The sequence below is a fragment of the Sphingobium sp. DEHP117 genome (genome assembly GCF_030867385.1).
GTDB lineage: Bacteria > Pseudomonadota > Alphaproteobacteria > Sphingomonadales > Sphingomonadaceae > Sphingobium.
On the sequence record NZ_JAPFBJ010000001.1, the window covers coordinates 1,184,025 to 1,241,695 of the forward strand.

Annotated in this window: 54 protein-coding genes and 1 pseudogene (1 of these 55 only partly in view); 17 read left to right on the forward strand and 38 right to left on the reverse strand. The window is 64.2% G+C overall.

The window, feature by feature from the left end:
* Both OOT33_RS05875 and secG read right to left on the reverse strand, forming a co-directional pair.
* Positions 1-1,491, reverse strand: partial view of a CTP synthase gene (locus tag OOT33_RS05875; RefSeq protein WP_307749061.1) — the 5' portion only. It extends 144 nt beyond the left edge of the window; the window shows 1,491 of its 1,635 coding nt (coding positions 1-1,491); it begins with the start codon at positions 1,489-1,491; its stop codon lies off the left edge, out of view.
* Positions 1,492-1,583: 92 nt separating this feature from the next.
* Entirely contained in the window at positions 1,584-1,976 is a 393-nt protein-coding gene (gene secG, locus OOT33_RS05880) for a preprotein translocase subunit SecG (RefSeq protein WP_307749062.1), read from the reverse strand.
* A gap of 159 nt (positions 1,977-2,135) precedes the next feature.
* Here secG and OOT33_RS05885 point away from each other — a divergent pair, with 159 nt between their 5' ends.
* Positions 2,136-2,384 carry a hypothetical protein gene (locus tag OOT33_RS05885; protein WP_307749063.1) on the forward strand — a complete coding sequence of 83 codons (249 nt, stop codon included), beginning with the start codon at positions 2,136-2,138 and terminating at the stop codon, positions 2,382-2,384.
* Between the two features lie 23 nt (positions 2,385-2,407).
* Here OOT33_RS05885 and tpiA read toward each other — a convergent pair whose 3' ends face one another.
* Complete coding sequence (tpiA, locus tag OOT33_RS05890; RefSeq protein ID WP_307749065.1) at positions 2,408-3,151, reverse strand: triose-phosphate isomerase; 744 nt, start codon at positions 3,149-3,151, stop codon at positions 2,408-2,410.
* Between the two features lie 270 nt (positions 3,152-3,421).
* On the opposite strand from tpiA, the gene OOT33_RS05895 reads away from it, so the two are divergent.
* The 8 genes from OOT33_RS05895 (at position 3,422) to lexA (ending at position 11,689) form a co-directional block, all read left to right on the forward strand.
* A complete protein-coding gene (locus OOT33_RS05895; protein WP_307749066.1) occupies positions 3,422-5,371 on the forward strand; it encodes a peptidyl-prolyl cis-trans isomerase in 1,950 nt (649 codons plus the stop codon).
* A gap of 9 nt (positions 5,372-5,380) precedes the next feature.
* Positions 5,381-6,901, forward strand: a complete 1,521-nt coding sequence (trpE, locus tag OOT33_RS05900; RefSeq protein WP_307749067.1) for an anthranilate synthase component I — start codon at positions 5,381-5,383, stop codon at positions 6,899-6,901.
* A 4-nt stretch (positions 6,902-6,905) separates the two neighbouring features.
* Complete coding sequence (locus tag OOT33_RS05905) at positions 6,906-7,505, forward strand: gamma-glutamyl-gamma-aminobutyrate hydrolase family protein (protein ID WP_307749068.1); 600 nt, start codon at positions 6,906-6,908, stop codon at positions 7,503-7,505.
* Positions 7,502-8,497: an anthranilate phosphoribosyltransferase gene (gene trpD, locus OOT33_RS05910; protein WP_373690526.1), complete on the forward strand. Its 996-nt coding sequence runs from the start codon at positions 7,502-7,504 to the stop codon at positions 8,495-8,497. The genes OOT33_RS05905 and trpD overlap by 4 nt, the downstream gene beginning before the upstream one ends.
* The gene (gene trpC, locus OOT33_RS05915) at positions 8,494-9,288 is read left to right on the forward strand and encodes an indole-3-glycerol phosphate synthase TrpC (protein WP_307749069.1); all 795 of its coding nucleotides are present in this window, start codon (positions 8,494-8,496) and stop codon (positions 9,286-9,288) included. The genes trpD and trpC overlap by 4 nt, the downstream gene beginning before the upstream one ends.
* The gene (moaC, locus tag OOT33_RS05920; RefSeq protein WP_307749070.1) at positions 9,285-9,767 is read left to right on the forward strand and encodes a cyclic pyranopterin monophosphate synthase MoaC; all 483 of its coding nucleotides are present in this window, start codon (positions 9,285-9,287) and stop codon (positions 9,765-9,767) included. The genes trpC and moaC overlap by 4 nt, the downstream gene beginning before the upstream one ends.
* Positions 9,764-10,945, forward strand: coding sequence for a gephyrin-like molybdotransferase Glp (gene glp / locus OOT33_RS05925; RefSeq protein WP_307749071.1), 1,182 nt, complete (start codon positions 9,764-9,766; stop codon positions 10,943-10,945). The genes moaC and glp overlap by 4 nt, the downstream gene beginning before the upstream one ends.
* Before the next feature lie 63 nt (positions 10,946-11,008).
* Positions 11,009-11,689, forward strand: a complete 681-nt coding sequence (gene lexA / locus OOT33_RS05930; RefSeq protein ID WP_307749072.1) for a transcriptional repressor LexA — start codon at positions 11,009-11,011, stop codon at positions 11,687-11,689.
* 86 nt (positions 11,690-11,775) lie between these two features.
* Here the strand turns inward: lexA and OOT33_RS05935 are convergent, their stop codons facing one another.
* Positions 11,776-13,977: a ComEC/Rec2 family competence protein gene (locus OOT33_RS05935; protein ID WP_307749073.1), complete on the reverse strand. Its 2,202-nt coding sequence runs from the start codon at positions 13,975-13,977 to the stop codon at positions 11,776-11,778.
* Between the two features lie 167 nt (positions 13,978-14,144).
* Here OOT33_RS05935 and gltX point away from each other — a divergent pair, with 167 nt between their 5' ends.
* The 3 genes from gltX (at position 14,145) to OOT33_RS05950 (ending at position 17,400) form a co-directional block, all read left to right on the forward strand.
* Positions 14,145-15,581 (forward strand): glutamate--tRNA ligase, encoded by a 1,437-nt coding sequence (gltX, locus tag OOT33_RS05940; RefSeq protein WP_307749074.1) that lies wholly within the window; start codon positions 14,145-14,147, stop codon positions 15,579-15,581.
* Between the two features lie 17 nt (positions 15,582-15,598).
* Positions 15,599-16,885, forward strand: a complete 1,287-nt coding sequence (locus OOT33_RS05945) for a citrate synthase (protein ID WP_307749075.1) — start codon at positions 15,599-15,601, stop codon at positions 16,883-16,885.
* A gap of 119 nt (positions 16,886-17,004) precedes the next feature.
* Positions 17,005-17,400 (forward strand): MAPEG family protein, encoded by a 396-nt coding sequence (locus OOT33_RS05950; RefSeq protein WP_307749076.1) that lies wholly within the window; start codon positions 17,005-17,007, stop codon positions 17,398-17,400.
* On the opposite strand, the gene OOT33_RS05955 is transcribed toward OOT33_RS05950, so the two are convergent.
* From OOT33_RS05955 to OOT33_RS05970, 4 genes are all read right to left on the reverse strand, one after another.
* Positions 17,386-18,747 carry an ATP-binding protein gene (locus tag OOT33_RS05955; protein ID WP_307749077.1) on the reverse strand — a complete coding sequence of 454 codons (1,362 nt, stop codon included), beginning with the start codon at positions 18,745-18,747 and terminating at the stop codon, positions 17,386-17,388. The genes OOT33_RS05950 and OOT33_RS05955 overlap by 15 nt on opposite strands.
* Before the next feature lies 1 nt (position 18,748).
* On the reverse strand, positions 18,749-19,744 hold the full coding sequence (locus OOT33_RS05960) for a hypothetical protein (protein WP_307749078.1): 996 nt from the start codon (positions 19,742-19,744) through the stop codon (positions 18,749-18,751).
* A gap of 143 nt (positions 19,745-19,887) precedes the next feature.
* The gene (locus OOT33_RS05965; protein ID WP_307749079.1) at positions 19,888-21,069 is read right to left on the reverse strand and encodes a hypothetical protein; all 1,182 of its coding nucleotides are present in this window, start codon (positions 21,067-21,069) and stop codon (positions 19,888-19,890) included.
* Positions 21,070-21,171: 102 nt separating this feature from the next.
* The gene (locus tag OOT33_RS05970) at positions 21,172-21,474 is read right to left on the reverse strand and encodes an Hpt domain-containing protein (RefSeq protein WP_307749080.1); all 303 of its coding nucleotides are present in this window, start codon (positions 21,472-21,474) and stop codon (positions 21,172-21,174) included.
* Between the two features lie 100 nt (positions 21,475-21,574).
* Between OOT33_RS05970 and OOT33_RS05975 the strand changes: the two genes are divergently transcribed.
* Positions 21,575-23,860 (forward strand): hypothetical protein, encoded by a 2,286-nt coding sequence (locus OOT33_RS05975; protein WP_307749082.1) that lies wholly within the window; start codon positions 21,575-21,577, stop codon positions 23,858-23,860.
* A gap of 364 nt (positions 23,861-24,224) precedes the next feature.
* Here OOT33_RS05975 and OOT33_RS05980 read toward each other — a convergent pair whose 3' ends face one another.
* The 28 genes and pseudogenes from OOT33_RS05980 to efp all read right to left on the reverse strand — a co-directional run bounded on the left by OOT33_RS05980 (position 24,225) and on the right by efp (position 51,151).
* The gene (locus tag OOT33_RS05980) at positions 24,225-24,497 is read right to left on the reverse strand and encodes a DUF1467 family protein (RefSeq protein ID WP_307749083.1); all 273 of its coding nucleotides are present in this window, start codon (positions 24,495-24,497) and stop codon (positions 24,225-24,227) included.
* Between the two features lie 24 nt (positions 24,498-24,521).
* Positions 24,522-26,162 (reverse strand): MBL fold metallo-hydrolase RNA specificity domain-containing protein, encoded by a 1,641-nt coding sequence (locus tag OOT33_RS05985; RefSeq protein ID WP_307749084.1) that lies wholly within the window; start codon positions 26,160-26,162, stop codon positions 24,522-24,524.
* Positions 26,162-26,959: a type III pantothenate kinase gene (locus OOT33_RS05990; protein ID WP_307749085.1), complete on the reverse strand. Its 798-nt coding sequence runs from the start codon at positions 26,957-26,959 to the stop codon at positions 26,162-26,164. Before OOT33_RS05990 ends, OOT33_RS05985 begins: the two co-directional genes overlap by 1 nt.
* A 32-nt stretch (positions 26,960-26,991) precedes the next feature.
* A complete protein-coding gene (locus tag OOT33_RS05995; protein WP_307749086.1) occupies positions 26,992-27,705 on the reverse strand; it encodes a biotin--[acetyl-CoA-carboxylase] ligase in 714 nt (237 codons plus the stop codon).
* A gap of 5 nt (positions 27,706-27,710) precedes the next feature.
* A complete protein-coding gene (gene nuoN / locus OOT33_RS06000; protein ID WP_307749088.1) occupies positions 27,711-29,162 on the reverse strand; it encodes an NADH-quinone oxidoreductase subunit NuoN in 1,452 nt (483 codons plus the stop codon).
* Entirely contained in the window at positions 29,162-30,745 is a 1,584-nt protein-coding gene (locus OOT33_RS06005; RefSeq protein WP_307749090.1) for an NADH-quinone oxidoreductase subunit M, read from the reverse strand. Before OOT33_RS06005 ends, nuoN begins: the two co-directional genes overlap by 1 nt.
* Positions 30,742-32,820, reverse strand: coding sequence for an NADH-quinone oxidoreductase subunit L (gene nuoL, locus OOT33_RS06010; protein WP_307749091.1), 2,079 nt, complete (start codon positions 32,818-32,820; stop codon positions 30,742-30,744). Before nuoL ends, OOT33_RS06005 begins: the two co-directional genes overlap by 4 nt.
* Before the next feature lie 130 nt (positions 32,821-32,950).
* Positions 32,951-33,256 (reverse strand): NADH-quinone oxidoreductase subunit NuoK, encoded by a 306-nt coding sequence (gene nuoK, locus OOT33_RS06015; RefSeq protein ID WP_307749093.1) that lies wholly within the window; start codon positions 33,254-33,256, stop codon positions 32,951-32,953.
* Positions 33,257-33,398: 142 nt separating this feature from the next.
* Positions 33,399-34,010, reverse strand: a complete 612-nt coding sequence (locus OOT33_RS06020) for an NADH-quinone oxidoreductase subunit J (RefSeq protein ID WP_307749095.1) — start codon at positions 34,008-34,010, stop codon at positions 33,399-33,401.
* 27 nt (positions 34,011-34,037) lie between these two features.
* A complete protein-coding gene (gene nuoI / locus OOT33_RS06025; RefSeq protein WP_307749097.1) occupies positions 34,038-34,520 on the reverse strand; it encodes an NADH-quinone oxidoreductase subunit NuoI in 483 nt (160 codons plus the stop codon).
* Positions 34,517-34,996, reverse strand: coding sequence for a hypothetical protein (locus tag OOT33_RS06030; RefSeq protein ID WP_307749098.1), 480 nt, complete (start codon positions 34,994-34,996; stop codon positions 34,517-34,519). Before OOT33_RS06030 ends, nuoI begins: the two co-directional genes overlap by 4 nt.
* 134 nt (positions 34,997-35,130) lie before the next feature.
* Positions 35,131-36,174 carry an NADH-quinone oxidoreductase subunit NuoH gene (gene nuoH, locus OOT33_RS06035; RefSeq protein ID WP_307749099.1) on the reverse strand — a complete coding sequence of 348 codons (1,044 nt, stop codon included), beginning with the start codon at positions 36,172-36,174 and terminating at the stop codon, positions 35,131-35,133.
* 136 nt (positions 36,175-36,310) lie between these two features.
* The gene (gene nuoG / locus OOT33_RS06040; RefSeq protein ID WP_307749100.1) at positions 36,311-38,317 is read right to left on the reverse strand and encodes an NADH-quinone oxidoreductase subunit NuoG; all 2,007 of its coding nucleotides are present in this window, start codon (positions 38,315-38,317) and stop codon (positions 36,311-36,313) included.
* Positions 38,317-38,562: a hypothetical protein gene (locus OOT33_RS06045; RefSeq protein ID WP_307749102.1), complete on the reverse strand. Its 246-nt coding sequence runs from the start codon at positions 38,560-38,562 to the stop codon at positions 38,317-38,319. The genes nuoG and OOT33_RS06045 overlap by 1 nt, the downstream gene beginning before the upstream one ends.
* 187 nt (positions 38,563-38,749) lie before the next feature.
* A complete protein-coding gene (gene nuoF / locus OOT33_RS06050) occupies positions 38,750-40,102 on the reverse strand; it encodes an NADH-quinone oxidoreductase subunit NuoF (RefSeq protein ID WP_307749103.1) in 1,353 nt (450 codons plus the stop codon).
* 144 nt (positions 40,103-40,246) lie between these two features.
* Positions 40,247-40,912, reverse strand: a complete 666-nt coding sequence (gene nuoE, locus OOT33_RS06055; protein ID WP_307749104.1) for an NADH-quinone oxidoreductase subunit NuoE — start codon at positions 40,910-40,912, stop codon at positions 40,247-40,249.
* 117 nt (positions 40,913-41,029) lie between these two features.
* On the reverse strand, positions 41,030-41,383 hold the full coding sequence (locus OOT33_RS06060) for a nuclear transport factor 2 family protein (protein WP_307749105.1): 354 nt from the start codon (positions 41,381-41,383) through the stop codon (positions 41,030-41,032).
* A complete protein-coding gene (locus OOT33_RS06065) occupies positions 41,376-41,720 on the reverse strand; it encodes a hypothetical protein (RefSeq protein ID WP_307749107.1) in 345 nt (114 codons plus the stop codon). Before OOT33_RS06065 ends, OOT33_RS06060 begins: the two co-directional genes overlap by 8 nt.
* Positions 41,717-42,949: an NADH-quinone oxidoreductase subunit D gene (locus OOT33_RS06070; RefSeq protein ID WP_307749108.1), complete on the reverse strand. Its 1,233-nt coding sequence runs from the start codon at positions 42,947-42,949 to the stop codon at positions 41,717-41,719. Before OOT33_RS06070 ends, OOT33_RS06065 begins: the two co-directional genes overlap by 4 nt.
* A complete protein-coding gene (locus OOT33_RS06075) occupies positions 42,946-43,839 on the reverse strand; it encodes an NADH-quinone oxidoreductase subunit C (protein WP_307749109.1) in 894 nt (297 codons plus the stop codon). The genes OOT33_RS06070 and OOT33_RS06075 overlap by 4 nt, the downstream gene beginning before the upstream one ends.
* Complete coding sequence (locus OOT33_RS06080; protein ID WP_307749110.1) at positions 43,836-44,390, reverse strand: NADH-quinone oxidoreductase subunit NuoB; 555 nt, start codon at positions 44,388-44,390, stop codon at positions 43,836-43,838. Before OOT33_RS06080 ends, OOT33_RS06075 begins: the two co-directional genes overlap by 4 nt.
* On the reverse strand, positions 44,381-44,755 hold the full coding sequence (locus OOT33_RS06085; RefSeq protein WP_307749111.1) for an NADH-quinone oxidoreductase subunit A: 375 nt from the start codon (positions 44,753-44,755) through the stop codon (positions 44,381-44,383). Before OOT33_RS06085 ends, OOT33_RS06080 begins: the two co-directional genes overlap by 10 nt.
* 121 nt (positions 44,756-44,876) lie before the next feature.
* Positions 44,877-45,659: a TSUP family transporter gene (locus tag OOT33_RS06090; RefSeq protein ID WP_307749112.1), complete on the reverse strand. Its 783-nt coding sequence runs from the start codon at positions 45,657-45,659 to the stop codon at positions 44,877-44,879.
* Positions 45,659-46,393 (reverse strand): inositol monophosphatase family protein, encoded by a 735-nt coding sequence (locus OOT33_RS06095; protein ID WP_307749322.1) that lies wholly within the window; start codon positions 46,391-46,393, stop codon positions 45,659-45,661. Before OOT33_RS06095 ends, OOT33_RS06090 begins: the two co-directional genes overlap by 1 nt.
* Complete coding sequence (gene cysN, locus OOT33_RS06100; RefSeq protein WP_373690527.1) at positions 46,390-48,297, reverse strand: sulfate adenylyltransferase subunit CysN; 1,908 nt, start codon at positions 48,295-48,297, stop codon at positions 46,390-46,392. The genes OOT33_RS06095 and cysN overlap by 4 nt, the downstream gene beginning before the upstream one ends.
* A 133-nt stretch (positions 48,298-48,430) precedes the next feature.
* Positions 48,431-49,351, reverse strand: a pseudogene (cysD, locus tag OOT33_RS06105) (sulfate adenylyltransferase subunit CysD); the annotation flags it as partial.
* A 172-nt stretch (positions 49,352-49,523) separates the two neighbouring features.
* Positions 49,524-50,336, reverse strand: a complete 813-nt coding sequence (locus tag OOT33_RS06110; protein WP_307749114.1) for an inositol monophosphatase family protein — start codon at positions 50,334-50,336, stop codon at positions 49,524-49,526.
* A 248-nt stretch (positions 50,337-50,584) separates the two neighbouring features.
* Positions 50,585-51,151 carry an elongation factor P gene (efp, locus tag OOT33_RS06115; protein ID WP_307749115.1) on the reverse strand — a complete coding sequence of 189 codons (567 nt, stop codon included), beginning with the start codon at positions 51,149-51,151 and terminating at the stop codon, positions 50,585-50,587.
* 248 nt (positions 51,152-51,399) lie between these two features.
* Here efp and OOT33_RS06120 point away from each other — a divergent pair, with 248 nt between their 5' ends.
* Together OOT33_RS06120 and OOT33_RS06125 are read left to right on the forward strand one after the other, a co-directional pair.
* Positions 51,400-52,878, forward strand: a complete 1,479-nt coding sequence (locus OOT33_RS06120; protein ID WP_307749116.1) for a TolC family outer membrane protein — start codon at positions 51,400-51,402, stop codon at positions 52,876-52,878.
* 134 nt (positions 52,879-53,012) lie between these two features.
* Positions 53,013-53,726: a PEPxxWA-CTERM sorting domain-containing protein gene (locus OOT33_RS06125; RefSeq protein WP_307749117.1), complete on the forward strand. Its 714-nt coding sequence runs from the start codon at positions 53,013-53,015 to the stop codon at positions 53,724-53,726.
* A 30-nt stretch (positions 53,727-53,756) separates the two neighbouring features.
* On the opposite strand, the gene OOT33_RS06130 is transcribed toward OOT33_RS06125, so the two are convergent.
* Complete coding sequence (locus tag OOT33_RS06130) at positions 53,757-54,296, reverse strand: TIGR02281 family clan AA aspartic protease (protein ID WP_307749119.1); 540 nt, start codon at positions 54,294-54,296, stop codon at positions 53,757-53,759.
* Between the two features lie 98 nt (positions 54,297-54,394).
* Entirely contained in the window at positions 54,395-55,279 is an 885-nt protein-coding gene (locus tag OOT33_RS06135) for a hypothetical protein (protein ID WP_307749120.1), read from the reverse strand.
* A 242-nt stretch (positions 55,280-55,521) separates the two neighbouring features.
* On the opposite strand from OOT33_RS06135, the gene OOT33_RS06140 reads away from it, so the two are divergent.
* Complete coding sequence (locus OOT33_RS06140; protein WP_307749121.1) at positions 55,522-55,791, forward strand: hypothetical protein; 270 nt, start codon at positions 55,522-55,524, stop codon at positions 55,789-55,791.
* Positions 55,791-57,434, forward strand: coding sequence for a hypothetical protein (locus OOT33_RS06145; protein WP_307749122.1), 1,644 nt, complete (start codon positions 55,791-55,793; stop codon positions 57,432-57,434). The genes OOT33_RS06140 and OOT33_RS06145 overlap by 1 nt, the downstream gene beginning before the upstream one ends.
* Positions 57,435-57,671: the final 237 nt, after the last annotated feature.

Here is a 57,671-nt window from a genome sequence, read left to right on the forward strand (position 1 = left end):
CTGGCCGTCTGGCGACATGCCTGAGAAGATCAGCCCGCCCTTCTCGAGCGGCTCGCGATAGGCGGCGTTGACTTCGTAGCGATGGCGGTGGCGTTCGCTGATGTCCGTGCCGCCGTAGATGCCCGCCACCACGCTGTTGCCGGTGAGCTTTGCATCATAGGCGCCCAGCCGCATCGTGCCGCCCAGATCTCCCTCGGCGCTGCGCTGTTGCAGGCCTTCCGCGCTCATCCACTCGGTGATGAGGCCGACGACCGGTTCTGACGTTTCGCCAAATTCGGTGGTGGAGGCATGAGCGATGCCGGCGGTATTACGCGCGCCCTCGATGCACGCCATCTGCATGCCGAGACAGATGCCGAAAAAGGGAACGCCGCGTTCGCGCGCGAAGCGGACCGAGGCGATCTTGCCCTCCGAGCCGCGAACGCCGAAGCCGCCGGGCACGAGGATGCCGTGCATCGGCTCCAGCCGCGCGGCGATGTCGCTGTCCGGTTCCTCGAACAGCTCGGCATCGATCCAGCGGATGTTGACCTTGACCCGGTTGGCGAGCCCGCCATGCACCAGCGCCTCGTGCAGCGACTTGTACGCATCCTGCAGGCCGACATATTTGCCGACGACGCCGATCGTCACCTCCCCCTCCGGATTGGCATAGCGGTCCATGATGTCGAGCCAGCGGCTCATTTCCGGCTCTGCCGCGCCCTCAATACCGAAGGCGCGGAGCACTTCCTCGTCCAGCCCCTCGGCGTGATACTGCGCCGGGACGGAGTAGATGTTGGGTGCGTCTAGCGCAGGAATCACTGCCTCGGTTCGGACATTGCAGAAGAGCGCGATCTTGGCGCGCTCGCTCTCCGGCAGCGGCTGTTCGCAGCGGCAGAGCAGGATATCGGGCTGGATGCCCAATGATGTCAGCTCGCGCACGCTGTGCTGGGTCGGCTTGGTCTTCAGCTCTCCGGCGGCGGCGATATAGGGCACGAGGGTCACGTGCACGAAGATCGACTGACCGCGGCCCAGATCGTTGTGAAGCTGGCGGATCGCCTCCATGAAGGGCAGGCTCTCGATATCGCCCACGGTGCCGCCGATCTCGCACAGAACGAAATCCAGCCCCTCGGTATCGGCCAGCGCGAACGCCTTGATCTCGTCCGTCACGTGCGGGATCACCTGAACGGTGGCGCCGAGATAGTCGCCGCGCCGCTCCTTGGTGATGATCGTCTGATAGATGCGACCCTGCGTGACATTGTCCGACTGGCGAGCCGAGACGCCGGTGAAGCGCTCATAATGGCCGAGATCGAGATCCGTCTCCGCGCCGTCATCCGTCACATAGACCTCGCCATGCTGATAGGGCGACATCGTGCCCGGATCGACATTGAGATATGGATCGAACTTGCGAATGCGTACGCGATATCCCCGCGCCTGCAGCAGGGCTGCGAGCGAAGCGGCCATCAGGCCTTTGCCGAGCGAGGAGACCACGCCGCCGGTTATGAAAATATACCGCGCCATGGGAGGGGAGGATTAGCCTTATTCATGAGGGTTGGGCAAGCGCGCGATGCGGCGCGCCTGCAATTAAATTGCTTGACTAGGTAAGTGCGCGGTTATTGCGCGAGCGGAACCGCGCCGTTGGCCGCGCCCTGCGGCGGTGCCTGGCCCACGCTCTGCGCCGCCCCGGCGAGCGGATCGCCGTTTGCAGGCGCGGCAGGTGCCTGCTGCTCCAGCGGGGCGCCGCCCTGCTTGGCGAGCGAGGTGTCAATCTGCGACGGAGCGCGCTTCACCGACGCCAGCACGGCGAGCGCAATGCTCAACATGACGAAAACGGTAGCCAGCACGGTGGTGGAGCGCGTGAGGAAATCCGCCGCGCCGCGTGCAGACATAAAGCCGGATGGGCTGCCGCCCATGCCCAGCCCCCCGCCTTCGGAGCGCTGCATCAGGATAACGGTGACGAGGCAGGTTGCAATGATCGCCTGCACCACGAGAAGAAATGTGAACATGAAACTTTATCCGTTATCCTGTAAATGCTGGTCCGGCCTTAGCGGGGAAGCGCGAGCGGTTCAATCCGTAAGCAGCCCCGCGAGCGCGGCACACTGGAAAATCCCGTGAAGAGAGCGTATATTCAGGAGACTTTTACAGCCTTTTGATAGGATTTCACTGTGCAGAACATGGGCGCGACCGACGAGCAATGTCCGTTTGAATTCAATTTCGATCCGGCAAGCTTCCGTAAAGGCGATACCGTCAGCTACCGTGTGACCGGAAGCCTTGAGGGTTTTCCCTTTGTAGGCACCCTCTTGGAAGTCCATGATGATCATGTGATCATCAGCGACGATCCGGCCCACCCGGAGCATGGCGTACGCGGAACGCGCGAGAGTCGCCCGCTTGTCCAGCATACCGAATTCGATTGATCGCTCTGATATGGTAAGGCGAGCTAGCTCGCCGCCGCGATTACCGGGCCGAATTTCGCCGCCGTGAGGCTCGCGCCGCCAACGAGGCCGCCGTCGACATCCTCGAGCGCGAAGATTTCGGCCGCGTTCTCGGCATTGACCGAGCCGCCGTAGAGGACGCGCATTCCGGCGGCGACTTCTGCCCCGGCCAGCTCCGCGAGCTTGCCGCGGATGCCACCGTGCATCTCGGCGATCTGTTCCATCGTCGGTATGCGGCCGGTGCCGATCGCCCAGATGGGTTCGTAGGCAATCGAGAGCCAGTCCGCAGCCGCGCCTTGCGGTAGCGACTCGGCAAGCTGATTGAGCACGAAGGGCAGCGCCTCGCCCGCATCGCGCGTCTCGAGGCTTTCGCCGAGACACAGAATGACCTGCAAGCCTTCCGCCTTCGCGGCCAGCGCCTTGGCGGCGACATCAGCGCTGCTCTCATGCTGGTCGGTCCGGCGCTCGCTGTGGCCGACGATGACTTGAGTGGCGCCCGCTTCCTTCAGCATCGCGGCGGAGAGGCAGCCGGTATGCGCGCCATTTGCCTTTTGATGGCAATCCTGCGCGCCGATGAACGCCACGCCTGCCTTATCTGCCGCCGCAGTGATCAGCGTTGCGGGCAGGCACAGGCCTACTTCGACGGCGGGATGCTCCGCAGCGACCGCGCCGATCGCCTCGACATCGGCAAGCTGCGCACGCAGGCCGTTCATCTTCCAGTTGCCGACAACGAGCATCCTGCGGCTCATAGTTCCTCCGATAGTTCATGTTGATCCGAAACAGGCCGCTGCGCGGGCGTTTCGGATGATCGGCACCAGCCCGCTCCCCCACCCAACCTCCCGACAGGATATCTTATGGGAGGTTGGGTGGGGGAGCGGGCCGGAACCGTTTCTATTGCCGCGATTAGCGCCCACGCGCCCAAAGTCCAGTCCCTGCTTGTCGGAACGCGCGCCAGCCCCTAAAGCGACTTTGATTTTTGCAGAGGCCGCCCACCAGCGGATCACAGGCAGGACGGGTAGATGATCGGTTTTTTTCGGCGCATCATGGGATCGAAGTTCGGTGCGGTCTTTGCGCTGCTCTTCCTCGCGACGGTGGCGTTCGCGTTTATCGCGGGGGACATCACCAGCGGCAAATACAGTTCCTTTACGCCGTTCGGAGCAGGGACCGCCACCCGGATAGGGAGCAAATCGCTGCCCGACACCGAGGTGCAGGCACGGGTGCAGCGCGCGTTCGAGCAGCAGCGCCGCGAGAATCCCGGCATGAAGATCGACGACTTTCTGAGCCTTGGCGCCGTGCAGGGAATCTACAGCCAGCTCGTCACCGCCCTTTCGCTTGAAGAATTCGGCCACAAGCAGGGTATCCATATCGGCAAGCGGCTGATCGACGCCGAAATTGCGACCATTCCCGCGTTCCATACTGCCACCGGCAGCTTCAGCCAGGAGCTGTTTCGCCAGGCGCTGACCACGCAGGGCATCAGCGAGGATGCGCTGCGCAAGGACATCGCCCAGCAGCTGACCGGGCGCATCGTCGCGGCACCGGCGAGCTTTGGCGCGCGGATGACGGACAGCCTGGTGCTGCCCTATGCCTCGCTGTTGCTGGAGGCGCGCGAAGGGCGGATCGCAGCCATCCCCGCCGCCGCGTTCAGGCCCACCACCGCGCCGACAGACGCGCAGCTCGCCGATTTCTACAAGAGCAACGCCGCGCGCTACATGATCCCGGAACGGCGCTCGTTCCGCTATGCCATTGTCGACGCCAGCCGGTTTGAGGCGGCCGCGAACCCGACCGAGAGCGAGATCGCGGCCTATTATGCCAGCCGCCGCGCCGATTATGCCGCCCGCGAGACGCGCGACATTCAGCAGCTGATCTTCCCGATCGAGAGCGCAGCCAGGGCTGCCGCAGGGGCGGCTTCGCTCTCCGCAGCGGCTGCGGCGAGCGGGCTTGAGGTTTCTTCGCTCAAGGCAGTATCCAAGGCGGATTACGCCAAGGCCGCCTCGCCCGCAGCCGCCGACGCCGCGTTTGCCGCGCCGCAGGGCAAGGTGACGGGGCCGGTCAAGCTCGCGCTCGGCTGGGCACTGATACAGACGAGCGCGGTGCAGAAGATCGCGGAAAAGCCGCTCGCTACCGTGAGGCCGCAGATCATCGAGACGCTGAAGACCCAGAAGCGCGCGACGCTGCTCAGCGATTTCGTAGCCAAGGTGGAGGATGGCATCGCCAACGGCACGACTTTCGACGAGGCGGTGAAAGACAATGGCCTTGCGGTCGAGACCACGCCGGTGCTGCTTCCCACCGGGCAGAATGTTAACGATCCGGCCTACAAGCCGTCCGCAGACATTGCTCCGATGCTGAAAGCCGGCTTTGCGATGGAGGCGGATGACGACCCGCAGTTCGTACCGATTACGCAAGGGACGCGCTATGCGCTGGTGCGCGTGGGAGACATTGTTGCCGCAGCGCCGCCGCCCTTGGGGCAGGTGAAGCCGATCGTCGCGCAGCATTATCTGCTGAGCCAGGGAGCGGCAAAGGCGCGGGCGCTGGCGCAGACGATCCAGGCGCAGGTCGCCAAGGGCGTGCCGCTGGAAAAGGCGATGGCGGGTGCGGGCGTCACCCTGCCGCCGGTGCAAAAGGTCGCGGTGCGCCGCGCCGACCTGTTGCGGCAGGACCAGCGCGTTCCGGCGCAGCTATCGATCCTGTTCGCGATGACGCGCGGCAGCGTGAAGACCATGCCGATTCCTGAGGATCAGGGCACCTTCCTGATCCAGCTCGACAGCGTGGCGCAGGGCGACGCCGCCAAGGTGCCGGGGCTGGTAGACCGCGTGCGTGCAGACCTTTCGGGCCTGGCGGGTAACGAATATGCCGAGCAGCTTGCACGCGCCGCCGAGCGGGAGCTGGGCGTGAAGCGCAATCCGGCGACGGTCGGCCATGTCACCAAGGCGCTGCGCGACGCCAATGGCGCGACCGCGCCCCAGCCCTGAGCCATGCCGATGGGGACGACCGCAGCCGCCGCTTCGCTGGACGCTATCCGCGCCGCCCTGGGCGCGGGCCGGTCCGCGCTCGTCTGGCGCAAGCTGATTGCCGACACGGAGACGCCGATTTCGGCCGCGCTGAAGCTGATGCAGGCCGAGCGTGGCGACTTCCTGCTGGAGTCGGTCGAGGGTGGCGCGGTGCGCGGGCGATACAGCCTGCTGGGCGTCGACCCTGATCTGGTGTTTCGCGCGCAAGGTGACAGCGCGCAGATCAACCGCGCCTGGATGACCGACCGAGAGGCGTTCGCCTCGGTGGAGGGCGGCGCGCTCGATGCACTGCGTGCGCTGGTGCGCGAATGCCGGGCGGAGATGGACCCCGCCCTGCCCCCGGCGCTCGCCTGCCTCGTCGGCCATTTCGGCTATGAGACGATCGGGCTGGTCGAGAAGCTGCCCCGCCCCGCGCCCAACCCGCTCGCCATACCGGATATGCTGTTTGTGCGCCCGTCGGTGATCCTGGTGTTTGACAGGCTGGAGGACGCGCTGTTCCTCGTCGCGCCGATCTGGGCCGGGAGCTTTGCGGACCCGGAGCGTGCTATCGAAACGGCGCAGGAGCGGCTGGACGCCACCGCCGCGCGCCTCGCCGGGCCGGTGCCGCCCGCCGAGCAGATCGATACGCCCGACGAGGTCGCGTTCACGCCGGTGCTTGCCGACGGCAAATATCGCGACATGGTGCTCGCCGCGCAGGATTATATCGTCGCGGGCGATATCTTTCAGGTGGTGCTGGCGCAGCGCTTCACCGCGCCGTTTCCGCTGCCCCCGCTTGCCCTCTATCGCGCGTTGCGGCGGATCAACCCCTCGCCTTTCCTTTATTGCCTCGACATGCCGGGCTTTGCCCTGATCGGCTCCAGCCCCGAAATATTGGTGCGTGCGCGCGACGGCGAGGTGACGATCCGCCCGCTTGCGGGCACACGGCCGAGGGGCAAGACAGCGAGCGAGGACGCCGCCAACAAGGCCAGCCTGCTCGCCGACCCGAAGGAGCGCGCGGAGCACCTGATGCTGCTCGATCTTGGCCGCAATGACGTGGGCCGCGTGGCGGCGGCGGGCACGGTCAGCGTGACGGACAGCTACACGGTCGAATTCTATAGCCATGTGATGCACATCGTCTCCAACGTGGTGGGGCGGCTGGGTGAGGGAAAGGACGCGCTGGACGCGCTGTTCGCAGGGTTTCCGGCGGGTACGGTTTCGGGCGCGCCCAAGGTCCGCGCCTGCGAGATCATCGCCGAGCTGGAGCCGGAAACGCGCGGCGCCTATGCGGGCGGCGTCGGCTATTTCGCGCCCGATGGCAATATGGACAGCTGCATCGTGCTGCGCACCGCCGTGCTGAAGGACGGCGTGATGCATGCGCAGGCGGGAGCGGGCATCGTGGCGGACTCAACGCCGGAATATGAGCAACGCGAATGCGAGGCCAAGGCCGGCGCGCTGATGGCGGCGGCGAAAGAGGCGGTGGCGCTCAGCCGCCAGGCCGGATATGGGCAGTGACGCAATGATCCCCAAAAAGCACATATTGGTCATCGACAATTATGACAGCTTTACCTGGAACCTCGTCCATTATCTGATGGAGCTGGGGGCGGAGGTTGAGGTTGTGCGCAATGACGCGATGAGCGCGGGACAGGCGATCAGTTCTGGTGCGGAGGCGTTTCTCTTGTCGCCCGGACCGTGTACGCCCAATGAGGCGGGGATCAGCCTCGATCTGGTGGGTGCGTGCGCGCAAGCGGGCAAGCCGCTGCTGGGCGTTTGCCTTGGCCACCAGTCGATCGGGCAATATTTCGGCGGCAAGGTGGTGCGCGGCGGCCTGATGCACGGCAAGACATCTCCGGTCAGCCATGACGGCACCGGGCTGTTCGCGGGCCTGCCCTCGCCTTTCACGGCGACGCGCTATCACTCGCTGATCGTGGAGGACATACCGGACTGCCTGATCGTGAACGCCACTGCGGAGGACGGCTCCGTCATGGGATTTCGCCATGCCAGCCTGCCGATCCACAGTGTGCAGTTTCACCCGGAGAGCATCGCCACCGAGCATGGCCACGACATGCTGGCCAATTTCATGAGGATTGCCGGGCTGCCGGTCAAAGAGCGGGCCTGAGCCACGTGAGCGTTTTTCCCGATCCCGCCCACCCTATGGCGCTCGATGAAGCGCATGCCGTGTTTGGCGCGATGCTGGATGGCGCAGGCACCGACGACGAGATTGCCGCTTTCCTGACCGCGCTGACCGAACGGGACGAGACGGCCGACGAAATCGCAGGCGCTGCGATGGCCATGCGCGAGCGGATGATCGCCATAGAGGCTCCGTCCCATGCCATCGACGTATGCGGCACCGGCGGCGACGGGCAGCATACGCTGAACGTCTCGACCGCCGTTGCTTTGGTGGTGGCCGCATGCGGCGTGCCGGTGGCAAAGCATGGCAACCGCGCGGCATCATCAAAGGCGGGTGGCGCGGATACGCTGGAAGCGCTGGGAGTAAAGCTCGATATCGCGCCAGAGGTAGCTCGCGCGCAGCTCGCGGACCTCGGCATCTGCTTCCTGTTCGCGCAGAATCATCACCCGGCGCTCAAACGCATGGCCCCGATCCGCAAGAGCATCGGCAAGCGCACGATCTTCAACCTGCTCGGGCCGCTCGCCAACCCGGCGCGGGTGAAGCGGCAACTGGTCGGCATCGCCCGGCCGGACTATGTGCCGATCTATACGCAAGCGCTCGAGCGGCTGGGCGTGGAGCGCGCGATGATCGTATCGGGTGAGGAAGGGCTGGACGAGCTGTCGATCAGCGGTGTGAGCCGGTTCGCATCGCTTGGCTTCGACCTCGGGCACGACATCATCGCGCCCGAAGGCGTGGGCCTACCCCGGCATCCGCTGTCCGACATCCGGGGTGGCGATGCGGCGTTCAACGCTGCCGCGCTGCGTCGCCTTTTGGAGGGGGAGCAGGGCGCGTATCGTGACGCGGTGCTGCTCAACGCGGCGGCGGCGCTGATCGTGGCAGGCGAGGCGGAGGACGGGGAAGAGGCAGTCGAGGAAGCGGCCGAGGCAATCGACAAGGGGCTTGCCAATGCGCTGCTCAACTGCTGGATTGCGTGGAAATGACCAACAAGCTCATTGAGATTTGCGACACCAAGCGGGGCGAGGTGGCGGCGCGCAAGGCTGCTGTGTCGTTGGCCGATCTGGAAGCACGGGCGGGTGCGCAGACGCCGCCGCGCGGGTTTCGGCGCGCGCTCGATGCGGCGGCGCAGAACGGCCTTGGCCTTATCGCAGAAGTGAAGAAAGCTTCGCCTTCCAAAGGATTGATTCGGGCTGATTTTGATCCACCCGCTCATGCGGCGGCTTATGAGCGCGGCGGGGCGGCGTGCCTTTCGGTGCTCACGGACGCGCCTTATTTTCAGGGCCATGAGGACTATCTGATTGCGGCTCGGGCGGCTTGCTCGTTGCCCATATTGCGCAAGGATTTCATGGTCGATCCCTGGCAGGTGCTGGAAGCCCGCTCGATCGGCGCGGACGCGATCCTGATCATCGTCGCGGCGCTGGATGATGCGCAGATGGCCGAGATCGAGGACGCCGCGCTGGGACTCGGCATGGACGTGCTGATCGAGGTGCATGACCGCGCCGAAATGGAGCGCGCGAGCCGCCTGCGCTCCCGCCTGATCGGCGTAAACAACCGCGACCTGCGGGATTTCACGGTGGATTTCGCACGCACTTATGAGCTGATCTCCCACGCGCCTGAAGGCTGCACCTTTGTTGCGGAGAGCGGCTTGACCGGCCACGCGGACCTTGTGGAAATGGCCGCGCATGGCGTGCGCTGTTTCCTGGTTGGCGAGGCGCTGATGCGGCAGCCGGATGTGGAAGGCGCGACGCGCGCGCTGCTGGGCGAGGCGGCATGACAGGCGGGCGCCTCACCCATGTCGATGAGGCGGGCGCTGCGCACATGGTCGATGTATCCGCGAAGGCCGAGACCACGCGGCAGGCGGTGGCGCGCGGGCGGATTTCCATGAGCAGGGAAGCCGCACAGGCCATCCTCGATGGCACTGCGAAAAAGGGCGATGTCCTTGCCGTCGCGCGGGTCGCGGGGATCATGGCAGCGAAGAAGACCGCAGAGTTGATCCCGCTGTGCCACCCGCTGATGCTGTCCAAGGTTACGCTCGACCTCGCGGCGGATGAGGAAGGCGTCACTGCGACCGCGACGGTACGCACCACGGGCCAGACCGGGGTGGAGATGGAGGCGCTCACGGCGGTATCCGTCGCGCTGCTTACCATATACGACATGGCAAAGGCGATCGATAAGGGCATGATATTGGGACCGATTGCCTTGGTCGAGAAGACGGGCGGCAAATCGGGCGACTGGCGGGCGGACGCGCCATGAGCCTGCTGCCGGTGGCGGAGGCGCAGGCCCGCCTGCTGGCGATGGCGCGCACTCTGCCTGACGAGACCGTGGCGATTGCGGAGGCTTCCGGGCGCTGGACCACGTCTGAAATCACTGCGCGCCGCACCCAGCCTGCGTGTGACCTTTCGGCCATGGATGGCTATGCGATCCGCTTTGCCGACATGGCCGGCCCATGGCGCGTGATCGGCGAAAGCGCGGCGGGGGCTGCCTTTGCGGGCGCTATTCAGCCCGGGGAGGCGGTGCGCATCTATACCGGCGCGGTGATGCCCGATGGGGCCGATACCGTGGTGATACAGGAAGATGTATCGCACGAGGGGGATATGCTGCACCTCACAGGCGACAGGCCGGGCGCGAAGGGCCGCCATGTGCGGAGCGCGGGGTCAGACTTTCGGGAGGGTCAGCCGCTCATTCCGGCAGGCACAGCTCTGACCCCCCGGCATATCGCGCTGGCGGCACTGGCGGGTTGGGGCACGCTCCCCCTGCCCCGGTTGCCGCGCATTGCCCTGCTGTCCACCGGTTCGGAACTGGTGCCGCCGGGCGCGGCCGCTGGGCTAGACCAGATTCCCGCCTCCAATGGCGTGATGCTCTCGACAATGCTGGGCGGCCTCCCCTGCGTTGTCGAAGACCTCGGCATCATCACCGACGAGTTGGGGGCACTGACGGAGGCGATGCGCTCGGTGCGCGATCATGATATCGTCGTCACCACCGGTGGCGCTTCGGTGGGGGATCATGATCTGGTCAAACCCGCGCTGGAGGCGGCGGACGGAAGCATCGATTTCTGGAAGATCAGGATGCGACCCGGCAAGCCGCTGATCGCTGGGACGCTCGGCAACGCTCTGTTCCTCGGCCTGCCGGGCAACCCGGTGTCCGCCTATGTTACCGCTCACCTGTTTTTGTTGCCGATGGTGCGGCACATGGCGGGTTGCCCCGGGCCGCTGCCCGACGTGGCTGGCGCGCGACTGGGAGCCGCCATGGCGCCGGTTGGCGGGCGGGACGACTATGTGCGGGGAGTGCTGGCGGATGGTATCGCCACCCCCCTTGGTGCGCAGGACAGCGCCGCAACACTGGCGCTTGCGCGCGCGAACTGCCTCATCCGGCGGGAGGCGGGCAGCGCGGCGGCACAGGCGGGCGAGGAAGTGTCAATCCTGCCCCTGTGACGGGCTTGACATGTTCTTGCTTGGTTCTTATACGTTCCTCGTTCGTTCTTATACGAGGCGCCCATGCTCACCGCGAAACAACAGGAACTGCTCCTCTTTATCCAGCGTAGGCTGGAAGAAGGCGGGGTTTCCCCCTCCTTTGACGAGATGAAGGATGCGCTCGATCTGCGGTCCAAATCCGGTATCCATCGCCTGATCAGCGCGCTGGAGGAGCGCGGGTTTATCCGCCGCCTGCCCAATCGCGCCCGCGCGCTTGAGGTGCTGAAGCTGCCGGATGGTGTGGCAAAGGCCGCACCGAAGGCTCCGCCTGCCGTAGTTACATCCGCCTCACCGCCGCGCCAGATCCCCATTGCCGCCAATGACGTGATCGAGATTCCGTTGCATGGCCGCATCGCCGCCGGTGTGCCTATCGAGGCGATGGAGAGCGACCGCATGCTGCCGGTGCCCGCTGCGCTGCTCGGCTCCGGCGAGCATTATGCGCTGGAAGTCTCGGGCGACTCGATGATCGAGGCGGGCATATTGGATGGCGACTATGCGCTGATCCAGCGGACGCAGGTGGCCCGCGAGGGACAGATCGTCGTTGCGCTGGTGAACGACGAGGAAGCGACGCTCAAATATTTCCGGCGTGAAGGGCCGCGCGTGCGGCTCGACCCCGCCAACGCCGCCTATGAGCCGCAGATTTATGACGCGCATCAGGTGCGCATCCAGGGCAAGCTCGCAGGACTGTTGCGCCGGTATAACTGAGCGCTGAGGTGTCCGCAGCGGGCGATGCACGCTCGCGATTGAACGGCTGCGCAATTTGCTGAGTAGCAAGCCGCTCCTGGGCGCGGTCACGGTGTGAGAGCGGATGCGGCCCGGGGTATTCGGAGGCCTGGCTTCCAGACGTATGGCTGAAGGATCCACGGGTGACGATCACCTGCGGTGCGGACGCTCGTCCAGCGACCGCTCTCGAGATAGACGGCCACACCGCCGGTTTCGCCAAGGCGTTCGCGGTCCAGCTTGAGCCAGCGGGGCGTGCAGGCGGCGGGCAGGCGGCGGTCGCTCACAATGATGTCGGCGCGCGCGCACAGTTCGATCAGCGCTGCCCAGGGGAGCCGCACTCTGCTGTGGGTTGCGACGATGAGCCAGTCTCGCGACCGGCCATGGACCAGCGCCGAGCACATGTCGCGGCTGCACCGGGCGTTTGGAGCCTCGCTCAAGGCAAGCCAGGGCGCACCATCTTGCGCCGTTTCTGTATGGTCGGCTGTCCGGTTATGCTCCGCTGACTGAGCGCCGGTCGACCCCCGTGCCGGTGCCGCTGTGTCCCCCTCCCCCGCCGATTGCGCCAGCACGTCTCGCACATAGTCTCCCGCCCGGCCGCGCAGCAGCGCCAGCGAACCATCCGCCTGCCGCAGCGCCATGTGCCGCCCGTCGCCCGTCACCAGCAGATCGGGCGCAGGCGCGGTCAACATCATGGCCGCGCCTGCGGCCAGCGGCACCCACCCCAAATGCCGCGCACGCCCCCGCCACAGCATCAGCCAGAGGCCGCCGAATATCGCCAGCGCGAAAGCCGCCGACCCCGTAGGCGGAAGCGCCCAAACCGCCATGGGGGAGCGGGCCACGCCATGCGCCACCACCAGCAACGCGCCCAGCGCCTGCCCGGCCACCCACCACAGAGGCGCGCCCAGCCCCACCATATCCAGCGCCAGTGCGGCGGCCTCGGCAGGCATGATGACGAAGGTGGTGAGGGGGATCGCAAGAAGATTGGCGAAGGCGCCAAGCGCGCCGGCCCGGTGGAAATGCGCCAGCGCGATCGGCATCAGTACCAGCTCCACCGCCAACCCGGTGACGAGCACGGCCGCCAGATGCCGCCATGCGCGCGCGACGAACCCCTCCTCTCGTGCCTGGAAATTGGCGCGAAACCAGCGTGATTCGGCGAGCGCCACGATCACCGTCACCGCCGCGAAGCTCATCTGGAAGCTGGGGCCGATCATCGCTTCGGGCCAGAAGATCAGCACCACGCACGCCCCTGCCGCGACGAGGCGCAGGCTGATCGCCTCGCGCCCGAGCGCTAGTCCCGCGAGCACCAGCAACGCGGCTACGCACGAACGCACCGTCGGCACCTGCGCGCCGGTGAAGAGCGTGTAGCCGATGCCGGCTAGTGCGCCCGCCCCGGCCGCGACGAGCATCAGGTTGACGCGCAGTGCAAGCCCGGGGCTGAGCGCGAGCAGCCGGTAGAACAGGAAGATCACTCCCGCGATGAGGGCCGAGACGTGCAGCCCGCTGATCGACAGGAGATGCGCGAGGCCGCTGCGCCGCATCGCCTCCTGATCCGCCTCGCTGATCGCGCCTTGATCTCCGGTCGCCAGCGCGGCGGCGATACCGCCCTCGCCGCCCGGCAGCTGCGCGCGGATATGACGCGACAGATCGGCCCGCCACGCGGCAAGACCATCGGGCGCGGCCGGGCTCAGCACCTGCACGGGCGGCAGGGCCTTGCCGGTGGCGCCGATGCCCGAAAAATAGGCCTGCAGGGCAAAATCATAGGCACCCGGCACGGCGGCCTCGGCCGGTGGGAGCAGCCGCGCACGCACGGCGACCAGCGCGCCAGCGCCGATTGCCCCTTGCGGCGGCATATCGGCTTCAGCGACGTTGAGGCGCACCCGCGCGGGCAGGCCCTCCGCCCCTACCGGCGCGAGCAGAAGACGGTTGCGGCCGAGCGCAGGCTGAGCCTCGACCGCCATTACCCGCGCCTCGAACGCGGCATGAACGGGGCGCCGGAGCGGCGGCTCTCCCACCAACAGTGCCTTGGCCCAGATGAGCACGCAGCCAGCCGCCATCAGCAGCCCCGCCCCGACGAGCGCCGCGCGCACCCGTCCCGCCGGGACCAGCGCCTGCGCGGTGAGCGCCGCAATGCAACACGACAGGATCCAGCCCAGCCACAGCGCCGGGCCGGTGAGGCCGAACCAGGCGGCTATCCCTGCACCCAGCGGCACCGGAAGCCACAGGCCAATCCGCTCCCGCTCCGTCTCGAACCAGCTTTCCAGTTTCGTCATGGCGGCGCGGCCCGCTAAAATAGGGTGCGGTGCAACATCAGTTTGTAGTAGACGGGAAGCCATGCTAGGGGCGCCAGAATCCTTGCACAGGGTCGCATTGCCGCACCGTGACCGGAAACGATGCGACCAGCCATAAGCCGGGATGAGGACTGTCGGAGAAAAGTCGAGTGAACGCAACCGGAGAAAAAAGGCCAGTCGTTACGCGGTTCGCGCCTTCGCCGACCGGCTATCTCCACATCGGCGGCGCCCGTACCGCACTGTTCAACTGGTTGTTTGCGCGCCATCATGGCGGCACCTATCTACTACGGATCGAGGATACCGACCGCGCCCGCTCCACCGATGCGGCGATCGAGGCGATCCTCGACGGGCTGGGCTGGCTCGGCCTTTCGAGCGAGCAGCCACCCGTTTATCAGTTTTCCCGCGCGGCGCGCCATGCCGAGGTTGCGCATACGCTGCTCGACGCAGGGCATGCGTACAAGTGCTTTGCGACGCCCGAGGAACTGGCGGAGCTGCGGGAGCAGCAGCGCGCAGCCAAGCAGCCCATGCGCTATGACGGCCGCTGGCGCGACCGCGACCCGGCAGAAGGCGGCGACAAGCCTTATGTCATCCGCCTCAAGGCCCCGCGCGAGGGCGAGACGGTGATCGAGGATGCCGTGCAGGGGCGCGTGACCGTGCGCAACGCAGAGCTGGACGACATGATCCTGCTGCGCTCCGATGGCACGCCGACCTATATGCTCGCGGTGGTGGTGGACGATCATGACATGGGCGTCACCCATGTGATCCGGGGCGACGATCATCTCAACAACGCCTTCCGGCAGCTCGGCATCATCAAGGCTATGGGCTGGCCCGAGCCTATCTACGCGCACATTCCGCTGATCCATGGCGCGGATGGGGCGAAGCTTTCCAAGCGACATGGCGCAATGGGCGTGGATGCCTATCGCGACGAGCTGGGCATGCTGCCCGAGGCGGTGTGCAATTATCTGCTGCGCCTCGGCTGGGGCCATGGCGACGAGGAGATCATCGACCGCGAGCGCGCGATCGAGCTGTTCGATCTCGCCGGAGTAGGCCGCTCGCCCTCGCGATTTGACCTCAAGAAGCTGGAAAACCTCAACGGCCATTATATCCGCGAGGCGGACGACGCGCGCCTTGCCGATCTGGTTGCCCCACGGGTTGCGGCGCTGATCGGCCGGGCGCTGAGCGAGGCCGAGGTGGAAAAGCTGACGACGGCGATGGCCGGCCTGAAGCCCCGCGCAAAGACGCTGCACGAAATCGCCGACGGTGCGCTCTTCCTCTTCGCCCAGCGCCCGCTGGTGCCTGATGACAAGGCGATGGCGCTGCTGGACGACGCCGGGACCGACCTGGTGGCGCAATGCCACAGAGCATTGGAAAATATTGACGATTGGTCGCTATCCGCCATCGAGGAGCGTATACGCGGGGTTGCGGAAACGGCCGAACTCGGGTTAGGAAAGGTGGCGCAACCGTTGCGCGCGGCCCTCACCGGCCGCACAACCTCCCCCGGAATTTTCGATGTCCTGTTCCTTCTCGGCAAGGAAGAGGTTTTGGCAAGACTTGATGACGCCTCTGCACTGGGCGTCCAAGGGTAAAGACAGGGAGACAATAAATGGCGGGCAATTCGGCAAAGATCGAGGCAGGTGGCGGCACGCATGATTATGCGGTGCTCGACGGGTCGGTAGGACCTCAGGTAATCGACATCCGCAAGCTGTATGCGGATACCGGCATGTTCACCTACGATCCCGGTTTCACCTCCACCGCGAGCTGCGACTCCGGCCTTACCTATATCGACGGTGACCAGGGCATCCTGCTGCATCGCGGTTATCCGATCGATCAGCTCGCCGAGCAGTCCAGCTTCATGGAGGTGGCCTATCTGCTGCTGAATGGCGAACTGCCCGACAAGGCCACGCTGGACAGCTTCGTCACGACGATCAGCCGCCATACGATGGTGCACGAGCAGCTCACCACCTTCTATCGCGGCTTCCGCCGCGACGCGCACCCGATGGCGATCATGTGCGGCGTGGTGGGCGCGCTTTCGGCGTTCTATCATGACTCGACCGACATCAATGACCCGCTCCAGCGCAAGATCGCGAGCCATCGCCTGATCGCCAAGATGCCGACTTTGGCGGCGATGGCGTATAAATATTCGGTCGGCCAGCCGTTCGTCTATCCGCGCAACGACCTCTCCTACACCGCCAACTTCCTGCGCATGACTTTCTCGGTCCCGGCGGAAGAATATATTCCCGATCCGGTGATCGTCGACGCGATGGACAAGATTTTCATCCTCCACGCCGACCATGAGCAGAACGCCTCAACATCGACCGTGCGTCTTGCAGGCTCTTCGGGCGCGAACCCGTTTGCCTGTATCGCGGCCGGCATCGCCTGCCTGTGGGGCCCGGCGCACGGCGGCGCCAACGAAGCGGCGCTCAACATGCTGCGTGAGATCGGCACGGTGGACAAGATCCCTGAATATATCGCCCGCGCCAAGAACAAGGACGATCCGTTCCGCCTGATGGGCTTTGGCCACCGCGTCTACAAGAACTACGATCCGCGCGCGACCGTGATGCAGAAGACCGCGAAGGATGTGCTCGAAAAGCTGGGCGTGAAGGATCCGATCTTCGATGTCGCGAAGGAGCTGGAACAGATTGCGCTCAATGACCCCTATTTCATCGAGAAGAAGCTCTATCCGAATGTGGACTTCTATTCGGGCGTGATCCTCTCGGCGATCGGCTTCCCGACCGACATGTTCACCGTGCTGTTCGCGCTCGCGCGCACAGTCGGCTGGGTGGCGCAGTGGAACGAGATGATCTCCGACCCCGCGCAGAAGATCGGCCGCCCGCGCCAGCTGTACACCGGCCCGACGCAGCGCGACTATGTACCGGTCGACAAGCGCTAAGCTGGTTTTCTGATGGTATTCAGGAAGGGTCGGCCCGACGGGCCGGCCCTTTTTTTGCCTGCTTCCGCGCGTGACCCCATTCTGCTAACCTTCCTTCAAACAGGAGAGTGGAGGGACGAATGGCTACGGAATTGACGATCCTTGCCTGGGCGGGAGTGTTGCTGCTGGTTCATATTTTCGCCGCCGGAAACGCGAAGACCAAACAATATGGCGTGCAATGGAATGTTGGCCCGCGTGACGGCGAATTGCCGCCGCTGTCGCCTGTCGCCGGTCGACTGGTGCGCGCGCAGGCCAATTATATGGAAACCCTGCCTCTCGCGATCATCGCGTTGGCCGGGGTGGTTATCGCAGGGCGTGCATCGGAGCTTACGGCGCTGGCCGGCTGGGTCTGGCTGGGGGCGCGGGTCGTCTACCTTCCGATTTATGCCATGGGCATTCCGGTGCTGCGCTCGGTGGCATTCCTCGTTAGCCTCGCCGCGCTGCTGACGGTGCTGTGGCCGCTAATTTTCGGTTGAGGGTTCGGGTGCCACGGGCAGGCTGAGGACAAAGCGCGCACCCTGCCCGGGTGCGCTCTCTATCGTAATGTCCCCGCCCATCGCCCGCGCAAGGCGGCGGGAGATGTAGAGACCGAGGCCGGTGCCCGCCGTATCGTCGCGGCCCAGACGCTCGAACTTTTCGAACACGCGCTCATGATCCTCATGCGCGATGCCGCGGCCCTGATCGGCAACGACGAGGGTGGCGGTTTCGTCGGTTGCCTCGGCGCGCAGCCAGATCGTCGACTGTTCCGGCGAATAGCGCACCGCATTGCCGAGCAGGTTGACCGCGATCTGAAGCGCGCGGCGGAACTCGCCGATGGCTGGCGCGGTCTCGTCTGCCTTCGGAGCCTCGATGCGCAGGCCCCTGTCCGCCGCCTTGACGCCAAGGAGCCCTGCGGCGCGGCGGGCTATGTCCGCCAGATCGATCTCCTCGCGCGCGACGGTGAAATTGGGCCGGTCGATCGCCTGCAGATCGGCAAGGTCGTCAACCAGCTCCATCAGATGCCGCCCGGCGTCGGCAATATCGGCGGCATAGGCGGCGTAATCGCCACGAATAGGTCCTTCGACCCGGCTGCGGATCGTCTCTGCATTGGCGATGATACGGGTGAGTGGCTGGCGCAGCGCAAGGTCCAGCCGTTTGCCGAAATCGGGCAAAGTCGGTTGATGCGCGGAAGCCGGGCCGGGCGGCGGCGCGTGCGCAGGCTCTTCCTCTACCAGGCTCGCCTTGCCGCGATAGCCGAGGAAGGCGCCATCCGCATCGAACAGCGGATGACCGGAGAGGATCACGCTCCGCGCGTTCGGGGCGCCGCGCGCCTCCAGCCCGAAAAAAGACTGCTGCGCGGCGATGGCAGCCGCAAGTGCGTGAGACTGGCCGCTACCCTCCGGGAAAATCGCGGCGAACTCATCCCCCGCCGCAACGAAATCGAGGGTGTCGCCGGGATGGAGGAAGCGCATCTGCGCATCGGTGCGCCACTCGCCACCCTCTGCCGCAAGCGCGATCTCGGCCGCGCGCAAGGCAGCGGTGTCGTTTGACGGAACATGGGGCGATTCTTGCCATTCGGAAAAGCCCAGCTCTACCCCGCCCGCGACCGGCCGCGCGCGCACCCAAAGGCGGATGTCGATCTGCTCGCCACCGATGAGCAACGGCCGCGCGATCAGGATGTCCAGCCGCCGCGCGAGGCGGGCCACCGCCGCGATCTGGGGCACGGCGATACGCCCGTCGGCAGCGCCGCCGGCCTGCGCCTGAAGCCGCAGGATCGGTTCGTCCGCGCTGAGGATGCGGTCCGCACTGTCGAGCCGAAGCAGGAGAGCACCCGCGCCCGGCATGTCAGGCTCCACAGGCCGGGGAACGCCGCGCCGAGACAGCAGCAAGCCGTGTGCGCAAGGGGGCGGACAGGCTCAACCCGGCAACGGCGGCGCGCGCTTGCTTTAACGTCATCCCTTCATAGTCGTCGGCATAATCGACCAGCACCGAATCACCCACTCCACGCGCCACACTCCGGCGCCCTAGCACGAGGCGCACGGCGACCTCACGCGGGAATTGCGCGGCGCGGCAGAGCGTGAACAGCGCCATTTCCTCGGCCTCGACGACATGGCGGACAAGGCAGCGCAGATCGACCCCGAGCCGATCCGCCATGACGGCAAACAGCGCAAGCACCTGACGCTGGCGCGCGAGAGTGAGCAGCATATCGGCATCATTCGGCACGCCATGCAGCCGATGGGCGAGCAGCGCCGCCTGTGCAAAGGGCATATGCTGTTCGTCATGCCGGGTCAGCAACGCCACGCAGGCCTGATCGATCGCCTGCATATCCTCGGCGGGCGCGGCGTCCGCGATGAGGGCGCCCACGGTCCACACCAGATCCGGCATCGCCTCGGCAGGCAGATCCGCGCGCATCGGCAGGTCGTCGGGCCCCGCATCGGCCCAGCCCGATTGCGCCAGCGCCAGCGCGGCGACGAAGTCCGCCACCGCTTGTGGAAGAGGCGACGTGGCCGGATGCTCGGCAGGATCGGCAAGCATCGGATCCCGCGCCATCAGCCCGATGGCCGCGCGGTCTCGCATATCTGCGAGCAGGGCGTCGTCTATCAAAGCGGGATCGGCCTGCACGCGCGGCCAGCACACCGCATCGGGCAGGCGCGCATCGAAATCCGCCCCCAGCTCCAGCCGCAGCGCCATTTCGACGGAAGAAAGGCAGCCGCCGATGTGCCGCCGCGTGCGCGCAATGAGAGCGTCGCTCCAGCGCATGGCGCGCCCGCCAAAACAACGCTGGAGAAACAGCGCGTTGCGCGTGGCCTCACCCTCGCCGCCCGGGGTTCCGGACGCCAAGGCGCTGTGCCAGAGGGAATTCGGCCGGTCTTGCTCCGGCAATGGCGCGCTCATGCTGCGATGTGTAGCGCAACGCAGTAAATATAGGCTAAACCTTGAGCCGTCCGGCTCGCAGCCCATGTGGGACTGTATATCAAACAACCCTAAAGCGGGTTTCGCGGGTGGTCGTTCAGCAGCATCGCCACAAGCGACAGCAGCGCAAGGAGCGCGGCGAGCGCCAGTGCGGCATCGAACTGGCCGGTAAGGGCGCCAAGGAACAGCAGCAACAGCGCCGATCCGGGGGTGGCCCAAGCCCAGAGCGGCAGGCCGGTGGTCCGTCCCCGCCCCGCCAGAACGGTCGCGGTACCGCTCAGGATCGCGAGGTGGAGGCCGTTCGACCAGTCACCCTGCTTCGCGCCCAGCGCCACCATGCCCAGAGCGAGCACTAGAGGCAGTGCCAGTTCCGTCAGCGCGCCTTTGCCATGATGTTGGCCCAGCGCCGCGATCTGGCGCGCGACCATATCGACCGCGAGGGCCGCGATCAGCAGAAGCAGCGGCAATATGGTCCACCCCGGCACGATGGCCAGCAGCCCAAGAGCCGCCACGGCCAACGCCCCGGACCGGATATGCGCGGCGGAGATCTGCATGCGCAGAAGGTGTGTCGCCACCATGCGCGCCGGGCGTTGCAGCAGATAATGCTCGGCCCCCGCGCTGCCCGCCAGCGGTGCGGCGGCGAGCGAGCGCCCAACGAGATCGGCCGTATCCTGCCGCTCGACCAGAGCGACCCGTCCCTCCGCGATGTCGGTCGGCTCCACCACTATGCGATGCGGCGCGTTCTGCACCACGGCGCGCATCAGGGTGAGCACCACATCCCAGTCACCGATCAGATCGAGCGTGTTGAACAGGGTATGGGGTGCGACGCGCGCCAGCCCGGCCCAGCGATGCTGCGCATCGATCCGCTCCAGATGGGCGGTGGCGGGGTCATCCTGCGCCACCAGCAGCGCATTGCCCTCGGCCCGCCCCAATTGCGCGACATAGGCCTGATCGACGACCGCGCCGTCGGCGAAGAGGAGGACGTCGCTCTCTCGCGGCAGTTGGCGCAACAGGCTCGGCATGTCGCGGATGAGATGAAGCTGTGCCCCGCCGGCGGCAAACTGATCGACCATGCGCGAGAGGGACGGTGTCACCGCGTCGATCATCACGAAAATGTGGGTCGCGCCCGCCTGTATCGCCTGCCGCGCCTGATATTCGACCAGCGTCTGGGCCGCGAACACGATCTGCGCGCGGGGCACCCCCGGCCTGTCGGAAGAGGGCGCGAGGGCAGAAAGGATCGCGGCGAGAGGCATGAAATATTGTGAGGTCCGGTTGCAGGTGGAAATGGCCCGCAACCTTCGCAACATGGAGCGCGATATGCAAGAGGCGGCGCGCAGCCGCCTGTACGATGGAAATCAGTCTGCGGCGAGCGAGGCGAGCGCGGAGCGCAGGCGGCGCAGGATCTTCTCGTCGCCCGGTGCGGATCCCTGCGCCTGTTCGATCAGCGCGATCATGTGGACAACGCCGAAGCTGCCGCTCAGCCCCTTGAGGCGCCAGAGCGCCAGATGCCAGGCGGATTCGTCGGCCGCGCGGGCCAGCAGATCGATCTGCCGGTCGGCACTCTCGAGAAACGCACGGCGCAGGTCGCGGACAAGGGAGGCGTCGTCGCCCACCGCCGCGGCCAGAGCCATATTGAGGTTTCCGCCTTCAAAAGCCATGGGTGGACCCTAGCCGATCGCGGTTAACAAGCGGTTGCAAATAGGCGTTTGCTGCGCGAAAAAAGCTGCTACAGTCCGCGGCTGAAACGGGGAAGATATCGTGGGCCTGAGGCGCGAAGAAGATTTCATCGAGGATCTGGAGCCGCAGGGGGAAGGCGCCGCTTTCTCCCGCTTTGCCACGGATGAACTGATCGACGACGACGAGCCGGTGCCGAGCGCCGCAGGATCCCGCTGGATCACCGCTGGCAGAATCACGGTGATTGCGCTGGCGGTGGCGTGGATCGGCTTTGCGGGGTATCTGCTGTTCGCGCGCGGTTTCCGCCTGCCTGCGCTGGAGCAGATCCCGCTCGCAGCGGCAAGCATGGCCACCCCGCTGATCCTGCTGGGCATCGCCTATCTCATCCTCGCGCGCGGCAGCATGGGCGAGGCGGACCGCTTTGCCCGCATCACCGCGCAGCTGCGCCGGGAGGCCGACGCGCTCGACATGCGCCTCGCCATCGTCAACCAGCAGCTCGACACCGCGCGCCAGACGCTGCGCGATCAGGCGAGCCTGCTTGAGGAATATGGCGGCTCGGCCAGCCTCAACCTTGAGGCGGCCGCCAAGACGCTGACCCAGCATGCGAGCACGTCTGCGCAACAGGCCGAGATTATCGAGCGCGCCGGGCTAAGCCTCGCCACGCAGTTTGGTCGTCTTGTCGACGCGATGCCGGATGTCGAGGCGCGCACGGAACGCGTCAGCTCGACGCTCTCGCTGGGCACCGACACGCTGGGCGAGAAGGTAGACCGGCTGGAAGCGCGGCTCGACTCGATGGCGCGCCTGCTCGACGAAGCGCGCACCCGCACCACAACGACGACGCAAAGCCTGACCGCGCAGCTGATGCGCATTCAGGACGCCACCCGTTCCGCCTCCGAAGAGGTGACGGGGATGGCCGACATCAGCGCGAACCGCATCGACGCCGCGATCGACATGGCACGCAAGGCGATCGACGAGGCGGGGGTGGCGCTGGATTTGCGCTCGACCGAGCTCAACATGCTGATCGAGCAATCGCGCACTTCGCTGGGGTCTATCGGCGGGCAGGCCGTGCTCGCCTATGGCGAGAGTATCGCCCAGATCGAGGGGCGGCTGCGCGAGCTGGACGATATGGTTCAGGAACGCGCCGAGGCGATCGGCGATGTCGCGCGCACAATGTCCCTGCGCATCGAGGCGCTGAGCGACGAGCTGGCACAGCTGCAGTCGCTGGGCGTCGCCAGCTCCGAGCGCATGAGCGAGACGATGGAAGGCCTGACGCAGCGCACGCGCAATCTGGATGAGGCCCTCCAGTCCGGCAACAAGGCAGCGGAAGGCATGATCGCCCGCACCGAGGGCCTGCTGATGGCACTCGACGCCAGCGTGCGCGAGCTGGACGAAGGCCACCCGGCTGCGCTTGCGCGCCTCAACGACAAGATCGACAGCAGCCAGCGACTGATCACGGTGATCATGCCCGAGATCGAGCATCTGGAGACGATGGCCGCCTCTGTGCTGGGCCATGCGCGCGAATCCGAGGAACTGCTGAGCGGGCAGCAGCGCAAGCTGCGCGACCTGCTGCACGGTGGCGAGACCATGCTGGCCGGATGCCGGGAGCAGGTCGATGCGCTCAATCTCGCCATCGAGTCGGCGGATACAGGCGCGCGCCGCCTGTCTGACAGCGCAGGTCCGCAAATGGTCGCCACCCTGTTGCGCATCAAGGACACCGCCGAGCAGGCAGGCCTGCGCGCCAAGGAGGCGCTGTTCAATGCCATCGCCGAGGCGAGCAGCCAGATTGGCGATGCCAGCGAGCAGGCGATGAACGAGCGGCTGGGCGATGTATTCCACGCACGCATCGAGGAAGTGAGCGCGGTGGCCGAGCGCGCTGTGCAGGCGGCCCACGCGGCATCGGACCGGCTGATGCGCCAGCTTATCACCATCGCGGACACGACTGCCTCGATCGAACGCCGCATCGCCGAAGCCGAAGAGGCGGCGCGGAAGCGCGAGCAGGACAGCTTCTCGCGCCAGTCCGCCGCACTGATCGAATCGCTGAACAGCATATCGATCGACATGACCAAGATATTGGCCGGCGATGTGAGCGACACATTGTGGTCGGCCTATCTGAAAGGCGACAGGGGCGTGTTCTCCCGCCGCGCGGTGCGCCTGATCGACAGCGCCGAGTCTCAGGCGATCTGGGCGCTCTATCAGCGCAATGCTGGCTTTGCCGACAATGTGAACCGCTATGTCCACGATTTCGAGGCGATGCTGCGCACGATCCTGGCCTCGCCCGAGGGCACATCCATCGCCGTCACGCTGCTGTCGTCCGACATCGGCAAGCTTTATGTAGCGTTGGCGCAGGCGATCGACCGCCTGAAGGATTGACGCGCCACCTGGAGCATCGTGCGCAAAAGTGGGAACCGGTTTTGCGCCAAAACGATACGGTAAAACAGAAACTTAGAGCGCGCTGCGTTAAATTTGACGCAGCCGCGCGCTCTATCTTTTTGTTGTCGCATCGCTTTTGCCAAAAACCGGTTCCCACCCTTCGACAAGCTCAGGACAGGCCCTTTTGGGCAGGATGCTCTAGGGGCTGTGGGGATTCAGTCCATATAGGCCTGCAAAGTGCTATTTTCTGCGCTTCGGTGCTCACGTACCTTTAAGTACGCTGCGCTCCGATGCTCGAAAATCCCCCTTTTGCCCTGCGGTCGCCTGCGGCCCCGGCTCCATCTGAACTGAATCCCCACAGCCCCTAGTGACGCATCCACCGGCTGATATCGAGGCTTTCTATTCCCACCCAGCCATTGACGTAATTGGCGTAGTAGAGCGCGAACAGGATTGCCGAAAGGATCGTCGCGCGGATCGCGAGGCGCCGGGGCTGGAAGTTGCCGGGCGCGCTGTCTGCCTGACCGGGAACGAGCGTTTCTCCGGTTTCATGCGGCGTCTTGACGCCCAGGGGCAGCATCAGGAACGCGCTCATCACCCAGAACAGCGCGTAAATGGCGATGATGGACGTGATCTTCATGCGCGCGCCATAGCGCGAGGGCACCTAGATGTCGATGATCAGCACGTCGACGATCGGCTTCTTGCCGGTCCAGCGGGTCGCGGCACGGCGCACGGCGAGGCGAACCTGCTCGCGCACGGCTTCGACGTCGCGGTTGGCCGCTGCGGCAACGGCCTCGGCAGCGGCTTCTGCTGCCTCGGAGAGGAAGGCCTCGCGATCTTCCTCCAACGGAACGCCCTGGAGGCGGAGCTGCGGCGCGCCCACCAGCCGCCCCTTGCCATCGCGCGCCACCGCCACGCTGATCTGGCCGTTGATGGAGAGCTTGCGCCGCTCATTGATCGTGCCGCCATCGGCGGGAAGAATGACATCACCATCCAGCACCAGCCGTCCGGTCTGCTCATGGCCGATCACCGCCGGATCGCCGGGGGCAAGGCGGACCAGGTCGCCATTCTTCTGCACCAGCGCCGTCGGGATGCCGCTCGCAAGGCCGAGGCGGGCCTGCGCCTGCATATGCCGCATCTCGCCATGCACCGGCAGCAGGATTTCGGGCCGCAGCCATTCGTACATCGCGCGCAGTTCAGGCTGGCCGGGATGGCCGGAGACGTGGATATGCGCCTGTTTCTCCGTCACCATCTCGACGCCCTGCGCGGCGAAGGCGTTTTGAATGCGACCGATCGCTATCTCGTTGCCGGGGATTTGCTTGGAGGAGAAAACGACGAGGTCTCCCGCCGCCGGCTTGATCGGGTGCGTGCCCTCGGCCATGCGGGCCAGCGCCGCGCGCGCCTCGCCCTGCCCGCCGGTCGCGATGATCATCACCTCGCGAAGCGGAAGATCCATCGCGCGGTCCCAATCGACGAGCGGTGGCAGATCGCGCAGATAGCCGTTAGCCTTGGCGACCGAGCTGATCCTGTCCAGCGAGCGCCCGGCAAGGCACAGCTGGCGCCCGGTGGCGCGGGCGACATCGCCCAGCGTCTTCAGCCGCGCGACGTTGGAGGCGAAGGTGGTGACGATCACCCTGCCCTTCGCGCTCTTGATTACATCGAGCAACCCATCGCGCACGCCGCCCTCGGAGCCGCTGGCCTCGGTGTTGAACACGTTGGTGCTGTCACACACCAAGGCCAGCACACCCTCGTCACCGATCGCGCGCAGCTGCGCTTCGCTGGCCGGATCGCCGATCAGCGGCTCATCGTCCAGCTTCCAGTCGCCGGTGTGGAAGATGCGGCCATAAGGCGTGTCGATCAGTAACGCGTTGCCCTCGGCGATGCTGTGGGCGAGCGCGACATAGCGGATGGCGAACTCGCCGAGCTGGATCGAGCCGCCCAGATCGACCGTGCGCAGCTCCACCTGATCGCGCAGGCCCTCCTCCTCCAGCTTGCCCGCGATCAGGCTGGCGGTGAAGGGAGTGGCGTAGAGCGGTACGCCAAGGTCCGCCGCGAGATAGGGCAGCGCGCCGATATGATCCTCGTGTCCATGGGTCAGCACGATGCCGAGCAGGTCGTCCCGCCGTTCTTCTATGAATGCGAGGTCGGGCATCACCAGCTCTATGCCCGGATAAAACGGATCCGCGAAGGTGACGCCCAGATCGACCATGATCCACTTGCCGCGACAGCCATAAAGGTTCGCGTTCATGCCGATTTCGCCCGACCCGCCCAGGGCCAGGAACAGAAGTTCGTCTTTGGGGGTCATCAGCCGTGCTGGCTCCTGCTGTATAACATGGCCAGGCCTTCGATGGTCAGATCTGACACGATCCGGTCAAACAAGCTGGTGTGTTTATCGAACAATACTGCGAGGCCGCCGGTGGCGATCACCTTGGCGGGGCGGCCGATCTCGGCGCGCATCCGCGCGACGAGGCCCTCCATCATCGCGACATAACCCCAGAAGACGCCGATATGCATCTGATCCTCTGTGGTGCGGCCGATGACGGAGGCGGTGGCGGGCGCCTCGATCGCGATGCGGGGCAGCTTGGCGGCGGCGCTCACGAGCGCATCCAGCGACAGGTTGATGCCCGGCGCGATGATGCCGCCTTTGTAGGCGCCGGTATAGTCCACAACGTCGAACGTCGTCGCGGTGCCGAAATCGATGACGATGAGATCGCCCGGCTCACGCGCGTGGGCGGCGATGGCGTTGATCACCCTGTCAGCGCCCACGGACTCGGGCTCCGCGACATCGAGCACGATGCCCCACTGCGCCCCAGCCTCGCCCGCGACGAGCGGCTCTACCTTGAAATATTTGCTGGCGAGCGTGCGCAGATTATGCAGCGCGCGCGGGACCACGGTGGCGATGATCACGGCGTCCACGTCCGCCATGGCGAAGCCCTCGAGCATCAACAGCTGGTTGAGCCAGACTGCATATTCATCACCCGTGCGCCGCGCATCTGTGGCTATGCGCCAGCGCGTGCGGATGACGGGCGCGGCACCGCCCTGCCCCGGCTCGACCAGAGCAAAAACGACATTGGTATTGCCGGCATCAATCGCCAGAAGCATCGGTCAAGTCACTCCGTAAAAGCTGTTCGCGGTCACAGCAGGAAGGTGTCGCCCGCATGCATGACACGGATCGCCCCATCCGCCAAGCGCAGGATAAGCGCGCCTTGCGGATCGAGCGCTTCGAACGTGCCGGAAATACGCTCGCCGTCGGGCAGTTCCACCATCAGCGGCGTGCCGGGGCGATGCGCGCGCTCCTGCCAGGCGCGCGCCACCGGCTCCAGCCCATAGGTACGCCAACGGGCAAGCCAGGCCGCGAAATGCTCGGCCACACGCTCAAGGATATGGGCGGCGTCGGCGGCTTCAACGCCCAGATCGCGCAGGCACGCCGTTCGCCGGTCCGGCAGCGAAGGCGCGCTTGCTACATTGATGCCGACGCCGAGCACAACCGCATCGCCCGCGCGCTCCAGCAGCATACCGGCGAGCTTGGCGTTGCCAGCCATGATGTCGTTCGGCCATTTGAGGCTGAGGACGCCCGCGCCGGTGAATTCGGACAGCGCATCGTGCACCGCGACCGCCAGCACCAGGGCGAGGCTGTGCGCCGGAGGATCCTGCGGCGTCAGGCGGACGAGCGTGGAGGCGTAAAGATTGCCCGCCTCGCCCAGCCAGGCGCGGCCCATGCGGCCTTTGCCCGCGCTCTGGCGGTCGGCGCGCAGCCAAGCGCCCTCCGGTTCCCCGGCGGCAGCGAGCGCCTTCATGTCGTCATTGGTGGATCCGGTTTCGCCGACAAGCCTTACGGGAAGTTGCATCCCGGTCAGTGGAGTGCCGCCGCCGCGGCTCCGCTCAGCGCATCGAGCAACGGGTTGAAGAAATACCCGAGCACGATGAGCGTGGCGCACAGGGCGATCAGCCCGCTCTCCAACCGGCTGGCGGCTGGTGCGTAGGCATCGGCGGGTTCGTCGAAGTACATCGTCTTGATGATCTTCAGATAATAGAACGCGCCGACAACCGACATGGCGATACCGAAGGCAGCGAGCCCGGTCATCCCGGCGGCGACGGCGGCATCGAACACCAGAAACTTGGCCCAGAAGCCCATCAATGGGGGAATGCCGGCCAAGCTGAACATGAAGATCGCGATGGCAGCGGCGAGACCCTTGCGGCTCTGGGAGAGACCGGCGAGGCTGGCGATGTCTTCCACCGGGTTGCCGCTCGCATCGCGCATTTGCAGCACGCACAGGAAGCTGCCCAGTGTCATCACCACATAGATGGCGAGGTAGCTCATAACAGCCGCGACGCCTTCGGCCGTGCCAGCCGCGAGGCCGATCAACGCGAAGCCGACATTGTTGATCGAGCTGTAGGCAAGCAGGCGCTTGATGTTGGTCTGGCCGATCGCCGCGATTGCGCCAAACAGGATCGACGCCAGCGCGACGAACACCACGATCTGCTGCCAGCTCGATACCGCACTGCCCATCGCCTCCATGGCCACGCGCACGGTGAGGCCGAGCGCCGCAACCTTGGGCGCGCTGGCGAAGAAGGCGGTGACGGGGGTCGGCGCGCCTTCATAAACGTCCGGCGTCCACATGTGGAACGGAACCGCGCTGATCTTGAACGCGAGGCCCGCCAGCACGAACACCAGGCCGAAGGTTTCGCCGCTTGACAGCCCATCGGCCATAGCGGCGGAAATGCCATCATAGCTGGTCGAGCCGGTGAAGCCATAAAGCAGGGAGATGCCGTAAAGCAGGATACCGCTCGCCAGGGCGCCGAGCACGAAATATTTGAGGCCCGCTTCCGCCGAGCGCCCGTCCTGCCGCATGAAGCTGGCAAGGATATAGGCGGAGAGGCTCTGCATCTCCAGCCCGACATAGAGCGTGAGCATATCGCCCGCCGACACCATCATACCCATGCCGACGCACGAAAACAGGATCAGGATCGGATATTCGGCGCGGATGGCCAGAACGCCCCCTGACACTCCGGTGGCGAAGAAGCGGGGCGCGACGAGGATCGAGACAGCAGCGGCCGCGTAGATCAACCCCTTGGCAAAGGTCGAGAAAGCATCGCCGCTATAGAGGCCACCAAAGGCGTCTCCGCCCGCCGTCCACGCCGACCCCAGGGTCAAGGCCGCAAGACCGAGCGATGCGACAGCCAGCCAACCGACAAGCTGGGCGCTCTTGTCGCCCGCATAGGCGGCGATCATCAGCAAAACCAACCCGGCTGCGGTCAGCACCAGTTCGGGCATCGCGAGTATCAGGGAAGCGGTATCCAACATCAGTGCGCCTCTCCAGCGGTTGCGTGCTTTTCTTCGCCCTCGTGGCCGCCTTCGTGCGCGCCATGAGCGGCCGCTGGCTGCGGCTTGCCTGCCGTCAGCTTTGCGTCACCCTCCGGCTTGGCGGGCGCGATGCGCGCCACCAGTGCCTGCACATCGCCGCGCATGGGGCTGAGGAAGCTTTCGGGATAAACGCCCATCCACAGCACGGAGAGGCCGATGGGCACCAGCATCACCAGCTCCCGCGCCGTGAGATCCGGCATCGCGGCGGCATCGGCGTTTTTCTGGTCGCCAAAGCAGATGCGGCGATAAAGATAGAGCATATAGGCCGCGCCCAGGATGATGCCGGTGGTGCAGACCAAAGCGACCCAGCTCGACGCCTCGTAAACGCCCATCAGCGACAGGAACTCGCCCACGAAATTCGAGGTGCCGGGCAGGCCGACGGACGCCATCGTGAACAGCATGAAAAGCAGCGCGTATTTCGGCATGTTGATGGAGAGGCCGCCGTAACGGTCTATCTCGCGCGTGTGCAGCCGGTCATAGATCACGCCGACGCACAGGAACAGCGCCCCGGAAACGAGGCCGTGGCCCAGCATCACCATCATCGCGCCCTCGATGCCCGCCTGATTGAAGGCGAACAGGCCGACGGTGACGATCGCCATATGCGCGACCGAGCTGTAGGCGATGAGTTTTTTCATGTCGCTCTGCACAAGGGCGACGAGCGAGGTGTAGACCACCGCGACCATCGACAGCGCGAACACGAGCCAGGCGAACTGCGCGGACGCCTCCGGGAACATCGGCAGCGAGAAGCGGATGAAGCCATAGCCGCCCATCTTCAGCAACACGCCCGCCAATATGACCGAGCCTGCGGTCGGCGCCTGCACGTGCGCATCGGGCAACCAGGTGTGCACCGGCCACATCGGCATCTTCACCGCAAAGCTGGCGAAAAAGGCGAGCCACAGCCATGTCTGCACCTGCGGATCGAAATTGTAAGCCATCAGCGTCGGGATGTCGGTGCTGCCCGCCTCGCGCGCCATCCACAGCATCGCGATCAGCATCAGCACCGAGCCGAGCAACGTGTAGAGGAAGAATTTGTAGCTCGCGTAGATGCGGTTCACGCCGCCCCAGATGCCGATGATGAGATACATCGGGATCAGGCCTGCCTCGAAGAAGATGTAGAACAGGAACAGATCCTGCGCAGCGAACACGCCGATCATCAGCGTTTCCATGAACAGGAACGCGGCCATATATTCGCCGACGCGCTTTTCTATGCTGTCCCAGCTTGCCAGGATGCAGATCGGCATCAGGAACACGGTGAGCGCGATCAGGGTGAGCGCGATGCCGTCTATCCCCATCGCCCAGGCGAAGCGACCGAAGATCGGCGCATATTCCTGGAACTGCCACTGCGCATGACCGGCGCCCTGATCGAAACTGAGCCATAGCAGGATGCCCAGCGCGAAATCGACGAGCGTGGCGATCAGCGCGATCGTGCGCGCTGTGCTGGCGCCCGAAAACAGGCACGCAGCCGCGCCCACCATCGGCACTGCCATCATGAAGGACAATATGGGAAAGCCGAGCTCGTTCATGATACTGTTATCGCCCAGGTTACCGCGGCGGCGAGGCCAAGCAGCATCACCAGCGCATAGGTGTAGAGATAGCCGGACTGGAGCCTGCGCGTGACGCGCCCGCCCGCGACGACCAGCGCAGCCATGCCGTTGGGGCCGAAGCGGTCAATGGTCCCCTCGTCGCCCCGCTTCCAGAAAAAGCGACCGATGGCGAAGGCGGGCTTTACGAACAGCATGTCGTAAAGCTCGTCAAAGTACCATTTGTTGAGCAGGAAGTCGTAGAGCACATGGAAGTGCGCCGTGAACTTGGCGGGCCAATCCGTGTTGCGGAGATAGGCAAGGTAGGCGATGACAAGCCCGGTGGCCATCACCGCGAACGGCGACCACTTCACCCACAGCGGTACCTCATGGCTCGCGTGCATCAGATGCGCGTCGAACGCGAGGGTCGATGGCGCCCAGAACTCCGCACCGCCTTCGGCATCGATGAAGGCATGATGGAAGACATAGCCGGCAGCGACAGCGCCGATCGACAGGACGATCAGCGGGATCAGCATGACAAGCGGGCTCTCGTGTGGATGATAACCCGCCGTGCCGATCACCGGCGCGGAGACATGCGCGTGGCTGGGGCTGTCATGATGCCCTGAGTCTTCCTCGTCCGGATGGTCATGGTGGTCGCCATGGCCGTGCGCGTCATGAACCGCGTGCTGGATATGTTCGCTGCCCGCCCAGCGCGCCTTGCCGAAGAAGGTGAGGAACACGAGCCGCCAGCTGTAGAAGCTGGTGAGCAGCGCGGCGGTGACGCCGATGAGGAATGCGAAGGTTCCGGGGCCGCCTGCTGCGTAGGCGCTTTCGATGATCGAGTCCTTCGAGAAGAAGCCCGCAAAACCGAACAGGGTGCCGGGGATGCCGACGCCGGTGATTGCCAGCGTTCCGGCCGTCATCGCCCAGAAGGTGATCGGGATTTCCTTACGCAGCGCGCCATAATAGCGCATGTCCTGCTCGTGGTGCATGGCGTGGATCACGCTGCCCGCGCCGAGGAACAGCAGCGCCTTGAAGAAGGCGTGGGTGAAGAGGTGGAACATCGCCGCGCCATAAGCCCCCACGCCCGCAGCGAAGAACATGTAGCCCAGCTGCGAACAGGTGGAATAGGCGATCACGCGCTTGATGTCGTTCTGCGTGGTGCCAACCGTAGCCGCGAACAGGCAGGTCGCCGCGCCTACATAGGTCACCACGGCCAGCGCCGTCTCGCTGGTCTCGAACATCGGCGAGAGGCGGCAGACCATGAACACGCCCGCAGTCACCATCGTCGCCGCATGGATCAGCGCGGAAACCGGCGTCGGGCCTTCCATCGCGTCCGGCAACCAGGTGTGCAGGCCGAGCTGCGCCGACTTGCCGCATGCGCCGATGAACAACAGCAGGCACAGCACCGTCATCGTATCGAAGCGATAGCCCAGAAAACCGATGGTGCTGCCTGCCATGCCCGGCGCGGCGGCGAGGATATCCGGGATCGAGATCGTATCGAACACCAGATAGGTGCCGAAGATGCCGAGCATGAAGCCAAGGTCACCCACGCGGTTGACGACGAAGGCCTTGATCGCGGCGGCCGAGGCCGAAGGCTTGCGGAACCAGAAGCCGATGAGGAGGTAGGACGCCAAGCCCACCCCTTCCCAGCCGAAGAACATCTGCAGCAGGTTGTTCGCCGTCACCAGCATCAACATCGCGAAGGTGAAGAGCGAGAGGTAAGCGAAAAAGCGCGGCTGATCCGGCTCTTCCTCCATATAGCCCCAGCTGTAGAGGTGGACGAGCGCGGACACGCTCGTCACCACCACCAGCATCACGGCGGTGAGCGCGTCAACGCGCAGCTCCCATGCCGCCTCGAAGCTGCCAGAGGACAGCCAGTGCAGCACCGGCACGACCATTGGCCCGGCATCACCCGCGACGTAGCTTAGGAAAATCGGCCAGGAGAGCGCGCACGAGACGAACAGCGCACCCGTCGTGACGAGCTTCGCGGGGAGCTTGCCCAGCGCCTTGTTACCCAGCCCCGCAATGATCGCGGCGAGCAGGGGGAGGAAAACGATAAGCTGGATTGATGTCATAGTTCCCCTCCGACCATGACATAATCGTCATGCTGAACTAGTTTCAGCATCCACTCATCCCCTTGGCCCCGCACTTCATGGCAAAATGGACCCTGAAACGAGTTCAGGGTGACGAACCTTTTCATCCCCATCACCCCTTCATCCGGTTGGCGTCGTCTACGGCAATAGTGCCGCGCGAGCGGAAATAGATAACGAGGATGGCAAGGCCGATCGCGGCCTCACCCGCCGCCACGGTCAGCACGAACATGCTGAAGATCTGGCCGACGAGATCCCCCAGATAGGCCGAGAACGCGACGAGGTTTAGGTTTACGGAGAGCAGGATCAGCTCGATCGCCATCAGGATGATGATGATGTTCTTGCGGTTGATGAAGATGCCGAGGACGCCCATCACGAACAGGATGGCGGAGACAACCAGATAATGTTGCAGGCCGATCATGCGGCTTCTCCTCCACAAACCGTTCGGTTCGAGCTGCCGTCGAGCGAAGTCGAGACGGCTGTCGAGAACATTTCTCGACTTCGGTTCTCGACAAGCTCGAACCTGCGCTCGAAACGAACGGGAGTGATTGTCAGGGCAGGTGTCACAGCTCTACCCCCTGCCCTACGGGCTGATTGACGTTGACCACGGCATCCTGCGGGCGGCGGCGGTTTTGCTTGTCTATATTCTGTGCGCGCACGCCGCTCCGCGCGCGGTGGGTCAGCACGATCGCCCCGATCATCGCGACCAGCAGGATGATGCCGGCGGCCTCGAACAGGAAGATATAATCGGTGTAGAGCACCTGCCCGATCGCCTTGATGTTCGGCACATCGGCGGGCGTCGGCGCGGCGCGCTGGGAAAGCTGAAGCGGCCCGGCCTTCCACACGCCAAGGCCGAGCAGGATTTCCGCCAGCAGCCCGAGCGCGATCAGCACGCCGAACGGCAGATAGCTGACGAACCCGGCGCGTAGCTCGGCAAAATCGATGTTGAGCATCATCACGACGAACAGGAACAGCACCGCAACCGCGCCGACATAGACGATGACGAGCAGCATCGCGATGAACTCCGCGCCGACGAGCACCATCAGCCCGGCCGCGTTGAAGAAGGCGACGATCAGCCACAGCACGCTGTGCACCGGGTTGCGCGCGAAGATCGTCAGCGCACCGGCCGCGATCATCAGCGTCGCAAACAGATAAAAGGCGAAGACCTGTATCACTGGATGTTCATCCCCCTGCGTCGCGCCTTAACGATAGGGCGCATCGGCGGCAAGGTTTGCCGCGATTGCCCGCTCCCATTTGTCGCCATTTTCAAGCAGCTTCGCCTTGTCGTAGATCAGCTCCTCGCGCGTCTCTGTCGAGAACTCGAAATTCGGCCCCTCTACGATAGCGTCTACCGGGCAGGCCTCCTGGCAGAAACCGCAATAGATGCACTTGGTCATGTCGATGTCGTAGCGCGTGGTGCGACGGCTGCCGTCCTCGCGCGGCTGGGCCTCGATCGTGATCGCCTGCGCCGGGCAGATCGCCTCGCACAGCTTGCACGCGATGCACCGCTCCTCGCCATTGGGATAGCGACGCAGCGCATGCTCGCCGCGGAAGCGGGGCGAGATCGGGTTCTTCTCGTAAGGGTAGTTGATCGTCGCCTTGGGCTTGAAAAAATATTTCAAGGTCAGCCAATGGGCCTTCACGAACTCCCAGAGGGTGAAGGATTTGATGTAGTGGGCGATCATTTGGTGGCTCCCATCACAACCGAACCGCGTGTAGTTTCATAAACATTGCACTTGGCTCGCATCGTATGATCCAAAGTTCCGCCCGGAATAACTTTCCAGTCACTGGCTTCAAAAGATGGTTCCAAATGCCCACTGCCTAACAGCCCAGCAACTCGATGGAACCCAGAAACCACTCCAGCATATGGCAAGAGAATCGTCGCGTCCCGGCTCCGGGTATCCTTCCATTCGAGCATCATATAAACTGGGCGTCGGTCTACTACCGTCACCTCCCCTTTCTCATCGAAAAGGCCGCGAGGATCCTGAATGACGTCAAAAGTCTGAGCAAATGGCCGTGTCAGAGGTTTGTCGTTCGGCGGGACCTGCCTGTTTTCCTCCGTGTTGACGACAAACATCAACGGAATGATGGGTTGGCTAGCTCCGTCAGGGGTATTCTCCATGAAAGCACAGCTTACATAAAACGCGTTACCTGCTTTCACTGGTCGCGGAGTTTCCTGTTTAATAGCGTCATACTCGGCTCCCGTTACCTCGTGAGGAGGAATGCTAAGCTGGGCGCTGCTGGCGTCAATCCAACACAAATAAGCAATAGCTATAGCCGAACTAATGCACCTTCTCATCCCCCATACCTCGTCAGCATGAGGAAGCCGCTCACCAGGAACACGAACAGCAGTGAGGTCGGCAAAAACACCTTCCAGCCCAGCCGCATCAGCTGGTCATAGCGATAGCGCGGGACGGTCGCCTTGACCCAGGAAAAGACGAAGAAGAAGAACAGGATTTTTGCGAACAGCCAGATTATGCCCGGCACCATATAGAGCGGCGCCCAGTCGACCGGGGGCAGATAGCCGCCCCAGAACAGGATCGCGTTCAGCGCACACATCAGGATGACGTTGGCATATTCGCCGAGCCAGTAGAGCGCGAACGCCATCGAGCTATATTCGGTCTGATAGCCCGCGACGAGCTCGCTTTCCGCCTCGGTCAGGTCGAACGGCGCCCGCGCGGTTTCTGCCATTGCGCTGATCAGGAACATCACCGCCATCGGAAACAGCAGCGGGTTGAAGCCGTTGCCGTTGAGGAAGCCGTAATAGCCCTTCTGGCTCTCGACTATCTGCGAGAGGTTGAAGCTGCCCGCCCACAGCACCACGCAGATGAGGATGAAGCCGATCGAGACTTCATAAGAAATCATCTGAGCCGAGGCGCGCATCGCACTGAAAAACGGATATTTCGAGTTCGATGCCCAGCCCGCGATCACGATGCCGTAAACGCCGAGCGACGAGATCGCGAGGATATAGAGCAGCCCGACATTGATGTCTGCCAGCACCACGCCGACATCGAACGGCACCACCGCCCACGCCAGCAGCGCGACGGTGAAGGTGATGATCGGCGCAATGAGAAATAGCCCCTTGTTCGCCGCGCTCGGGATGATGGTTTCCTGCAGGAAGACCTTGAGGCCATCCGCGAAGGACTGGAGCAGACCGAACGGGCCGACGACATTCGGCCCGCGCCGCAGCGCCATCGCCGCCCAGATCTTGCGGTCGGCATAGATGATCATCGCCACGGCCAGCATGAGCGGCAGCGCGATCAGGAGAATGCCGATCACGGTCGAGAGCAGCCACGCGGCCTCGAACGGGATGCCATAGGATTGGAAAAAGGCGGTCATTGAAGCATCCCCTTAAAGCCCCTCCCCTTCAGGGGAGGGGTTGGGGTGGGGAAATGCCCCAAGCGCCTCGTTGCTGCGCAAGGCCCCACCCTCGGCCCCTCCCCTGAAGGGGAGGGGTGAATATGCGCTACCCACCTCATTCCGCAGCCTCCGCGAAAGTCTCACCGTGCAGCAGCTCCGCCGAGCAGCGCTGCATCGTGGGCGAGGCGCGGCAGATGGCATTGGTGAGGTAGTAGTCCTTGATCGGCGAGCCGAATTCGCCGCTCGCGCCGGTGGGCAGTTTGGGAGCGGACCAGCCGTAGTTCACCAGCCCTTCGGTGGCGAGAGCCGGGACATCCGCGAACATCTTGGCGCGCAGATCGGCGAAGCTGTCGAACGGCAGGGTCTTGCCCATCACCTGGCTGAGAGCGCGCAGGATCGCCCAGTCTTCGCGGGCATCGCCGGGTGCGAACACCGCCTTGTCGCTGCGCTGGACACGGCCTTCGAGATTGACATAGGTGCCCGCCTTCTCGGCATAGGAAGCGCCGGGGAGGATCACGTCCGCCGCGTGCGCGCCCGCGTCGCCATGATGGCCGATATAGACCTTGAAGCTATCCGCGAACTGGCCGTAGTCCACCTCGTCCGCGCCCAGCGAGAACAGCAGCTTGGGCTTGGCGGCGGCGATGGCTTTGATGCCGCCCTGGCTGGCGAAACCGAGCATCAGCCCGCCCATGCGCGCGGCGGCGAAGTGCAGTATGTTGTAGCCGTTCCAGCCTTCCTTCAGGAGGCCGAGCGTCTCGACCAGCGCGAGCGTGTCGCCATGTGCGCCGTCCTTGGCGAGGATACCACCGCCCGCGATCAGCATCGGCCGCTTCGCGTTCAGGAACGTGCCGATCACCGCCTTGGGCAGCTTGGCCAGCAGCGAGGCATCGTTGCCCAGCCACTCAACTTTATAGGTGAGATCGTGCTGCGGCCCGATGGCGTAGACCTTCGCCCCGCGCTTGATCGCCTTGCGCACCCGCGTGTTGATGAGCGGCGCTTCCCAGCGCAGGTTGGTGCCAACGAGCAGGATCGCGTCCGCCGTCTCGACCCCCGCGATGGTGCTGTTGAAATTGACGGCCGAGAGGCTCGACACATCATAGGCGAGGCCAGTCTGCCGCCCTTCGAGCATCGTGCCGCCCAGTGCGCGGACCAGCTCGCGGCCCGCATACATCGTCTCGCAATCGAGCATGTCGCCCGCGACAGCGGCGACCGAGCCTTTATGCTTCACCGCCGCAATGGCCGCGAACGCCTCGTCCCAGCTGGCAGCGACGAGCTTGCCGCCTTTGCGGACATAAGGCTTGTCGAGGCGGGCGCGCACCAGCGCGTCAACATGATGCCGGGTTTTGTCCGACGCCCATTCCTCGTTCACGTCATCGTTGACGCGCGGCAGCACGCGCAGCACCTGCCGCCCGCGACTGTCCAGGCGGATGTTGGTGCCGAGCGCGTCCATCACGTCTATCGCGAAGGTCTTTTTCAGCTCCCACGGACGCGCCTCGAACGCATAGGGCTTGGCGGTTAGCGCGCCGACCGGGCAGAGATCGACCACATTGCCCGAAAGCTCGCTCTTGACCGCATGCTCGAGATAGGTGGTGATCTGCATGTTCTCGCCGCGATAGATCGCGCCGATCTGGGGCACGCCCGCGACTTCTTCGGCAAAGCGGACGCAGCGCGTGCACTGGATGCAGCGGGTCATCGCCGTCTTGACCAGCGGGCCCATATATTTCTCGGTCACGGCGCGCTTGTTTTCGGCAAAGCGGCTCGCGCCCTTGCCATAGGCGACGGACTGGTCCTGCAGGTCGCACTCGCCGCCCTGATCGCAGATCGGGCAATCCAAGGGGTGGTTGATGAGCAGGAACTCCATCACGCCCTCGCGCGCCTTCTTCACCATCTCGCTGTCTGTGCGGATGGTCTGCCCCTCGGCTGCCGGAAGCGCGCAGGAGGCCTGCGGCTTGGGCGGGCCGGGTGCGACCTCGACCAGGCACATGCGGCAGTTGCCTGCGATCGACAGGCGCTCATGATAGCAGAAACGCGGGATTTCCTTGCCCGCCAGCTCGCACGCCTGAAGGACGGTGGCGCCCTGCGGGACCTCAATCTCTACGCCATCTACGGTGAGTTTAGGCATTAGCGCACCACCTTGATATCATCGGACGCATAAAGCCCTTCGGCCTTTGGTTTGGTAGATTTCATACGCACGAGATAACCGCCACTTTCGACATATTTGGCAACTTCATCCAAATCATGACATAGGATTTCAGCGTGTGTTTCGTTACCAGCGCCGGATTTAGCTACCTTATAGGCTCCTGCCTTTTTGTAAGGCCGTAAAACGACTTGGCTAGTTTGCCCCTTACGTGAGCCGATATGCTTCACGGTGTGCTCCCGGTATATGTCGCGGACAGTCACGCCGCCGCCTCCCGCACAACATCGTCACCCCGGACTTGATCCGGGGTCCCGCTGCCTTTGATCCCGCACCATGCTGACGAAAAGCCGCAGAAGAAAAGCGGGACCCCGGCTTTCGCCGGGGTGACGGCGTATGGCGATGAGGGGGTGATGATTGTCACTCCGCCGCCTCCATCATCGGGCCTGAGCTGCCGCCACGCTCCATAATCCGCCGCTCGATTTCCGGGCGGAAGTGGCGGATAAGGCCTTGGATCGGCCAGGCTGCCGCATCGCCCAGTGCGCAGATGGTGTGGCCTTCGACCTGCTTGGTCACCTGTTGCAGCATGTCGATTTCTTCGATCTCCGCTTCGCCGGTGCGCAGGCGCTCCATCACGCGCCACATCCAGCCGGTGCCCTCGCGGCAGGGGGTGCACTGGCCGCAGCTCTCATGCTTGTAGAAATAGGAAAGCCGCGAAATGGCGCGCACGATGTCCGTGCTCTTGTCCATCACGATCACCGCCGCCGTGCCGAGGCCGGAGCCGAGCCCGCGCAGGCCATCAAAATCCATCGGCGCGTCCATGATCTCTTTGGCCGGGACCAATGGCACCGAGGAGCCGCCGGGGATGACAGCGAGCAGATTGTCCCACCCGCCGCGAATGCCGCCGCAGTGCCGGTCGATCAGCTCGCGGAAGGGGATCGACATGCTTTCCTCGACCACGCAGGGCTTGTTCACATGGCCGCTGATCTGGAACAGCTTGGTGCCCTTGTTGTTGTCCCGCCCGAAGCGCGAGAACCACGCCGCGCCGCGCCGGAGGATCGTCGGGCTGACCGCGATGCTCTCGACATTGTTGACCGTCGTCGGGCAGCCATAAAGCCCCGCGCCCGCCGGGAACGGGGGCTTGAGGCGCGGCTGGCCCTTCTTGCCCTCAAGGCTTTCGATCTGCGCGGTTTCCTCGCCGCAGATATAGGCCCCTGCCCCGCGATGGACGAACACATCAAAGTCATAGCCGGAGCCGCAGGCGTTACGCCCAAGGAACCCCTTGGCATAGGCCTGCTCGACGGCGGCGAAGAGAACCTTCGCCTCGTAGATGAACTCGCCGCGAATATAGATGTAAGCGGCGCGCGCGCGCATCGCGAAGCCGGCGACCAGCGCGCCCTCGATCAGCTTGTGCGGATCGTGGCGGATGATCTCGCGGTCCTTGCAGCTGCCCGGCTCGGACTCGTCCGCGTTGATGACGAGGAAGCTCGGGCGGCCGTCCTTGCTTTCCTTGGGCATGAACGACCATTTCATGCCCGTGGGGAAGCCCGCGCCGCCGCGCCCGCGCAGGCCACTCGCCTTGATGATCTCGATGATGCCGTCCTGCCCGATTTCGAGCAGCTTCTTGGTGTTGTCCCAGTCACCGCGCTTTATCGCCGCGTCTATGCCCCAATCCTGAAAGCCATAGACGTTGGTGAAGATGCGATCCTTGTCCTCCAGCGGGCCGACGAACGGCGGCGGGGGCGGAGTGGCGGGTGCGGTGGCGTCAGTCATGGTCATACCCCTCCGATCCCTCTCCCTCAAGGGAGAGGGTTACGAAGCCTTGCGAGCGAAGCAAGCTAGGCGCAGTTGGGCGAGGGTGAGTCCCCTCACCCTGCCCTCTCCCCTGAGGGGAGAGGGTATGTTGGAGCATACCCATCACCAGCCCCCCCGATAATCATGGTTTTCGCTGACCATTTCCTTGAGCGACGTCGGCCCGCCCTCGGGGCAGCTGGTCTGGCGCTCGATCTGCGGGCCGATCTTGGGCTGTTTGCCCGCCGCGAGATCGTCGAGGATCGCGGTCATCGTGTCGAAAGTCAGGTCTTCGTAATTGTCGTCGTTGATCTGGACCATCGGCGCGTTGGCGCAGGCGCCGAGGCACTCGACCTCATTCAGGGTGAACAGCCCATCGGCGGTGGTGCCGCCCTTGTGCAGCCCCTTCGCCTTGCACGCGGCGAACACGTCATCAGACCCGCGCAGCATGCACGGCGTCGTGCCGCAGACCTGCACATGATAGCGGCCGACCGGCGCGAGGTTATACATGGTGTAGAAGGTCGCGACCTCGTAGGCGCGCATATAGGGCATGTCGATCTGAGCGGCGACATATTCGATCACCGGCACGGGGAGCCACCCTTGCGTGTTCGTCTCCGCGCCGACCTGCCGCTGGGCAAGGTCGAGCAGCGGCATGATGGCAGAATGCTGCCGCCCGGCGGGATAGCGGGCGATAACCTTCTCGGCTTGGCTCGCGTTTTCGGGTGTCCACGCGAACCCGCCCCAGCGGGCGCGGACCTCGGCTTCGTCGGGAATGGTTACAGCATCAGACATGCATACATCCTTCGTCATCCAGGGCTTGACCCGGGATCCCGCTCTTCTTTTGTCCCGCCGTCGAAGAAAAGCGGGACCCCGGCTCGGGGGCCGGGGTGACGGAGCTGGAAGACTGCATCACCGGATGAACTCCACTCTGGCCACCTTGTCACCTTCAAAGGAATAGACCGCGATCACCTCGAACGGCTCGACCAGCTCTGAGCCATCGGTCGCCGGGCCACGCGTCACATATTCGCGGAACAGCACATAATTGCCGATGGCCTGACGCTCGCGGATTTCCGCTTGGTTCTGCGGCCATTTGGCGAACGCGGCGGCGAGGCCGGAGCGCGTGCCCTCCTTGCCCTCGCGCACCACCGCGCCGCGATAGTTCGCTTCGCAGGCGTCGTCGGTCATGTAGGACACATAGGTGTCCACATCCTGCGCGTTATAGGCGGCGATCATGGCTTGGGCGATGGCGAGCTTGTCAGACATTCGACTTCCTCACTCTCGCTCCGAAATATAACCAAAGTGCTGCCGCTGCCGCTGCCGCTGACCCATAAATTCCAGTCGGAATTACCGCCAAAACTGGCAACCCACCGTCGAACAATCCGCCACCACCGCCTAACGCGGACCACATGGCCATTCCACCCACTACCCAAGCCAACCACGATAGGGCGATCAATGTCAGCTTGGCAGCCCAATGCTTCGTGCCTAAAATATGGGCCACCAAAGCAGCTAAAGCCCAAACCAGCGCACCTTGCAGGGCGGCGAAAAGCAACGTGCCCATAAAGCCCAAAGTGACATAACTAAGAGTTGGAAGCGTGCTCACCGGTCACACTCCCCGAACACGATGTCCATCGCGCCGAGGACGGCGGTGGTGTCGGCGAGCATGTGGCCCTTCATCATGAAGTCCATCGCCTGCAAGTGGCTGAACGCGGTCGGGCGGATCTTGCAGCGATAGGGCTTGTTGCTGCCGTCGCTGACCAGATAGACGCCGAACTCGCCCTTGGGGCTTTCGGTGGCGACATAGACTTCGCCGGCCGGAACGTGGAAGCCCTCGGTGTAGAGCTTGAAGTGGTGGATCAGGGCTTCCATGCTCGATTTCATCTCGCCGCGCTTGGGCGGCACGACCTTGCGGTCGAGCGAGGCGATCGGGCCTTCGGGCATTTGCTGGAGGCACTGCTTCATGATGCGCGCGGACTGGCGCACTTCCTCGACGCGGACCATGAAGCGGTCGTAGCAGTCGTAGTTGGTGCCGACAGGGACGTCGAACTCCATGCGGTCATAGACATCATAGGGCTGGCTCTTGCGGATGTCCCACGCAATGCCGGAGCCGCGGATCATCGGGCCGGAGAAGCCCCATTTGAGCGCGTCTTCCTTGCTAACGACGGCGATGTCGACATTGCGCTGCTTGAAGATGCGGTTGTCCGCCACGAGTGAAATCGCGTCCTCGAACAGGCGTGGCAGGCGCGTATCCAACCAGTCACCGATGTCGGTCAAGAGCTTCAGCGGCACATCCTGATGCACGCCGCCGGGGCGGAAGTACGCGCTGTGCATACGTGCGCCAGATGCACGCTCGAAGAAGTTGAGGCAATCCTCCCGGATCTCGAACAGCCACAGGTTCGGCGTCATCGCACCAACGTCCATCACGTGACTGCCCAAGTTCAGCATGTGATTGCAGATGCGGGTCAGCTCGGCAAAGAACACGCGCAGATATTGCGCGCGCAGCGGCACTTCGAGGTTCAGCAGCTTCTCGATCGCAAGCACGTAGCTGTGCTCCATGCCGAGCGGCGAGCAGTAATCCAGCCGGTCGAAATAGGGCAGCGCCTGAAGATAGGTCTTGTACTCGATCAGCTTTTCGGTGCCGCGATGGAGCAGGCCGACATGCGGATCGCACCGCTCGACGATCTCGCCGTCCAGCTCCATGACGAGGCGCAGCACGCCGTGCGCGGCGGGGTGCTGCGGCCCGAAGTTGATCGTATAATTCTGGATGCCGTCTTCATCGACGCCGACGACGACCTGACGCTTTTCCGTCTGCTCGAGTGTTTCGGCGCTCATGCCTTATCCTCGCTCTTTTTTCGGGTCGCGCGGGGTTTGGGCGCGGGTTTCGACCCGGCCTCGGCCAGCTTTTGCGCGGCGGTCTTGCGCGGGGCGCGCGGCTTCTTGACGGCGGCGGACTGCTCTGTGGCGGCGACGTTGGCTGCCTTGCCTGCGCCGGTCTGGCCGGGATGTTCGGTCGTTTTGGGCGTCGTCACCTTGGGCGCGGGTGCCTCGCTCGCCTTGGGCGGCGGCGGCGCGGCGGGTGCAGGGGTGGGTGCGCCTTGCTCCTGCGCCTTGGCCTTCTCGTCACCCGGCAGCACATATTGCGCGCCTTCCCACGGGCTCATGAAATCGAAGTTGCGGAAATCCTGCGCCAGGCGAACCGGCTCATAAACGACGCGCTTGTCTTCCTCGCTAAAGCGAAGCTCAACAAAGCCGGTGAGCGGGAAGTCCTTGCGCTGAGGATGGCCGGCAAAGCCATAGTCGGTGAGGATGCGGCGCAGGTCCGTATTGCCGGAGAACACCACGCCGTACATGTCGAACACCTCGCGCTCGAGCCAGCCCGCGACCGGCCACAAGCCCGTTACCGAGGGGACCGGCGTCGCTTCATCCGTGCCGACCTTGACGCGCACGCGGTGGTTCTTCGTGACCGAGAGCAGGTGATAGACCACCTCGAACCGATCCGGCCGGTCGGGATAGTCGACGCCCGCAATTTCCATCAGCTGCTGATACTGCGCGCCATCACGCAGCGCTTCCATCACGCGGATGAGAGCATCGCGCGCGACGACGAGCGTAATCTCGTCCGCCGCCTGGACCAGCGCGAGCAGATCCCCACCTACGAGCGCACGCAGACTGTCCGCGCAGTCATCGGTATGAACCACTCTGGGGGCGGAATGGACGCTGCTCATCTCTCAATCGTCCCCACGCGGCGGATCTTCCGCTGAAGCTGCATGATGCCATAGAGCAGCGCTTCAGCCGTCGGCGGGCAGCCGGGCACATAGATGTCGACCGGCACGATGCGGTCGCACCCGCGCACGACGCTGTAGCTATAGTGATAATAGCCGCCGCCATTGGCGCAGCTGCCCATGGAGATGACGTATTTCGGCTCCGACATCTGGTCATAGACCTTGCGCAGCGCCGGGGCCATCTTGTTGCACAGCGTGCCCGCGACAATCATCACGTCCGACTGGCGCGGAGACGCGCGCGGGGCGGCGCCGAACCGCTCCAGATCATAGCGCGGCATGTTGACGTGAATCATCTCAACCGCGCAGCACGCAAGGCCAAAGGTCATCCACCACAGCGAGCCGGTACGCGCCCACTGGAACAGCTCCTCGGTCGAAGTGACGAGGAAGCCCTTGTCCTGCACTTCAGTGGAGAGCGCGTTGAAGAATTGCGGGTCGGGCTCCGTGCCGGGCGCCGGGGCGCGTCCGGTATGCGGCCGCTCTAGCTCTACTCCCAATCGAGTGCTCCCTTTTTCCACGCATATACAAGGCCGAGCACCAGCTCGAAGATGAAGATCATCATCGTCGCCCAGCCGGTCCAGCCGATCTGATCGAGGCTGACGGCCCAGGGGAATAGGAACGCGGCCTCAAGATCGAAGATGATGAACAGGATCGCCACGAGGTAGAAGCGCACATCGAACTGGTTACGCGGGTCCTCGAAGGCCGGGAAGCCGCACTCATATTCGGAAAGCTTGTCGGCGTTCGGCTGATGCGCGCCGGTCAGGCGGGCGACGAGCATCGGCAGGAACACGAACACGCTGGAAAGCGCAAGGGCGATGCCGAGAAAAATGAGAATTGGCAGATATTGGCTGAGATCGACCAAGCTTGCCCCCTGCGACGCAATTAACCGAAGACTTATCGCGCGGCTTTAGGCCTGCTGCAGCAGCGAAGCAAGGGGGGTGAGAGCGTAAAATCGCTCAAAAAAATAACGTGCGCCGGAGAGTTCAGCTCAGCAGCAGCTTGCCGCCGGAAAATACCAGCATGATCGCCAGCGCCACCCGCAGAAAGCTCGTGTTGACGTGCTTGGTGAGGCGCGAGCCGATGACGATTCCCGGAATGGACCCGATCAACAGCGAGCCGAGCAGCTGGAGATCGACCTTGCCCATGAGGAAATAGCCCAGCCCCGCCAGCATGGTGAGCGGCACGGCATGCACGATGTCTGTGCCCACTATCTTTTGCGTCGTGAGGCGGATCGGATAGAGCATCATGAGCATGGTCGCGCCGATTGCGCCCGCGCCCACCGAGGTAAGGGTGACGATAGTACCCAAAATCACGCCGCAGACCACGGTCAAGGTGGGAAGCAGCCGACGATAGACTTCCATCCGGCCGCTCTCGATGGAGAGCGCAGCCTTGGCCATGCGACCTTGAAACAGGGTTGCGATTGCAGAAGCGATCAACACGCATCCCAAAGCCTGGACCACAAACCCTGACTTGGCCTGGTGCCCGCCCGACTGGGCAAGATACCATAAGACGAGCGCAGCGGCAGGAAGGCTGCCATAAGCGAGGCGGCGCACGACAAGCCAATCCGCATGACCCTGGCTGTGGTGCACGCCGCCGCCGACCATCTTGGTGAGCGCCGCAAACCAGAGGTCGGTTCCCACGGCCGTGGTCGGCGCGACGCCGAGCAGCAGGATCATGATCGGCGCCATCAGCGAGCCGCCGCCAACGCCGGTCAGGCCAACCATCGTGCCGACAAGAAAACCGGAAAGGGGATGCAAATAATCCATCAGGCGGCCAGTTCCGTCACGAGATCGAGCACAGGCTGCGCATGCTCCTTCCTGCAGATGAGCAGGTCGGGCATGTAGACGTCCTGTTGATTGTAGACAAGCGCACTGCCATCGATGCGGCTGACGTGGAGGCCGTGGGCGAGTGCTACGGCGGCGGGGGCGCAGCTGTCCCACTCATATTGCCCGCCGGAGTGGAGATAGATGTCCGCGTCGCCACGAATAACTGCCATCGCCTTTGCGCCTGCCGAACCCATCGGCACGAGCTGGGCGCCGAGCTTTTCGGCGACAGTCACCGCTTCGGCGGCGGGGCGGGTGCGCGAGACGACCATGCGCAGCGGGGTTCCGGCAGCAGGGAGCATGCGCGGCTGATCGGTGCGCAACACTTCGCCCAAACCCGGCAGCGCGACCGCGCCGATCTCAGGCTTGCCATCAACGGCGAGCGCCACATGCACGGCCCAATCGGTGCGCTCCTCGCCATATTCGCGCGTGCCATCGACCGGATCGATGATCCAGACACGGGACTTGACGAGGCGCGAGCCATCGCACTGGCTTTCCTCGGAGAGCAGGCCATCATCGGGGCGTTGCTCGCGGATCGCGTGGATCAGGAACTGGTTGGCGGTCTGATCACCCGCCTTGCCCAGCGCCTTGGCTGCGATGAGACCGCTGTCCCGCACCGCGAGCAGGATGCGCCCGGCATGTTCTGCCAGGCTGGCAGCCAGTTCCGCGTCGCTCAATGCCACCCGAGCAGCCTCTCGATGATCGCATCCGCGGCGGCTTCGGCGTCCATCTTCGTGGTATCAATGCGGATTTCCGGGCCTTCCGGAGCTTCGTAGGGGCTGTCGATGCCGGTGAAGTTCTTCAAATCCCCTGCCCGCGCCTTCTTGTAAAGCCCTTTCACGTCGCGCTTCTCAGCCTCGGCCAGCGGCGTGTCGATGAAGATCTCGAAGAACTCGCCCTCGGGGATCATCGCGCGTACCATCTCGCGCTCCGCCCGGAACGGCGAGATGAAGGCGGTGATGACGATGAGGCCGGCGTCCGCCATCAGCTTCGCCACCTCGCCGACGCGGCGAATATTCTCGATCCGGTCCGCTTCGGTAAAGCCCAGATCCTTGTTGAGGCCGTGGCGCACATTGTCGCCGTCGAGCAGGAACGTGTGCCGGTTCATCCGGTGCAGCTTCTTCTCGACCAGATTGGCGATGGTCGACTTGCCCGAGCCAGACAGCCCCGTGAACCACAGCACGGCGGGCTTCTGGTTCTTGAGGTTCGCGTGCGCATCGCGGCTGATGTCGAGCGCCTGCCAATGGACATTCTGCGCCCGCCGCAGCGAGAAGTGCAGCATGCCCGCCGCCACCGTATTGTTGGTGATCTTGTCCACCAGGATGAAGCCGCCCAGGGTGCGGTTCTGGGTGTACGCCTCGAACACGACCGGCTTGTCGGTGGCCAGCTCGACGACGCCGATGGCGTTCAGATCGAGCGTCTTGGCCGCCAGATGCTCCATCGTGTTGACGTTGACGATATATTTGGGCGCCTGGACGGTGACGGAGACCATCTGAGTGCCAAGCTTCATCCAGTAGGCGCGGCCGACATGCAGCGCTTCGTCCGACATCCAGACAAGCGTGCTCTCAAACTGGTTGGCGGCTTCGGGCGGGGTATCGGCTATGGCGATGACATCGCCGCGCGAACAATCGATCTCGTCCGCAAAGCACAACGTGACCGACTGGCCAGCCACCGCTTCATCGAGATCGCCATCCAGCGTCACGATGCGTGAGACGGTGCTGGTCTTGCCCGAGGGGAGCACGCGGATCGCGTCACCCGCCTTCACAATGCCGGTCGCGATCTGGCCGGAGAAACCCCGGAAATCGAGGTTCGGGCGGTTGACCCACTGGACTGCCATGCGGAACGGCTTGTCCTGATCCGCCGTCACGTCGACCTCGACCGTCTCCAGATGCTCGATCAGCGGCTTGCCGGTGTACCAAGGGGTGTTGGGCGAATTGGCGGTGATATTGTCGCCCTTGAAGCCCGAGATAGGCATCGGCACGAAGCTTGTGATGCCGATCGAGTTGGCGAATGCCGTGTAATCGGCCACGATGTCGTCGAATACCTGCTGGCTGTAGTCCACCAGGTCCATCTTGTTGACCGCCAACACGATGTTGCGGATGCCGATGAGGTGGGCGAGATAGCTGTGGCGGCGGGTCTGCGTGAGCACGCCCTTGCGCGCGTCGATCAGGATCACGGCGAGGTCGGCTGTGGACGCGCCCGTCACCATGTTGCGGGTATATTGCTCATGCCCCGGGGTATCGGCGACGATGAACTTGCGCTTTTCGGTGGTGAAGAAGCGATAGGCGACGTCGATGGTGATGCCCTGCTCGCGCTCGGCGGCGAGGCCGTCGACGAGGAGCGCGAAGTCTATTTCCTGCCCCTGCGTACCGACACGCTTGCTGTCCGCCTCCAAGGCCGCGAGCTGATCCTCGAAGATCATCTTGCTGTCATAGAGCAGGCGGCCGATCAGCGTCGATTTGCCGTCGTCCACGCTGCCGCAGGTGATGAACCGCAGCAGGCTCTTGTGCTGGTGCTGTTCGAGATAGGCGTCAATGTCCTCGGCGATCAGCGCGTCGGTCTTGTAAATGGGGTCTGCCATGTCGGACATCAGTTCACTCCGTCATGCTGAACTTGTTTCAGCATCCATCGCGCCTTCGGCGATGCGGGGGCCTGGGGAAAGATGGACCCTGAAACAAGTTCAGGGTGACGATCAGTGGAAGCTGGACGGCGCGTCAAAAGTACCCCTCCTGCTTCTTCTTTTCCATCGAGGCATCGCCGCCATCCTTGTCGATGACGCGGCCCTGCCGCTCGGACGTGGTGGTGAGGAGCATTTCCTGAATGACTTCCGGCAGCGTCTTAGCCTCACTCTCCACAGCGCCGGTCAGCGGATAGCAGCCCAAGGTGCGGAAGCGGATGGAGCGCATCACCGGCTCCTCGCCTTCGCGCAGGGGGAAGCGCTCGTCATCGACCATCAGCAACAGGCCATCACGCTCCACGGTGGGGCGCTTTTCGCTGAAATAGAGTGGGACGATCGGGATGTCGTTCAGATGGATATATTGCCAGATGTCGAGCTCAGTCCAGTTCGAGATCGGGAAGACGCGGATGCTCTCGCCCTTCTTCTTGCGGGCGTTGTAGAGGTTCCACAGCTCCGGCCGCTGGTTCTTCGGGTCCCAGCCATGGGTTGCGGTGCGGAAGGAGAAGATGCGCTCCTTGGCGCGGCTCTTTTCCTCGTCGCGCCGGGCACCGCCAAAGGCGACATCGAAGCCATAAAGATCCAGCGCCTGTTTGAGGCCTTCAGTCTTCCACATATCGGTGTGGAGCGGGCCATGATCGAACGGGTTGATGCCCCGCTCCTTGGCCTCAGGGTTCTGATAGACGAGCAGCTCCATGCCGCTTTCCTGCGCCATGCGGTTGCGCAGCTCGTACATCGCCTTGAACTTCCATGTCGTATCGACATGGAGCAGCGGGAACGGCGGCGGGCTGGGATAGAAGGCCTTGCGCGCCAGATGCAGCATCACCGCGCTGTCTTTACCGACGGAATAGAGCATCACCGGCTTCTCAGCCTCGGCCACCACCTCGCGCATGATGTGAATGCTCTCAGCTTCAAGCCGCTCGAGATGGGTCAGTATTGTCTTGTCGGTCACCGGATCATGCCCCGTTGCGCTGTTTGTGCAGCCTGTACCTTTTCCATCGTACCCGCAGGATCAACATAGTTTTTGCACTGCGGCATGCAGAAAATATATACCCTGCGGCCAGACACAAGGCTGTTAACCCGTAAGTTCATGACTGCCTGATCGCTCTAGGGGAACGATATTACAAAAAGATTTACCGCAGCGCGCCAGCCACCAGCTTGTGCAATTTGGAGTGGATGGCGTCATTGCCGGCGATCAATTCCTTGCGCTCGATCGCCTGATCACCGCCACGATAGTCGGTCACGAAGCCGCCCGCCTCGCGCACCAGCAGGATGCCGGCCGCGACATCCCAAGGCTGCAGGCCGCTCTCCCAAAAGCCGTCGTAGCGCCCAGCCGCGACGTGCGCGAGATCGAGGGCGGCCGAGCCGAAGCGCCTGATCCCCGCGACGGACGGCGCGACCGCGCCGAAGATGCGCGTCCATTGGCCGACATCGCCGTGGCCAAAGAACGGGATGCCGGTGGCGATCAGAGCGTCCGCCAGATCACGCCGCGCCGAAACGCGCAGCCGCTGGTCGTGGCGCCAGGCGCCGCGGTTCTTTTCCGCCCAATAGCTCTCGTCAGTGATCGGCTGATAGACGAGGCCCGTGGTGATCTCGCGCCTGCCGCCCGGCAGCGGCTCCTCGACCGCGATCGAGATGGCGAAGTGTGGGATGCCGTGGAGAAAGTTGGTGGTGCCGTCGAGCGGATCGATGATCCAGCGCGGCTTCGCCGGATCGCCCTCGATCACCCCGCCCTCCTCAAGCAGGAAGCCCCAGTCGGGCCGCGCCTTGCGCAGTTCCTCGACCAGCGTCTGCTCGCAGCGCTTGTCCGCCATCGAAACGAAATCGGCCGGCCCTTTGCGGGACACCTGCAGATGCTCGACCTCGCCGAAATCGCGGCGCAGACGCGGTGCGGCCTTGCGCGCGGCGCGTTCCATAACGGTGAGAAGACCAGAGTGGGATACCATTACATTAAGCTCCTGCGCGCAAAAGGTTTGATGCGCGCTTCCGAACGGAAAACCGGTTCCCACTTTTCCTGGAAGCGCTTTGGCGCGCGGCGCGTTCCATAACGGTGAGAAGACCAGAGTGGGATACCATATTTCCTCTTTCTCCTCTCCCATTCCAGGGAAAGGACGGGGACAGGGATCTGGGCGCGGCCGAGCAAACGGGCTCGCCCCACCCCGACCCCTCCCCTCGTGGGAGGGGCTTAAAGAACTTAGTCCGCTCGCTTTACGTATTCCCGTTCATACACATCGACGACGATGCGCGTGCCGGTGACGATGTGCGGCGGCACCATGACGCGCACGCCGTTGTCGAGGATTGCGGGCTTGTAGGACGCGGAGGCGGTCTGGCCCTTCACGACGGCATCGGCCTCGACCACGGTCGCCTCGACCTGCTCGGGCAGCTGAACCGAAATCGGGCGCTCGTCGTACATTTCGAGCATCACCATCATGCCGTCGGTCAGGAAGGCGGCGGCCTCACCGACCAGATCTGTCGGCAGGTTGATCTGCTCGTAGGTCTCGGTATCCATGAAGACGAGCATGTCGCCCTCGGCATAGAGATACTGGAAATCCTTGGTATCGAGGCGGATGCGCTCCACCGTCTCGGCCGAGCGGAAGCGGACGTTGTTCTTGCGCCCGTCAATCAGGTTCTTCAGCTCCACCTGCATATAGGCGCCGCCCTTGCCCGGCTGGGTGTGCTGGATTTTCACGGCGCGCCACAGGCCGCCCTCATATTCGATATTGTTGCCCGGACGAATTTCGACGCCGCTGATCTTGGCCATAGCACACCTGCCTTGTAGTTGCTCCACTCGCGCACATTCGCGGTGCTACGCCGCCCAGCCGAGTAGAAAGAAAGAGCCGGGCGGCGCTGTAGCGGTTGGCAGGCGCAAGGGCAAGAGGCGCCCGCACATCGCCGGACAAGTCCGGAAAAGGACGCGCCCTCAATTTTTTTAAACCTATTTTATTATTTCCAGCCCGATGCTAAGTGCCTCATCGAATTTGCGCCTATTCTATTGGGGACCGATCGACCATGCCGACCATGATGCGCCGCGCCGCCGCCACTGTTTCCACCCTGGCACTGGCGATGACGGCCCAGCCTGCGCTCGCAACCACGCTGCAGGAAGCGCTGGCGCAGGCATATCGCACCAACCCGACACTGAACGCGGCGCGCGCACGCCTGCGCGCGACCGATGAAGGTGTGCCGCTCGCCAAGGCGGAGGGACGGCCGGGAGTGAGCGTCAGCGGCTCTTATGACCAAAACCTTCACCGCGAAATCAACACGGCGCTCGGCACAAGCATCCCCTTGCGCAGCGCAAGCGGGCAGGCCACGCTGTCCCTGCCAATTTATCAGGGCGGCATAGTCCGGAACAGCATTCGCGCGGCGAAGGAAGGCGTAGAGGCGGGACAGGCTGAGCTGCGCGCAACGGAATCCTCTGTGTTCGCGCAGGTCGTTGCCGCCTATCTTGACGTGATCGCCGACAGCGCCGTCGTGACGTTCAACCGCCAGAATGTGCGGTCGCTGGAGGTGAACCTGCAGGCGAGCACCGACCGGTTCAATGTCGGCGATCTTACCCGCACCGATGTCGCCCAGTCAGACACGCGCCTTGCCCTTGCGCGCGCCAATCTGGAATCAGCCGAGGCGCAACTGATCTCTTCCAAGGAGCGCTATATTTCGCTGGTTGGATCTGAGCCGGTGGACCTTCAGCCGCCGCCGCCGCTTCCGGGCCTGCCCGCGACCCCTGAAAGCGCGGTCGACGTGGCGTTGAGGGACAATCCGGACATTCTGGCAGCCAAGAACACCCGCGACGCAGCCCATTATCAGGTGAACGCCGCGCGCGGGCAGATCGCGCCGCGCATTTCGGGCTTTGTGCGGGGCGGCTATACCGACTATCTCAATTCCGAGAAAAAGCTGAATCCCCTGCTGGGTGTTGAAGGCAGTGCCAAATCCGCTTCCGCAGGCGTTCAGCTCACAGTGCCGCTCTATCAGGGCGGCCGGCCCGGCGCGCTCTCGCGCCAGGCAGTGGCGCGCGAAAGCCAGGCGATCGAGCAGACCGTCGCCACAGAGCGCAGCGTGATCGCGCAGACCCGCTCGGCCTATGCCAACTGGCAGGCCTCGCTGCTGACGATCGAGTCCACGCGCAAGGCTGTGGCCTCCGGTTCACTGTCTCTCGAAGGCGTGCAGGCGGAGAACAAGGCGGGCACGCGCACGATCCTGGACATTCTGGATTCCCAGCGCGACCTCCTGAACGCGCAGGTCCAGTATGTTTCGGCCCAGCGCAACGCCTATGTCGCGGGTTTCAGCCTGATCGCGGCGATGGGCCATGCCGAGGCGCGCGACCTGTCGCTGGACGGCGGAGCGCTCTATGATCCCAATGCCTATTACAAGACGGTGCGCAACAAGCTGTTCGACTTCGATTTCGGCGGCAAAGCAACGCAGGTTTCCACGGGCACAGCGTCCACTAAGCCGCAGGACGCGACCATCATGCCAGGCGGTTTTGGGACTCAATAGTTAACAAAAACAAGGTCAGAGCTAAGTACTGATCCCGCTAAGTATTTGATGCGATTCGAGAAATGCCGTTTATAAAATTTTAACTCTCTGGCTCATAGCATCGGGGCGGTCGCTCATGTTATGATTGTCCCAATATGGAACAGGGTTTTACGCAATTACTGATCAGGGAAAAGCGCCGCCGCAGGCTGATGTTCGGCGCGGTAGCGCTGGGTGTCTCGCTGATCGCCATTTCCTCGCGCAGCGAGCGCGCCATGTTTCAGAGCGGCGTGCCGATGCCAGGCGTGTTCGCGACGATCGGCACCGATCTGGCGGACCGCCCGCGCGTCTCCCTGCTCGATCGCGATCCTTCCGCTTTCTTCGCCCGGCTTGACCGCGACGTGCAGGACTCCGCGCCGGAGCAGGAAGAAGAAGGCCCCCTCGGCCCGACCGAGCGCGCACTTCTGTTCGTCGGCCCCGATGCGCAACTGCCCGCGCCCGGCCCGATCGAGATTGCGATGCTGGACGGACCGGACGACCCGCAAGCCATCTATAATCCGCAGAGTTCGACGCCACCGGAGACCAGCGATCCCTTCTTTGTGCGCCGCCTTGTACCCGAGGGCGCATCATCATCCGGCGGTGGCTCGGGCGGAACGGGCAGTACGAGCAGCGGCGGCGATGGCGGATCGACCTCGGGCGGCACGTCTTCCGGAGGCGATACATCCACTGGCGGTGGCTCATCCTCAAGCGGTGGCACCACTGCTGTACCGGAACCCGGCACCTGGGCGCTGATGCTGGTCGGGTTCATGAGCGTGGGCGCGGCGCTGCGCGCGCAATCCCGCCGTCGCGCTACCCTGCCCTCCGCATCCTGAGGCGGCAGGGCACCTCCACAGCTTGGAAGTTCAGTCGATGGTCATCCGGCCGTTGCCGAGGGTGATCGTCCCCAGCTCTGACAGCGCGTTCTGCCCCAGCAGCGACACAGGCAGACCATTGTCGATGATCGCGACGCGGATGTTGCGCAGTTGACGCCCGGCGACGTCCATCCGCGCAATCGTGGCGGAGCGGGCGATCGTCATGCCGCCTGCCGTGCGCAGCTTTGATCCGCCAGCGGCATCGTCCGTCGGCTGCACGCCAAGGCGGCGCGCATCGGACCCGGTCAGCACCGTGACGCTCGCACCGGTATCTACAAGGAAGCGCGCCCGTGCGCCATCGGCGAACTGCGCATCGAGATAATAGAGGCCATCAGGCGCGGGGAGGATGTGATTGCCATCGGTAAGCGCCTCTTCATCCTGCGGTTCGGCCTGCTCGACATAGGAGGCCATCGCCGTCGCCGGGGCGGGAGCGGCAGGTTCGGCCCAGACAGGCATGCCGTGGCCCAGGGCGAATGACGCGATCGACGCACATGCGCCAGCGATAATCCATCTGTGGCCGACTTTGCTCATGGGCCGAGCCTTGCCATTAGGAGCGACAACGTGGCGTTGCGAAACAGGCTGAAAGCCCGGTTAACCGTCAATATACGGGTGTGTCTGGTGGCGATGCGTTAACCGACGCCTTGCTCCACCCGCCTGGCGATACGCCTACGCCTTTGCCCTTCCCGCCAGGCGGCGAGGGCAAACAGCAGGCCCACCAGTGCCATCTGGGCGCTGAGCATGTGATAGCGCCAGCGCAGCGTCGCACTGTCTCGGTAGAGCAGATAGGGCCGCGCCTCCACCGGATAGCGGATGTTGCGATAGAGCTGATCGACATCCCCCGGCAGCACGCCACGCGCCAGCACGCCGCTCTTGAGCGCCACGAACTGGCGTGGCAGGTCCGCCCGCTCCTCCACCTGCACGAAGATGCGGGCGGGCTGAGCAACCCCATGCAGGCGATAGCGCACCGGCGCGAAGTAGAGGCGGCGGTGGAACACCAATACCTCTTCCTCGAACCGCACCAGCGCGCTCATGTCGACCGGGCCGACCACGCTGGCGCTCCCCTCCGGGATGACGGCCGCCTGCGCGCTGCGCACATCGACGAGGTGGACCGGCATACCTTCCGAAGGAAGCAGCTGCGCCAGCGCGAGAGCCAGTATGGCAACGCCACCGGCAGCAATCGCCAGGAAGGTACAGAGCCGCTTTAGCCGACGCGAGGCATCGAGCATCACCGCGACGGGTTCGCCAGCCAGCTCGTTCTGCCTGCGCCAGCGCCGCCAGAGGATGAACAGCGTCACCAGCAGCGGAAAGCTGAAGAACAGGCACAGCAACGCGATGGTGATGCCGGGATAATAATGGTCTAGCACGCGATACTGCCATTCGGCCAGCAGCTCGACGATCCCGCGATATTGCGTGGCCTGCCACACGAACAGCCCGGCAAGCAACGCCAGCCACAGGCCCGAGACGATACTCGCTGCCCGCTTCTGTCGATTGAGGTCGTGGTGCGACTCGTTCATCCTACCCCTGCCCGCTTTGCAGGGGACCATCGCTATGACCGCCCCTGCCCCTTGCGTGCCATGATGCAGAAGCCGCCCCTGATAGCAACCGGAAATGCCGGAAAGCGCTGTTGAGCCGGGCTTTGCAGACCGGTCAGCACCGGCTGGACGTCACAATTAACCTATTTGGAAAAATCTTCTGTCCTACAGTTGGGGCTTTCGGTTAGCTGAACGCGATCCCATCAATCTTCCCAGGAGTGCTTATGGCTATCGACAGCTTTCAGACCTCGAGCGACATGCTTGCCGCCCCGTCGCGCGCGCCCTTCGCAGTCACCCCGCATGACACCAACGAACTGGGCACCATTCCCAAGGCGCTGTATGTGGGAACTGGCGGCAATGTTACGTTGCGCGGCGTCGGCGGAACCGCAGACGTGATCTTCAAGAATGTGGCCAACGGGCAGGTGCTCGACGTGCGTGCGCAATATGTTCGCGCCACGGGTACCACGGCTGCCGACATCGTGGCGCTGGCGTAATGGCGGGTGTCGGCTTTGGCTTGAGCCGGGCCGCGCGCAGGAAGCGCGGTTCCGGCTCGGGTGGCGGTGGCGGCTTCGCCAGCTACAGCCTGCCCAACGCAGTGGACGTGCGCTATGAGCCGTCGATCCTTGCCCCCTCTGTCGATGGCAGCAATCGCGTTACCGTGTTGCCGGACATCAATGGGCTAGCGAACGCCACGGCGATTACGGCGGGCGCGATCCCCGGCGGCGGCGCGCCCAAGCTGGTGACGGACGCGCAGGGGCGCAAGGCGCTGTTGTTTGAGGGTAACAACGCGCTCGAAATCGCGGATACGCTGGCAAGCTATACGGCTAACGGCTGCACGGCTTATGCCGTGCTGCGGTACTTCGATGCGAACAGCACCAACGCGCAGTCGGTCTTTGCCGTGGGACGCAATGCCAATGCCTCGGCACCCAATACCCTGCGCGCATTCATGAATACGTTGGCAGGCAGCGCCAACGGCATTGCGGCCAATGCGCACCCGCCCTTCCCCGCGCACGGCGGCAAATATCTGTGCGACAATGCGGGCGTCTATGGCACGGAGCGGGTGGCAGGCCAGTCCCGCCGCAAAATGATCTGTCATTCCGGTTTGCAGGTGGTGGCGATCGCAGGCGGCGCAGCGAACACCGCTCAAATCCACATGAACGACGAATATTGCACCGGCGTCACCACGATCAACACCGGCACGACGGTGACCAGCGGCGGGGAGATCGGACGCCATGCGTTCGCGCCGGGTGGCACCAACTACGGTTCTTTCCTGCTCTATGCACTGTTCATCAAGCGGTCAGCGCAGACCACGCCGCAGATACAGGCCAATATCGCGGCGATGATGAGCGCCTATGGCATATCGAGCCTGACGAACTCGTTCATCCTGGAAGGCGACAGCCGCTTTGCCAACGCCGGCGCGGTGGCGGCGGGCGAAAGCCCCTATGGCTATCTGCAGGTGGAACTGGCGAGCCGCCTTCCCTCCAGCTGGCGCGTGCTCCGTTCGGCAATCGGCGGGTCGCAGATCGACGCCGATATTGGCGCTACAGGCTCCAACATCGACAAGGGGCTGCGCAACAAGCGCGACTTCCTCAACCGCTCGCTGTTCTCCGGCAACTGGGAACTGCCGGGCCGCAACCTAGTGGCTATCGAATGCTGGCATAACGACGACGGGCAGACGACCAGCCCGATCTATGTGCAGCCCACACTCACGGCCGCGCGCGCTGACGAGATTTATGCCAACCTGCAAAACCTCGTGCTGAATGATGCACGCGGTTTTCTGAAGCTGGGTTATGAGTATCTGGCGAGCCTGCCCATGCCCGGCAGCGGGACGAAAGACCCGTCGCTCAACCAGATTCGCGCCCGCTACCGGTCTGCGAACTTCTTCCACGATTTTCTCGGTGCGGCGGGTGACACTTATGCGGGCAAGGTGCGACGGGCCGAGGTGCCGCTGTGCATGCCTATTTCAGGTGCATGGGGCAGCCAGGTACTCGGGCCGGGCCTGAGCACTACCGACGCGCGTATCCAGTCTCAGGGCGGCATCTACTTCAACGACCAGGCGCACCCGATCAGCGCCTGTTACCCCTACATCGCGCAGTGCCTCGCCGACCGGGTACTGGGCGCCGACCCCTATCTCTAGACCATGATCACGGCTTGATCGAACGTCTCCGGCGCGTAAGTCAAAGGCGATCAGGCTCTGAGCAACAGCCGGAGATCTGCCCAACGGGTCTCCGGTCGATTGCAGCACTGGAATGTCTCCAACTGTATGAATAAAAACTTTCCGAAGCAGATGCAACCATTTTGGTTGTAAATTGTGCGCTGCGACATAGCGGCCGCTATGCTAAAAAGAGGAACAAGCAATATTTGAAGTCAAGCT

Coding starts and splice junctions, on each gene's coding strand:
- secG (WP_307749062.1), bottom strand. CDS start 1,976: ATGTTCACATTTCTTCTCGTGGTGCAGGCGATCATTGCAACCTGCCTC.
- tpiA (WP_307749065.1), bottom strand. CDS start 3,151: ATGAGCCGCAGGATGCTCGTTGTCGGCAACTGGAAGATGAACGGCCTG.
- OOT33_RS05895 (WP_307749066.1), top strand. CDS start 3,422: ATGATCGGTTTTTTTCGGCGCATCATGGGATCGAAGTTCGGTGCGGTC.
- trpE (WP_307749067.1), top strand. CDS start 5,381: ATGGGGACGACCGCAGCCGCCGCTTCGCTGGACGCTATCCGCGCCGCC.
- OOT33_RS05905 (WP_307749068.1), top strand. CDS start 6,906: ATGATCCCCAAAAAGCACATATTGGTCATCGACAATTATGACAGCTTT.
- trpC (WP_307749069.1), top strand. CDS start 8,494: ATGACCAACAAGCTCATTGAGATTTGCGACACCAAGCGGGGCGAGGTG.
- moaC (WP_307749070.1), top strand. CDS start 9,285: ATGACAGGCGGGCGCCTCACCCATGTCGATGAGGCGGGCGCTGCGCAC.
- glp (WP_307749071.1), top strand. CDS start 9,764: ATGAGCCTGCTGCCGGTGGCGGAGGCGCAGGCCCGCCTGCTGGCGATG.
- lexA (WP_307749072.1), top strand. CDS start 11,009: ATGCTCACCGCGAAACAACAGGAACTGCTCCTCTTTATCCAGCGTAGG.
- OOT33_RS05935 (WP_307749073.1), bottom strand. CDS start 13,977: ATGACGAAACTGGAAAGCTGGTTCGAGACGGAGCGGGAGCGGATTGGC.
- OOT33_RS05945 (WP_307749075.1), top strand. CDS start 15,599: ATGGCGGGCAATTCGGCAAAGATCGAGGCAGGTGGCGGCACGCATGAT.
- OOT33_RS05950 (WP_307749076.1), top strand. CDS start 17,005: ATGGCTACGGAATTGACGATCCTTGCCTGGGCGGGAGTGTTGCTGCTG.
- OOT33_RS05955 (WP_307749077.1), bottom strand. CDS start 18,747: ATGCCGGGCGCGGGTGCTCTCCTGCTTCGGCTCGACAGTGCGGACCGC.
- OOT33_RS05965 (WP_307749079.1), bottom strand. CDS start 21,069: ATGCCTCTCGCCGCGATCCTTTCTGCCCTCGCGCCCTCTTCCGACAGG.
- OOT33_RS05970 (WP_307749080.1), bottom strand. CDS start 21,474: ATGGCTTTTGAAGGCGGAAACCTCAATATGGCTCTGGCCGCGGCGGTG.
- OOT33_RS05980 (WP_307749083.1), bottom strand. CDS start 24,497: ATGAAGATCACGTCCATCATCGCCATTTACGCGCTGTTCTGGGTGATG.
- OOT33_RS05985 (WP_307749084.1), bottom strand. CDS start 26,162: ATGACCCCCAAAGACGAACTTCTGTTCCTGGCCCTGGGCGGGTCGGGC.
- OOT33_RS05990 (WP_307749085.1), bottom strand. CDS start 26,959: ATGCTTCTGGCGATTGATGCCGGCAATACCAATGTCGTTTTTGCTCTG.
- OOT33_RS05995 (WP_307749086.1), bottom strand. CDS start 27,705: ATGCAACTTCCCGTAAGGCTTGTCGGCGAAACCGGATCCACCAATGAC.
- nuoN (WP_307749088.1), bottom strand. CDS start 29,162: ATGTTGGATACCGCTTCCCTGATACTCGCGATGCCCGAACTGGTGCTG.
- OOT33_RS06005 (WP_307749090.1), bottom strand. CDS start 30,745: ATGAACGAGCTCGGCTTTCCCATATTGTCCTTCATGATGGCAGTGCCG.
- nuoL (WP_307749091.1), bottom strand. CDS start 32,820: ATGACATCAATCCAGCTTATCGTTTTCCTCCCCCTGCTCGCCGCGATC.
- nuoK (WP_307749093.1), bottom strand. CDS start 33,256: ATGATCGGCCTGCAACATTATCTGGTTGTCTCCGCCATCCTGTTCGTG.
- nuoI (WP_307749097.1), bottom strand. CDS start 34,520: ATGATCGCCCACTACATCAAATCCTTCACCCTCTGGGAGTTCGTGAAG.
- nuoH (WP_307749099.1), bottom strand. CDS start 36,174: ATGACCGCCTTTTTCCAATCCTATGGCATCCCGTTCGAGGCCGCGTGG.
- nuoG (WP_307749100.1), bottom strand. CDS start 38,317: ATGCCTAAACTCACCGTAGATGGCGTAGAGATTGAGGTCCCGCAGGGC.
- nuoF (WP_307749103.1), bottom strand. CDS start 40,102: ATGACTGACGCCACCGCACCCGCCACTCCGCCCCCGCCGCCGTTCGTC.
- nuoE (WP_307749104.1), bottom strand. CDS start 40,912: ATGTCTGATGCTGTAACCATTCCCGACGAAGCCGAGGTCCGCGCCCGC.
- OOT33_RS06060 (WP_307749105.1), bottom strand. CDS start 41,383: ATGTCTGACAAGCTCGCCATCGCCCAAGCCATGATCGCCGCCTATAAC.
- OOT33_RS06070 (WP_307749108.1), bottom strand. CDS start 42,949: ATGAGCGCCGAAACACTCGAGCAGACGGAAAAGCGTCAGGTCGTCGTC.
- OOT33_RS06075 (WP_307749109.1), bottom strand. CDS start 43,839: ATGAGCAGCGTCCATTCCGCCCCCAGAGTGGTTCATACCGATGACTGC.
- OOT33_RS06090 (WP_307749112.1), bottom strand. CDS start 45,659: ATGGATTATTTGCATCCCCTTTCCGGTTTTCTTGTCGGCACGATGGTT.
- cysN (WP_373690527.1), bottom strand. CDS start 48,297: ATGGCAGACCCCATTTACAAGACCGACGCGCTGATCGCCGAGGACATT.
- OOT33_RS06110 (WP_307749114.1), bottom strand. CDS start 50,336: ATGGTATCCCACTCTGGTCTTCTCACCGTTATGGAACGCGCCGCGCGC.
- efp (WP_307749115.1), bottom strand. CDS start 51,151: ATGGCCAAGATCAGCGGCGTCGAAATTCGTCCGGGCAACAATATCGAA.
- OOT33_RS06120 (WP_307749116.1), top strand. CDS start 51,400: ATGCCGACCATGATGCGCCGCGCCGCCGCCACTGTTTCCACCCTGGCA.
- OOT33_RS06125 (WP_307749117.1), top strand. CDS start 53,013: ATGGAACAGGGTTTTACGCAATTACTGATCAGGGAAAAGCGCCGCCGC.
- OOT33_RS06130 (WP_307749119.1), bottom strand. CDS start 54,296: ATGAGCAAAGTCGGCCACAGATGGATTATCGCTGGCGCATGTGCGTCG.
- OOT33_RS06135 (WP_307749120.1), bottom strand. CDS start 55,279: ATGAACGAGTCGCACCACGACCTCAATCGACAGAAGCGGGCAGCGAGT.
- OOT33_RS06140 (WP_307749121.1), top strand. CDS start 55,522: ATGGCTATCGACAGCTTTCAGACCTCGAGCGACATGCTTGCCGCCCCG.
- OOT33_RS06145 (WP_307749122.1), top strand. CDS start 55,791: ATGGCGGGTGTCGGCTTTGGCTTGAGCCGGGCCGCGCGCAGGAAGCGC.